The following is a 57,671-nucleotide window of genomic DNA, read 5'->3' as shown; positions in this document are numbered from 1 at the left end:
TAGTTGCTGGTGGTGGCGATTGACTGACTCCCAGGTTAGGTGGTATGAGTACCTTATTAATTACATGAATAACACCATTACTCGCTTGTACGTTGGGCTGGATAACATCCGCATCATTGACCGCAATTTGATTAGTAGCTCTATCTACCTGAATATTTACAGGTACATCCTCAAAGGTGATTAATTCTCCGGATGAGAGTTGATTAGCGGTTACTTCCCCTGGAACCACATGATATCTCAAAATCTCAATCAATAATTCTCTGTTCTCCGGTTGCTGCAACTCTTCTAGAGTCCCTGCTGGTAAAGCTGCAAATGCCTGATCCGTGGGAGCAAACACTGTATAGGGTCCGGGTTGCTGCAGAATACCTGCTAAATTTGCTGTTTGCAATAAAGAAGTCAAGCTTGTAAAAGTGTCACTGGATGCGGCAATAGAAACAATATCTTGACTTTGAGTTTGTTCCGTAGCCCCAACTATATACTTAGTGGCTACAAGGTTGCTAGCTAGGGGCTGCATTTGTCCCTGTCTGACTAAAGCTTGATATAAAATCGCCGACGCTTCAGCACGAGTTAAAGGATCTAGCGGGTTAAGTAGCTTAACATTGGGATAATTAACAACAATACTAGCCTCCGTAGCTGCTGCAACATTATCTAGTGCATAGCTGGGGATTGCTGACGCATCTGTGTAGTAAGTATTGACTACGGCTAATGGATTCTCTCTAGTTTGTAAACCTAAACCATTTGTTAAAGCAACTATGGCCTCAACTTTGCGAATTTGCTGATTTGGCAGAAATAAGTTTCCTGGATAACCTGACATAAATCCGGTTTCGTAGGCTTCCTGAATTGCAGAACCCGCCCAGAAGTTCCCAGGAACATCTGCAAAACCATCAGCACTTATTTGCCGAATTTGGTCTTGATTAAAAGCTTTTTGAATCATTGCTGCAAATTCAGCCCGACTCACTGGTTCATTTGGCCTAAAAGTACCATCTGGAAAACCAGATATAATGTTTCTTTGCGCTAAAGCTTGAATAAATGGACTGGCCCAATACTGTGCACTAACATCAGACAAGTTAGCTGCTAAAGCAGGGGAGGGAGTCACACTGGTTTGAGCGGAAACTATCATGGGATTGATTGTAGCCAGTATGACTCCCAAGGACAACAAAGTTGTACCTGCTGATGACCAACGCCAGAAACTAATCATGAAAATATCCTCCAAGAAAAAGTTGAAAATTATTTTATGTAGATTCCTAGTAGACACAGGAATGTTTGGCTGATGTCAATATCTAAAGTACCAATGCCAACCTGAATGATTGAGAGTTATAAGTTTTGAGGACATGATCATTTTCTCCTCACCCTGATTAATTTATCTATGACTTGATAGCGGAGTCTTACCATAATACTGGGCATTTAATCGCCACTTTGCCAAAATTCTCGCCAAATGTCTCAATAGTATGGAAATAAATTATTGGACATAATGAATGTTCTCAGATTTAATTGAATTACACAACTAGCTTAAGGTGAAACTATTATTTTTTTTCTCTTCCTTTAGATAGTTGAGGACAATCAAATACCTATTGATTAGGATGAATATATACAACTTAAGTATTTTTATCGACTGCAATTGCATCTAAATTATTACTCAGGAGTGATCATGCTTTTAGATGCTGATTATCATCACTAAAAATCTCATATCTACCACAGATAAACACAGATGTTTTCCTACTTTATGGGACGGGGAATGCAATAATGTAATATGCTTAATCTCTTTGTGTCATTAATTACACAAATTCATGGCTGATATAGGGGCATAATATTTTGATACAAGACATAATTGGCGATAAACTAATGACAGGCAAGACTCAATTTAGATAGGTACTAAATTCCCTCCCATTTGTATCACTTGCTTATATGGGGACAAAAAACTCAGTCTGAAGGGCGGTAATGCAAACTAAAAAAAAATTAGATCAATTATGGATAGTACGCTGCTTTGCCGCAGTTCTACTCTTTGGTCAGGTACTCCTGCATTTACTTCAAGGAAAAACTTACTACCGCAAAATTTTGCAACACATGGTGACCGCAGGGCCTGCTTCGGTGTTTCCAGTTGTCCTTGTTAGTGGTTTTGCTGGTATGATTTTTACTATTCAAACTGCTCGAGAATTAGTGAGATTTGGTGCCTTAGATGCTGTGGGGGGGGCTTTCGCTTTGGCTTTTTGCCGAGAATTAGCGCCTCTTTTGACAGCTAGTATTATTGCTGGACAAGTAGGTTCTGCTTTTGCAGCGGAAATAGGTGCTATGCGAGTTACAGAGCAAATTGATGCACTTTATATGCTCAAAACAAATCCTATTGATTACTTGGTGCTTCCTAGAGTAGTGGCTTGCATTTTGATGATGCCCATTATGATGGTTTTTGCTTTAGTTGTAGGCATCACTGGTGGGGTTTTTGCAGCATCCCAATTTTATCATGTTGACCCTGAAGCATTTTTAGAATCTGTCAGAACTTTTTTAGAACCATCAGATTTACTTATAGTTTTAGTGAAGGGGCTGATTTTTGGTGCTATAGTCGCTATCAATGGTTGCAGTTGGGGACTAACTACTAAGGGAGGAGCAAAAGAAGTTGGAGAGTCGGCAACAACCGCAGTGGTCACTACTTGGGTGTTAATTTTTATGATGGACTTTTTTCTCTCTTTGTTGATGTTTCATGAGCCGACAATTTAATTGGAGTTGAAAATTAGATGAGCACTAGCTCATTTTAAATCTGTATCAAATTTAACGTATATGTATTTGAATGCTAGTATTTCTCTCAATTAAAATAATCATAAAAATTACTATTTAACGAGCCATCAATAAATTTGATTGCTATATTGTACTAAATAAGCATTGCATCAGGAAAGTACAGAACCTCATCCCCTGTCCCCCTCTTGCTTAAAGAAGACTGGGTGAGGTGGAAAATTTTCCTTTGCTGGTTATTTAATTCACATTCCTAAGTAATCTGGTGAGGATACGGAATTGGTGCGTAATGATTTACATGGCTTAGATATTAGTCATACAGAATTGCAAAATTTGACTAATTTACCTGTTAAAGAGCAATTAATTATTATTACCCAACCTTTAAGAACAATTGCTAAAAGGATTACAGATAAACTTAGGGGTTCCGAGGGAGCTACTGTAGTTTTTATTAGTTCTTCTATATTTGTTTTTAGTTATTTGCTCTTTGATATCCTGATTAAGCTGTTTGCTACTTGGATCACAATTCCATCTTGGTTACTGTTAATAATATTGTGTTCTTGGGGTGGATGTGTCACACAGATTGTTTTCTATTTATTATGGCGGAGAAAAATTAAAATACTTAATCACAATATGACGAATTCTTTAGAAATACTTTTAAATGATGTTGATAGGTATAATGCTGTTATCAAAGCCATAGATATCAATGATCAAATAGAAGCAGCTGGTAATCCAGGAGTGGTTATTAGAGAAAGGGAAAAAGTTATCGCCGCCTTGAAGCTCACAAGAAATGATTTAATTCGGGCTTTGAAGACAGAGAGAATTTTAAGAGAAAATCAGAATTTTATTCTCAGAAATACAGAGTTATTTACTAATAATTTGGCGACTTTAACCGCAATGCAAGTTACAGAAGAAGCGACCGAGCATGGTAGGTTACTCAATGAAGCATTGCAAATTGCTTTAGATGTGCAACTGGAAATGAAAAGGCTGCAAAACCTGACCTCACACTCATGAATCTTGCTATGAAACTCCCCAGGACTGCAATCGACAGTCTAACATAAAGAGGTGTGAATTTAGCGATCGCCTATAGGTATGGACTGGAAAGAAATTAGAGGTAACTGGGTACTCATTCCCCCAAAGCCCATTGGTATCATCCATTTTCTCGGAGGTGCATTTGTGGCCACCGCACCCCATCTGACTTATCGCTGGTTACTAGAACATCTGGCTAACAAAGGATATGTGATTATTGCTACACCATTTATCAATACTTTAGATCATATTGCGATCGCCAAAACCGTACTACTGAACTTTGAACGCACCCTAGAAAGATTACACGACTCTGGCTCCCTACGCCAGCTTTATCTGCCTACTTACGGGTTAGGGCACAGTATGGGTTGTAAACTTCACTTACTCATTGGCAGTTTGCTACCTGTAGAACGTGCTGGAAATATTTTAATTTCCTTCAATAACTACGCCGCCAAAGAGGCCATCCCCTTAGTAGAGCAATTTAATTCTACTTTGCCCATTGAGTTTACGCCCTCACCAGTGGAAACCGACACAATTGTAAGACAGAGCTACAATATCCGCCGTAATTTATTAATAAAATTTAGCAACGATACCATTGATCAATCAGCAGGTTTAAGTCAAATCTTACTAGACCGCTTTTCCCACATGGTGACCAAACAAACCTTACCAGGTACTCACACCACACCTTTAGGTCAAGATATCAAATGGCAAACAGGAGGGTCATTTACTCCTTGGGATGCTTTAGGACAATGGTTTAAACAAGAAATTTACCGAGATTTAAACCAGCTAAAACGCGCCATTCTCTTATGGTTAAACCCATTATCACCCCCATAACATTTGAAAAAACCGAGTATATAAAAATTATCGGTGTTTATCTGTGTGCATCTGAGGTCAATTAATTCCTTCCTGATATCTTCCCACGAGGAGAAAAACCTGGGAGTATTGGCAAAATACCAAACCATGATCAAATTTCCAATTAGCATTATCCATGTTTCAAATCCTCGTAATTGATGATGATATTTCTATACAAATATTCCTGAAGAGGATGTTAGAAAAACAAGGCTATAAAGTAATTACTGCTAGTAATGGAGAAGAGGGAATAGCCAAGGCTATAGCTTACCATCCAGCCCTGGTTATTTGTGATTGGATTATGCCAGGACTCAATGGGTTAGAAGTCTGTAAGCGCATGAAGACAGACCCCAGCTTATGCACCACTTTCTTTATTTTTTTAACATCTTTAGATTCCATTGCTGATCGTGTCAAGGGACTAGATGCTGGCGCTGATGATTTTATCTCCAAGCCCATTGAGCAAAATGAATTAAAAGCAAGAGTCAGAGCCGGATTGCGCTTGCATCAGTTAAGTCAGGATTTACATACCCAAAAGCTACTTTTAGAAACCGAATTAGCACAAGCAGCAGAATATGTGCGATCGCTGCTACCACTACCAGTCATGGAACCTCTAAAAATCGACTCGCGATTCATTCCTTCCCGACAACTTGGCGGCGATTGTTTCGATTACTACTGGCTAGATGCTGATTATCTAGCTATATACCTTCTAGATACGGCTGGACATGGACTAAAAGCTGCTCTCCCCTCAATTTCTGTCCTCAATTTGTTACGTTCCCGCGCCTTAAAAGGTTTGAATTACTATCAACCGAGCGCTGTACTCAAGGCTTTAAATCAAACCTTCCAGATGAATTACCAAAATGACAAATATTTTACTATTTGGTATGGAGTTTATAACCGAGTTAAGCGGGAGTTAATTTATGCAAGCGCTGGTCATCCCCCTGCAATATTAGTATCTGGTACATCTGCCAAAAACACCGAATTTAAATTACTAAGAACTCCGGGGATGCCTGTTGGGATGTTTCCAGAGGCAAAATATGTTGACGCCTTTTGCAATATTGATAAATTTAGTAATCTCTATATTTTCAGTGATGGTGCTTATGAAATCACAAAATCAGATGGCACACTTTGGAGTTTAGATGCTTTTATTCAAATACTTGTTAGCTTACAACACACCATTGAAGTCAAACTCGATCAAGTATTGAATTATCTCATTGCTTTGAACTCCAAAGATGCTTTTGATGATGATTTATCAGTCCTACAAATTAATTTCGATTAATTATTTTGGGGAGAGTACAACTTGATTAAAGTCATCTTGATTTAAAAATATCTCAAACACTTTATCCATACCTGTTAATTCAAATAATATTCTGACTTGTTCATTGATAGAACACAGAACTAGTTTGGTATTTGCTGCCCGTAATGTTTTGAATGCTAATACTAAAGCGCCCAAGGCAGAACTATCCATAAACTTGACATCTTGACAATCGACTAAAACTATTTTAGCACCACTTTCTACAAGGCAGATCAGGTCTTCTCGTAGTTGTTGTGAGTTGGTGGTGTTGATAATTCCACTGAGCTTCAGGACTTTGACTTGTTCATTCATAATACTTATGACCAGATTGTTTTAAGAAGATGTCATGATTTTGTTAGTATTATATACCAAGATGGAGTTTTTGAGAAAACTAGCAACATCAAACAGGCACTCAATTACTAGTGGTATATCATAAATGGTTGCTGATTAATAAAAAAGTATCCATGATTTCATTTAACAGAAATTACATATATAGAAATCAGGTTTGGTTTCTGAATTGATTTGTGTAGGTAGGGAACAGGGAACAGGTAAGAAGAATTGCTGTGTGTACTGTGTCTTGTTCAAAAATTAAATAGGAGTCCTATAGCCAAAGTTTATAAAAGTTTATATAAGTTAGATGGGTTTCTAAGAGGATGTTTGTCAAGTCATGATTAGTGTATCGAATATTATTTGACCCATCCCTAACCCTCCCCTTGTAAGGGGAGGGGACTGGATTTGATTGTTTTTTGTCTGTTCCTTAAGATAAAAATTACCCGTGGAAAACTTATCAAACATCCTCTAAATATATTGTGAAATATTAAATTACCGGGTGACAAAAAGAAGATTAATTTTCCTTGTCTCGGTTCAATACCCTACTAAAAGCAGGATTAAATGAATGCTGTTTCACCTATGGACAGAACTCATGAGTATAGGCGTGTAGTTATCAAGGGAGATTATTGTTAATAATTCTTAGCTATCTCTTATGGTAGAAGGAATACTACATGGGAATTAATAAATTATTGGTAACCCTTTTGATAATTTTCAGTATGAACATAATTGCTTGGATAATTCTGGGTTTGATTGCCGGGGCTATTGCTAAAGCTATTTATCCTGGTCGTCAGGGTGGCGGAATCATTGCAACTATGATCTTGGGTATTGTCGGTGCTTTAATCGGGGGAACTATTGCTACTCTGTTAGAGACAGGAAGATTACAAATGACTGCTGCGACTCTGAGTATTCCTGGTCTAATTGTCGCTATTATTGGGGCAATAATTGCCGTCTTTTTATGGGATTTGCTCACGGGTAGAACCAGTCATTAGTTAGCAACATAGCAATGATAGTTATGAGATGCAAGTTAATAGGAGGAAATATTAAATACTCCACTTTTTTTTATCAAGAGTGGAGTTACAAAAAAAAATAGGAAAAAATCTGGAGATAACCTTGATTAACCTGTGATTTGCTCTAAACCTTTACCTTGGCTTTTGACCAGACACCAGTTTCATCTTCATCAAACTGTTCATGAACAGCTTCCCAAGCGGCTTGTTCAGAGATTAACTCGTCACCGGTCTGATCCAAAACGGTATTATAGCGAGTCATGAATGTTCCTTGAGCTGCTTGGGAAAGATGAGAGCGAACTTCCAAAGACAAGTCATCTGGACTGTTACATGGGCCAGAACAGGGATGAGTCAATGTTTTATCAGTTGTGTGAATTTCTTCACCACCAGAACTTTCGATCAGTAATTGAAATTCCCCCAGGCGATCGCTTGGCACTTCTGCCATTAATATAAACTGGCCAGCTTGTAAGCGTGTTTGATAAACTGTGGCTTTGTCTTCAGACATCCCCCAAGCTGTTAAGGCTGACACTAGTCCAGCGCCGGCGCTACCTGCGATCGCTCCACTAGCAGCACCTAGCAACAACGCACCTATCGGACCTGCGGCTACAATTGGGCCGACAAAGGGAACGAACAGTACGCCCACACCAGTTAGTAAGCTGAGAAAGGAGCCAAACAATGAACCAAAAATAGCTCCTGTTCTCAACCCTCCTAGAATTACATCTTTCTTAGTAATAAAACCAGAAATTCGCGTTTCTGATTGGAAATCTTTGCCCATGACCGAAATATTATCTCTAGGTACACCCCTATCTAGTAAACGTCGAATCACCTGATCAATTTGCTTTTGTTCTTTGAATACGGCTGATATGGTACGTTCTGCTTGATAAACTTGTGGCACTTAAATACTCCTGAAAACTTATTTTGGCAATACTAGGAAGGTTGACTTCTATACACCCACGGGGGTTTTAGTTTCTGCTTCTGGTTGTGCACCGCTGGGTTCTAAGGCTTGTCCTTCAATGAATGAACGCAGCATCCAAGCCATCTGTTCATGCTCTTCCATGAGTCCAGTTAAAAAGTCAGTAGTTCCCTCATCATGAAACTGTTGACTACACTGATCTACATGATCCCGCAAATTACGAATTAGCTGCTCATGATCTTCTACCAATCGGGCTACCATCTCTGTTGCTAAGGGTAAATCACCGCTATGTTCTTTGAGGGTAGCAATCTTGAGAAATTCGGCCATTGTACCCACTGGGAAACCGCCCAAAGCCCGAATCCGTTCTGCTAAAGCATCAATGTTTTCAGTCAATTTCTCATACTGTTCTTCCCAAAGTTCATGCAAACTACGGAACTGAGGCCCTACAACATCCCAATGGTACTTTTTGGTTTTTACTATCAGAACGTAGGAATCTGCTAAGTCTTGATTCAACAGATTCATCACACCCTGACGTTGTTCTTTTGTCAAACCAATATTAATTATACGCATTGCTTTCCATCCCTAAGCTAACCTATGTATAAATTTTCCGATATATAGATATAATCAACATCAACCAGGGGGAAGATCATTTCCGCATCATTAATTACCACCTATGGTGAGATTTATTTGTATCTCTTAATAGAGAATTATTTATTTTTTAACCTGTTGCTAGTTGATTCTTAATCAAAGTCCAATATTTTAATAGCAGGCTAACCTAATCATTACTGCCCAAAATTGTTAATGTAACTAGCAATACTTGGGAGGTTTTGTAGTCGGTAATGGGATTGACAGCTTCCAAAAGTCATGAGGTGTCAATCTAGTCAAATCCCTATGGTTTGTTGATTAACCAAGACCGTGAGTTAGCAAACCTCAATACCAACTGGAAATTTCCAGCCGGGAAAACATCGCTTATGCTTTCCCCTGATCCCTTAATGACAGCACTTATAATCAACCACGTAATCCTATGTCAGAGTCCAACAACCCGAAAGTTACACTTATAGGTTTTGCTTCTCTTCCTGCTGATACTTTTGCTGATGGTCCATCATCAGGTAGTGCTATTACTGGTAATACCAATGGTAGAGTCATACCCTTTGAGCGCCAGCCCATACAGGGATTTAGTTCAGTCCAGAGAGCCGATGCTGATTCCTTCTGGTTAATGTCTGATAATGGTTTTGGTAGTAAGGCTAATAGCCCTGATTATTTACTGCGAATTTATCGCGCTACCCCCAACTTCCGCACCGACGCTGGGGGTGATGCAACTGTTAATGTGTTGGGTTTTGTGCAACTATCTGACCCTGACAATCAGATTCCTTTCGCAATTGTTAACGAAAACACGAGCGATCGCCTGTTAACTGGTGCTGATTTCGACCTGGAATCCTTGGTAGTTGCAGCTGATGGGACTTTCTGGATTGGAGAAGAATTTGGTCCTTATCTCCTGCACTTTGATAGCACGGGTAAGCTATTACAGGCCCCCATTCCTACACCGAATTACGTCAGTTTAAATACTCTCGATGGTAAACCACCCATTGTGATTGGACATCGAGGAGCTAGCGGAGAACTACCAGAGCATACTCTAGGAGCCTATAAACTAGCCGTTGAACGGGGCGCTGATTTTGTTGAGCCTGATTTGGTTTCTACCAAGGACGGTGTATTAATCGCACGTCATGAGCCGAATCTGATCGCCACCACTGATGTGGCCTCCCGTCCAGAATTTAGCGATCGGCGGACTACCAAAATAGTTGATGGTGTTGCGGAAGAAGGTTTCTTTGCTTCTGACTTCACCCTAGCAGAAATCAAAACTTTACGGGCGATTATGCCCCAGGGCTACCGTACTCAAGTATTTAATGGTATCTATGAAATTCCGACTTTTGAGGAAATCATTGAGTTAGTTCAGCAGATAGAAGCTGATACAGGTAAGAAAATAGGTATTTATCCGGAAACCAAACATCCCACTTTCCACAATGACCAGGGTCTGTCTCTGGAAGAACCTTTATTAGCAACTCTAGAACAAACTGGTTTCACCGACCCCTCACGGATTTACATCCAATCCTTTGAAGTTGGTAACCTGAAAAAGCTGAGTCAACTAACGGATATTCCCCTAGTTCAGTTATTAGATGCAGGGGGTGTTAACTTAGATGGTTCATTAAGTGAAATTCAACCCTACGACTTTGTAGTGAGTGGCGACCCGCGCACCTATGGTGACCTGCGGACAGCAGCAGGACTAGAAGAAATCGCCACCTACGCCTCTGGTATTGGCCCGTGGAAACGGATGATTATCTCTGTTCAAGGGGTGGATTCCAATGGTGACGGTCTAGCGGATGATGTCAATGGTGATGGTGTAGTCAATGATGGTGATAAAACGACTACCTCACCTACAAGTCTGGTGCAAGATGCCCATGCTGCGGGCTTGGTGGTACATCCTTATACCTTCCGTAACGAAGGGAGGTTTCTAGCGGCAAATTATAACGGTAATCCAGCCCAGGAATATATAGATTTCATCCAGTTAGGCATTGATGGTTACTTTACAGACTTTCCGGGTACGGGTAACCAAGTCCGCGACCAATTAACTGGAGCGTTGGTTATTTCTCCTGATAACCCCAGTCTGTTACCTCCTGAATTTGCTACTTTAGACGGTACTGCACCTTTGGTGATTGGTCACCGGGGAGCTAGTGGTTTACGTCCGGAACACACTCTAGAAGCATATAAACTGGCGATCGCTGATGGTGCTGATTTCATTGAACCTGATTTAGTACCAACTAAAGATGGCCATTTAATAACCCGTCATGAAAACGCCTTAGCACTTCTTAATGAAGATGGTTCAGTGAATAGAACTGTCACTAGTACGGATGTTAACGACCGTCCAGAGTTTGGTGATCGCCTGACTACTAAAACCATAGATGGTCGGACATATAGGGGTTGGTTTAGTGAAGATTTTACCCTAGAAGAAATCAAAACCCTCAATTCCATCGAGCGGTTACCAGATTTACGGGGAACTAGCTTTGATAATGATGGGTTAAAGGTTCCTACCCTGAAAGAAATTATCGACTTGGTGAAGCAAGTAGAAGTAGAAACAGGTCGTAAAATTGGCATTTATCCGGAAACCAAGCATCCGACTTTTTTTGCCAGCGAAGGTACTTTGTTAGATGGTGCAACACCCATCAATACCAGTTTGGGTCAGGTACTAATTGACACTTTAGTAGAGGAAAACTTTACAGATCCTTCACGGATATTTATTCAGTCTTTTGAGGTAGGTAATCTCAAGGAATTGAAAGAGTCGATTATGCCGGCGGCTGGCGTTGATATCCCCTTGGTACAATTGCTCGGTGGTGCTAATGGTCAACCCTATGATTTCGTGGTCAGTGGTGACGCTCGCACCTACGGTGATTTGACTCGCCCTGAAGAATTAGCTGAGATTGCTACTTACGCGGCTGGTATTGGTCCTAACAAGCGCCTGATTGTACCTAGTGTAGGTGGTCAACTCCAACCACCCACTACCTTAGTACAAGATGCCCACGCTGTGGGGTTAGTTCTACACCCCTACACTTTCCGCGATGAAGATGTTTTTCTGGCTGCGGAGTACAATGGTGACCCCAAACTAGAATATCAACAGTTCCTCGATTTGGGCGTTGATGGTTTCTTTAGCGATTTCCCCGGAACTAATAGCTTAGTTGTACAACAATCCCTGGGTGAACCGGTGTTCTCCAATCTGGCTCGGTCTGGGGATTTGAAGGTATGGCTATCAGTCCAGACAAGAAAACCATCTATCCGATGCTGGAGGGTACTGTTTTAGGTGACCCTGCTAATTCTCTGCGGATTTATAGATTTGATGCCCAATCCCAGGAATTTCAGGGTCTGGTAGGCTACTACCCCATGGCACAACCTAACCATGCGATCGGTGCTATAACGGTGGTGAATGACAATGAATTTCTGGTGATTGAACGGGACAACGGTCAAGGGACAACGGCTCAGTTTAAGAAGGTATTCAAGGTGGATTTCTCCCAAATTGATGCTAATGGTTTTGTGTCTAAGCAGGAAATCGTTGATTTACTCAATATCAGTGACCCCAATGATTTGAATGGAGATGCTGACACTACATTTACCTTCCCCTTCGTGACTATTGAGGCTGTGGTGGTGATTGATGAAAATACACTACTGCTGACTAACGATAATAATTATCCGTTTTCAGTGGGTAGACCACCGGCTATAGATAACAATGAAATCATTCTCTTACGTTTGGAAGAGCCGCTAAATTTGCCCAGTCCTGGGGTGGTTATGGGTACAGCCAATAATGATGACCTCATCCTGAACACTAATCAATCTGGAGTCACAGTCTTTACCGGCAATGGTGATGATACGGTGGAAGCTAGTTTGACATCAAATGTAACTGTTAATTCTGCTGGGGGTGATGATGTGATCTCTATGGGTAGTAACAGCTATGCAAGTGGTGGTGAGGGAGATGACACCCTATATCTAGGGTCTCAGGGTGCTGTGGGTGGTACTGTGCTTGATGGTAGTCAGGGTAATGACACTCTGATGGTGATTGAAGCGGCCACTGAGCCTAATATTCTCCTGGGAGCGGCTGACCATGACACCCTACAAGTAGTGGAAGGACGGGGACAGATGCTCTTTGGCGGTTCTGGTCGGGATGTGCTGCGTTCTAGCCCGGATGGTCAGAACCGTCTCTATGGTGGTTCTGGTAATGATGAGTTATATTCCACTGTGGGCGATCGCCTGTTTGGTGGTGATGGTAATGATAGCCTCTACGCAGGTGAAGGGGGTAATAACTTACTCTGGGGCGGTGAAGGCGCAGATAACTTCTGGCTGGTGGTTGCTGGTTCTTTACCCAGTGCAACCAATGTAGTCAAGGACTTTGAGGTGGGAGTAGACCGCATCGGTATGGGGGGCATTACTTCTAACCAAGTAAATCTCCTAGGTCGGATGGGAAATACCCTGATTCAAGTTGGCGGTGTTGATGTGGCACTAATAGAAGGTATCAGCCCAACTCAGCTTGACTTGAGCAATACTCAGCAATTCCTCTTCATCTAACAAACATCGGTTGTCATCCCCTCCCTATCTGTGGTGAATACTACGGAAGGGATGGGGGTAAACTGGCCCAATGATTAAGTATGGCTATCAGCTTCTATGGGCAAACTATTGATCTTATGTGTTGGGGATTTGCCAAATCATGCGGATTCAGGTTATAACGACATGAGTATTCTTGCAAATTCTAATTAAATAAATACCGTATGAATACCATCACCAGCAGCATCCAGATCTCGTAAATATTTGGTGGATTTATCTATGCTTATTTACTTGTGTTCAAGTCAGAAAGTATGCTATATGTGCCTCATACATCATAATAGCCAAAGAATAGCTGTAATCAATCCGCTATGGTTCACCCTGAGTCCTTAGCTAAACACACCTAATATAGGCGTGACATCTGGGCTGCTGTGTCTACCTAAGTGGAACCAATGAGTACGTAGTCAAGATTTGTTCATTGTTCTTTTGAAGACTATTGTTTATAAAGTGATATGACAGCAGTTATACAATCGGAAAACCTGTGGCAACAAACTACCAGTGACCTCAGTAATTTTTCCACAGCAGAAATTTTGCAATTGCTCGAAGAATACCAATTGCTACCAGCTTTAATCAAAGAAATGGTGATTGACCAGGCCATAGCCGACATTGACTGTACGCCAGAAGAAGAGAAAAGTGCTGGGGAACAATTGGCCCTTCAATATCAACTCACTTCTGAGGAACTACGTCAGAGTTGGCTAGAACAAAATAATTTGAGTGATGAGAAATTTAGGGCCATAGCCATTCGCCAATTCAAACTGGAAAAATTTAAACAAATTACCTGGGGAGGGGATTTAGATGCTTATTTTTTCCAACGCAAATCTCAATTAGATCGGGTGATTTATTCCCTAATCCGGACTAATGATATTGGTGTGGCTCAGGAAATCTACTTCCGCATTCAAGCAGGAGAACAAACTTTTGGCGAGTTGGCACGAGAATATTCTCAAGGACCAGAAGCACAGACCAATGGCTTAGTCGGGCCTGTAGAGTTACAATCCATCCATCCTATCTTAGCGAAAATATTGGCTAGTACCCAACCACAACAGCTATTACCTCCTACTCAATTAGAGAACTGGATAGTCATTGTGCGCTTAGAAAAATTACTGCCATCTCAGTTAGACCCCACAGTACGACAAAGGCTGTTGAATGAACGTTTTCAAGCTTGGTTAAAGGCTAAAATTGCCGATCATAATCATTCAAACACTTAAAAACTACTTGCCATATTGGTAAGACATAGTTATAACTATTCAACTACCAGGAAATTATCAATCAACGTCACCAGCTATTATAAGAATGACTTATACTAAGAGTACCTTTCAAGAATTTATTGCTAGTCTGGAAGGCTTTGAGCAATTACCAACTGCAGTAATTGCTGGGCTATCGGAAAAACTACAAGTTTGGCGCCAACGTACGGGGCGGAAAATTATTAGCCAAGAGAAACTCCCCGAACAAGTGACAATTCTGTTTGAGGGACAAATACGCTTATTAGGATACGATCCGCAAACCCAAATCCCCACTACCCTGAAATTGCTGCAACCAGGGTCAATTCTGGGGGAAATCAGCTTGTTACGAGAAGTAGCCTGTGAAACAGCGATCGCATCTACTGAAGTCATCTGTTTAAGCGTGAGTGCGGCGGACTACTTACAGCTTCTTGGTGCTTACCCAGAATTTGCCAATGTCCGGTTAAACAAAAGCCATTTGGCAGAAGTTTTTGATGTTTTGAGTCCGCAGATCAAACAGCAAGCCAGGACAGTTCCCAACCTGCGAGAAATTACTGAGCAAGCCTTAGCAAATGTCCAAATAAATTACCTTAGTCCCGGTAAAAATCGCCACCACCAACTGGATAGAGAAAAAATCTGGTTTGTCAGTGGCGGTGGGACAGTCACCAACTCTCCCCCTGGATCTCGCTTAGAAGTGAGTGACTCCATTGAAGTCAAAGGAAAAATTCCTGCACGGTTAATTGGGTTTTCGCCGGCGGATTTATCGTTTTTAGATACTCATTTAGAGACTCATGAAGTGAGAGTTGATAACCATGAGCATACTAAAGGAATCGTCACCGTTGACTTAGATATTCGCAACATACCTGGAGAACAAATTAGCCAGTCTCAACCATCCCCACAACAGAAAGGTCAACAAAAACGTCAAAATTACCCATTTTTTCGAGGTAAGGGGGAATTAGATACAGTTCTTGCTTGCTTACAAATGCTCTCGAAACACCTAAAAATGCCCTTTCGCCGGGAGGTGCTTCGTCGCATCTTAAATGAGCAAATCAAACGCCAAGGTAGTATATCCTTTCCAGCTTGTGCTTATGTAGGAGAATTAGTCGGACTCAAGTCCCAGTTAGTAGACCTACCCGTTGCGGCAATTGAGCGTATTCCTACACCAGCCATAATTCAGTATGATGGCAGTTATGCTGTTTTATATGAAACAGGACCTAATAGTATTGTTGTAGGTGTTCCCTCCCAAGGAATTGTCCGCAGCAAAACCGCCGAATTTGTAGCCAAATTAAGCGTTGATGAAAACAACTTACCTCCCCAGGTGAGAGTTTTATTGGTAGCTACTACCAAAGAAACACCGCAAGAGCGCTTTGGTATCCAATGGTTTATTCCTTATCTTTCCAAGCATCGGCGAGTTCTCATAGAGGTTTTTATTGCTTCGTTTTTTGTCCAACTAGCCCAGCTAGCTAACCCCCTGGTCATTCAGTTAATTATCGATAAAGTTATAGTTCAAAATAGCATTGGTACCCTAAATGTTTTAGGGATTTTGCTCTTAGTGGTGGGTGTGTTTGAAGCCTTACTGACTACATTAAGAACTTATCTATTTGTCGATACGACCAACCGCATTGATATGAGTTTGGGGTCGCAAATTATCGATCACTTGCTGCGGTTACCCCTGCGTTATTTTGAACGCCGACCTGTAGGTGAACTAGCCACCCGCATCAATGAATTAGAAAATATTCGTCAGTTTCTCACTGGTACTGCTTTAACGGTAGTATTAGATGCGGTATTTTCGATAATTTATATTATCGTGATGCTGTTTTATAGTTGGCAGCTCACCTTAGTAGGTTTGGGGACAGTTCCTATATTTGTGATCCTCACCTTAATTGCTTCCCCCACCATTAGCAAACAGTTACGTACCAAGGCTGAACGCAACGCCCACACTCAATCCTATTTAGTTGAGGTAATGTCGGGTATTCAAACGGTAAAAGCGCAAAATATTGAATTGCAATCGCGTTTTTCCTGGCAAGAACGTTATGCTCGGTATGTGACCGCCGGGTTTAAAACCGTGATCACTTCCACCCTGGCTAATTCTACTAGTAGTTTTCTGAATAAACTTAGTAGCTTGCTAGTCTTGTGGATGGGTTCTTATTTAGTACTCCAAGGACAACTAACTTTAGGTGAGTTAATCGCCTTTAGAATTATATCAGGTTACGTAACTAGCCCCATATTACGTTTAGCGCAACTCTGGCAAAGCTTCCAAGAAACTGCTTTATCTCTAGAACGTTTAAGCGATATTGTCGATACACCAGAAGAAGCCGAAGCAGACCGCCAAAATATTCCCTTACCTGAAATATCAGGAAATGTGACCTTTGACAATGTTTCCTTCCGGTTTCAAACCAGCCGACTGCTACAACTTTCTAATGTCAGCCTTGATATTCCATCGGGTAAATTTATTGGTATTGTTGGGCAGAGTGGTTCTGGTAAAAGTACCATGATGAAGTTACTGCTGAGACTATATGAGGTGGAGTCTGGCAGAATCTTGGTTGATGGTTACGATATTTCTAAAGTGGAACTGTATTCTCTGCGGCGACAGGTGGGTGTAGTTCCCCAAGAAACACTCTTATTTGATGGTACGGTCTTGGAAAATATTTCCCTGACGAATCCTGATTCTACCACCGACGAAATCATTGAGGCTGCTCGCATTGCGGCGGCTCACGATTTTATTATGTCCTTACCCAACGGCTACAACACAAGGGTAGGGGAGCGCGGTGCTGGACTTTCGGGGGGACAACGACAAAGAATTGCGATCGCTCGTTCTATTTTACAACGACCAAAACTATTAGTTTTAGACGAAGCCACCAGCGCTCTGGACTATCCCACAGAGCGACAAGTTTGTCTAAATTTAGCTCGAGCATACAAAGATAATACGGTATTCTTTATCACCCACCGGCTGAATACTGTCAGCCATGCAGATATGATTGTCGTCATGGATAATGGCAGGGTTATAGAACAGGGAAGCCATCAAGAATTAATGGCTGCTAAAGGTAATTATTTTCATCTTTACCAACAACAAGAAATTAATTCTTAACTGCATTGAGAACTTGATACCCAATAAAATCACAAAAATAATACTATCATGATTCAACTTAATGGCAATGGTAACGGTAAGAAAAAAACCGGATTAAATCCCGACTCAGAGGTACTTACATCTCCGGTAAAAGTTCCTAGTCGGCCTGTAGCAAATCCTAACTATGTTAATTTTGATCAAGCAGTTTTGTTGCGCCAGTCGCCAATTTTGTCACGCACAATTATGCTGTCGTTGATATTGTTAGCTTGTTTTGGAATTACTTGGGCTTATTTCGCCAAGATTGAGCAAGTAGTCCCTGCTACAGGTCAACTCAAGCCGGAGGGGAGTATCAAAGAAGTGCAAGCCCCTGTGAATGGGGTGGTAAAATCGGTTCATGTCAAAGATGGGGAAAAAGTCAACCCTGGAGACTTGCTGCTAACTTTTGAAACTGTGGCTACTGTTGCTGAATTAGATTCATTAAATAACGTTCGCCAAGCCTTAATTGAGGAAAACGAAATTTATCGTCGCTTAATGGCAAATAGTTATACAACGGCATCAGAATTGGAGTTTATCCGGGCTAAGTTACCAGCAAATGCCGAATTTCTGTTAAAAAGTAGGACTGCGTTAGTTAATGAAAATGAGTTGTTACGTGCTGAATTGAGTAACTTGAATACAGTCGCAGGTTTAGGAGTTGATGAACAGCAACGTTTACAATTTGCTCAAAAGGAATTTGATTCTCGCTCGGCCGCAGCACAGTTGGAAGTAGAGAAAACGAGAAAAGAAATGGCTCAAATACGAGTGAGAAAGAGTGATACTGAATCTAGCTTGGCTATCCAGCAACAGATTTTAGATAAAATTAAAATATTAGCAGAAGAAGGTGGTATCTCTCAGCTACAGTATCTCAATCAGCAACAACAGGTACAACGTCTCACCGCTGAAATAGACCAATTAGAGCAGGAGTTACAACGTCTACAGTTTACCATTGAGCAAGGACAGGAACAACTCAAAAATACTGTAGCTGCATCCGGTAAAAGTGTTTTAGAAAAAATAGCTGATAATAAAAAACGTATTGCCGAAATCGATAGCCAATTCATGAGAATTTTGCTAAGTAATGAACAAAGATTGGCAGATGTAAATAGTAGACTTTCTCAAGTTAAGTTAAATTTTGAATATCAAGAACTTCGCGCTCCTGTGGGGGGAACAATTTTTGACTTACAAGCAAAAACCCCTGGTTTTGTAGCAAATGCTAGTCAAACCTTGCTGCAAATTGTGCCTGATGATAACTTTCTGGCTGAGGTATTTATCACCAATAGAGATATTGGTTTCGTCCGGGAAGGAATGAAGACTGATGTGAGAATTGAGTCATTTCCTTTCAGTCAGTTTGGGGACATTAAAGGACAAGTTATTAGTATAGGCTCTGATGCATTACCACCAGACGAAATATATCAATTTTATAGATTCCCCGCTACAATTAGTTTAGATAAACAATATTTAGATGCTCATGGTAGAAAGATATCCTTGCAGTCGGGTATGTCAATCTCCGCTAATATTAGGGTTCGTGAAGACCGTACAGTCATGAATCTATTTACTGAAATGTTTAATAAACAATTTGATAGTTTGAAAGAGGTACGTTAATCATGTGTGTTGGGTGTGTTGGGTGTGTTCCCTAAGAGGATGTTTGTCAAGTCATGATTAGTGTATCGAATATTATTTGACCCCTCCCTAACCCTCCCCTTGTAAGGGGAGGGGACTGGATTTGATTGTTTTGGGTGTGTTGGGTGTGTTCCCTAAGATAAAAGTTACTTGTGGAAAACTTATCAAACATCCTCTTAGGGAAAGTTGAGATTTATGGGACTTCAATGGGAATCAAACCGTTTTCTGGCAAATAGTCGCGGAAACACCCTTCATCAGCCAGTAGTAAAATCAGACGCACGGGATAATCTGGGGAAATTTGCAAATCAGCCCACGGTACGGCAATTTCTAAGCAATTCTTGAAGGCGACTTGGGCGCGGCTAAAACGGGGATACCATTGATGGTGTTCTCCAGCTTCGTGAAACTGAATTGATTCGGTGAGTAAGTTAATTTCTAGATGGTGGTGGTACAGGTAGTTAAGGGGGGGGATATCTGGTATATCTGCCATGATGATGGGGCTATTGTGCATTGTTCTATGGGGATAGAACCACAACAAATTCAACTCTTGAGGTAAATCTCGTCCGGGGATAACGCCATTTTTAAAGTCCACCCGCACATAGAAATTTAGGTGATCTACGCCATACCAGAGTCTCTGAATGACGCTGCTATTGTGCATGGTTCCCCGCGCCCCGCCGATTTCTATGCGTCCGGCTTTGTCCCAGTCCTGTTCATCACCTTTACCATCAATGACCGGATGAATAAACCCTTGTGGCTTATGGTCGGTTCGGGCTGCGTGAATCTCTAGAGGTTTCTGGAGATAAGAGGGTGCTGGTTCATTTAAGGCTGTGTAAATTCCTAATAGGTGTTCCCGAAATAATTGGTCGAAGATGGCATCTTGATTTGAAGAATGTCCTTCGCCAAACCACCAGAACCAATCGGAACCCTCGGCGGCGTATAAGGCTTCCCATGCTTCTGGGTTGTTTTCTTCGGTGGTTTCGGGATGTTGGGCGAGGGTTTCTCTGGCGTGGGTTAGGTAGTCCCAGGCACGATTTTTTACAGGGTCACCAATCCAGGTGGTAAAGCTACCATCTACCCAAGAACCACTATGTAGCTGTTCGGCGGGAATAGTGGTAGTGGCGGGAAATTGTTCGAGAAATTCTGAGACGGTGACGAGTTTAAGATGGGGTTCGTTGCTGAGGGTTTGATACAATGCTTCTAGGAAGGGTTTACCGTCTTGGGGGTAAAATTCCCAGCAGTTTTCTCCGTCTAAGGCAATGGTGACTAGCCAAGGTTCTTCGCTGTGGCTTTCTCTTTGCATTTTCGCGATCGCTTGCAGGTGTCCCACTAGGTCGGCTACGGCCTGTTTGGGGGGGATGGAACTGTAGGTAAAGCCAATTAAATCTGATAGTCTGTGGTCACGAAACACAATTGCTACATCACCGGCGGGAGTTGCCAAGCGATAGGGTCTGTATAATAGTTCTGGCTCCTGGACGTTTCCGGCTGCATCCCGGTGAAAAAAGTGTTTCAGCGACCACCCTAAAACTGCTTCATCTGAGCAAATCCACTTAAAGCCTTGTTTAATAATATATGGCAAAATTTCCGGGCTGACTGATTGTTCTGAAGGCCATAAACCCCGTGGTTCTTGCCCAAAACGGTCTGTGTATAGGTCCCAAGCCTTTTGTAAGTGGCGCTTAATGTCGTGGGGCCAGTTAAACCGCTGGTGAGGTAGTCTCATTTCGGGTACTGCTACTCGCCCTGAGTTGGTATCAGCTAGTAAGGGTAAAATGGGGTGAGTGTAGGGGGTGGTGGTGACTTCTAGCTGTCCGGATGCTTGCATTTTCCGGTGTTGGGGGATAATCCGGCTGAGAATTTCTCTCTGTTTGGTATATATGCGCTGGCGATCGCTTAAAGTAAAATCACGTCCTTGTTTTAACCAAGCGGCAATTTCCGGGTCATCCCAAAACAGGGGATCAATCCACGCCAGATTATGCCAAGCCAGTAAATCGCCGTAATCTGCTAACTGCCAATTAGCTAAACACCAATCTTGCCCTTTTTCCTGTCTTTGGTAATACAACTCGGCATAACGGGGATGGGGGTCAATCAAGGTATGATGGTTAGCATCAAAAAAGTGTTGGATAATAAATTCCCGTTGTTGGTCAGTTATCTGTGCATCTGGGGTTAAACTCGCCGTGAGATAGGGGTCAAAAGCAGTGCCAGCAATGTAATCTTCCAGTTGTAAAATTAATGACGGCACTAAATTTACTGTCTGGTGTAATTTCGGATATTTTTCCAGAATTAATATTAAATCTAAATAATCTTTAGTGCCATGCAATCGCACCCAAGGTAAGCGATAATGCTGACTGGTAGAAAGGGAAACGCCGCTGTTAGGGGACTTGTACAGCGGCTGGTGTTGATGCCAAATAAAAGCGATGTGTAATGGATGAGACATAGTGAATTATGGTATATACAGAATGGGGTCTGGGTAATGGGGACAAGGAAATACCCATCCCCATCACCCCAGACACTAAACTACTTGCTCAATTTCTGCGATTTCCGGAATCATTTCCTTAAGGCGACGTTCAATACCCATTCTCAAGGTCATGGCGGAACTGGGACAAGAACCACAAGCACCTTGTAATCTCAGTTTCACAATTGGTCCTTCCAGTTCTACCAGTTCCACGTTACCCCCATCAGACATGAGGTAAGGGCGCATTTCATCTAAAACTGTTTCGACGTTTTCAATTGTCAGTTCCATTTGATACCTCTGTTGTTAGGAAAATTGTGATCTTCAAACTTGAATCACTTAATTTTAGATATAATTTACCTTAGATTAGAGATTTGACGGAGCTACCCAATCAAGCTTCATGATCGTCTCTTGGTATCTTACCAAAGTGTGAAACTTAAAGGCAAAATCTTCTCACCTACAGCAAAACCAGCCCCGGATCTATATCTCTACCCTAGGGTAGATGACAAACTTACAGCTATTCTAACTTAAAGTTATTTACACTTGTATAAATTTTAATAAACTGTCTGCTAAATCACTAACAGCTATCCTTTATATTTAAATTTCTGCCCTTGTATATCCCCTAGTTTCCCCATGTCCAGACTTTTGATTAGCCAGTACCAAGCAGAAGTAGCCAAAATTATTCAGTTTGGCGGTTCCCGCAAAGAAACTTCTATTCGCGTGGCTTTTCAAAACCTCTTAAATGAATATTGCAAACCTAGGGACTTTCTACTAATTCCAGAGTTGGATTTTAAATTACCTAATGGTAAACTAGTTTACCCCGATGGCACCGTTAAAGATGCCTTGCGATTAGATTGGGGTTACTGGGAAAGTAAAGACCAATATGATAACTTAGACGAAGAAATAGACAAAAAGTTAAATAAAGGTTATCCTAGTAGTAACATCCTCTTTGAAGACTCCCAAACTGCGGTTTTAATTCAAAACGCCACAGAAACCCAGCGGGTATCGATGAAAGATGCTGAAGCTCTAGACACACTAATTACCAACTTTATTAATTATGTCAGACCGGAAGTTAGAGATTTTCGGTCAGCTATAGATAGTTTTAGGCAAGATTTACCCACTATCTTAGATTATCTCAGAGATTTGATTGATAGTCAAGGGGAAACTAACAGTAATTTTCAAACAGCAAGGAATAAGTTTTGGTCAATCTGTCAAGAGTCCATTAACCCAGAAATCAGTTTAATTGATATTCGCGAAATGATGATTCAGCACATCCTCACAGAGGATATTTTTCTCAATATTTTTAACGAATCTCAGTTTCACACAGAAAACAATGTCGCACGGGAGTTACAAGGGGTAATTGCTACCTTCTTTACTGGAAGTGTCAAACGTAATGCTTTAGGGAGTATTGAAAGGTATTATGCCGTAATTCGGCGCACAGCGGCTAATATTGCTAATCATCAAGAAAAACAAAGGTTTCTAAAGTCTTTGTATGAGAACTTTTATAAAGCTTATAACCCCAAAGCAGCGGATAGGTTAGGAATTGTCTATACTCCTAACGAGATTGTCCGGTTTATGATTGAAAGCACCGACTTTTTAGTACATAAACATTTTGGAAAGTTGTTAGCTGATCGGGATGTAGAGATTTTAGACCCAGCGACGGGTACGGGAACCTTTGTGACTGAGTTGATTGATTATTTACCTGTTCATTGCTTAGAGTACAAGTATAAGCATGAGATCCACTGTAATGAGGTGGCGATTTTACCTTATTATATTGCGAATTTGAATATTGAGTACACCTATAAGCAGAAGATGGGGGTATATGAGGAGTTTGAAAATATCTGTTTTGTGGATACTTTAGATAATACGCTGTTTGTGGGTAAGCAGATGGATTTGTTTGCGATGACTGTGGAGAATACAGCGAGGATTAAAAGACAGAATGATAGAACTATTTCAGTGATTATTGGCAATCCTCCTTATAATGCAAAACAGGAGAATTTTAATGATGATAATGCTAATCGGGGTTATGAGGCAATAGATAGGTTAATTAAAGCGAGTTACGTTAAATATAGTCAAGCTCAAAATAATATTGTCCTGTATGATATGTATACCCGGTTTATTAGATGGGCTTCTGATAGATTAGGTAATAATGGGATTATTGCCTTTGTTTCTAACAGTTCTTTTATTGATTCTATTGCTTATGACGGGTTTAGAAAAGTTGTAGCGAAAGAATTTAATGAGATTTATGTAATTGACACTAAAGGTAATGCGCGCACCAGTGGAGAAAGAAGACGTAAAGAGGGCGGTAATGTTTTTAGTGATGAAATTAGGGTAGGGATAGCTGTTTATTTTTTAATCAGGAATGAACACGCTCAAGGGTTTAAGGTTTATTATGATGCGATTGAAGATTATACAAATGCAGAGGATAAGAAAAAATATTTTAGTTCTCAGAAGTTTAAAGATTTAGGCTTTACTCATTTTAAACCAGATAGTAACGGTAACTGGATAAATCAAACTGATAATGATTTTGATAGTCTTTTACCTGTGGTTGATAAGGGTGTGAAAGCAGGTAAGGGACAAGAAGCTGTATTTAAGTTGTTTACAACAGGATTAAAAACTAAAAAAGATGAATGGGTTTATGATTTATCTTATCAAAATCTTAAAAATAAAATGGATTTCTTTATATCGGTTTATCAAGAAACTTTAAAAGATCAAAACTTTAATGCTAAAGAAAAAATTAAATGGGACAGAGAATTAATTAAATTTTTAAATAACAAAATTAAAAAAACATTTCATTCTAATCAAATCGTAAATAGTTTATATCGTCCATTTACCAAAAATTACCTATATTTTGATAAACATTTAAATGCCATGATGTTGCAATGGCTAAATATTTATTCTATAAATAACCTTGACAATAAATATATTGCCTATTCTGCATTAGGAAATACAAAATCCTTTCATTGTTTAGCTAGTAATACAATAATTGATTTACACCTAACAGGTGATTCCCAATGTCTCCCCCTGTACAGATACGACCAAAAAGGAAACCGCATAGATAACATCACCGACTGGGGACTAGAACAAATTCAAACCCATTACCAAGACACAACAATTACTAAAATAGATATCTTCCACTACACCTATGGAGTGCTACATAACCCAGAGTACCGCCAAAAATACGAACTCAATTTAAAACGAGACTTTCCCCGGTTACCTTTATATGATAACTTTCCCCAATGGGTGGACTGGGGAAAACAACTCATGGATTTACATATTAATTATGAAACCGTCACACCCTACAAACTCAGTCGGGTTGATATTCCCTTAAAGGGTAACCAAACCACACCCAAGCCAAAGTTAAAAGCTGATAAAACCAAAGGGATTATCATCTTAGATGATGTGACCACATTACAAGGTATACCTAGTATAGCATGGGAATATATGCTGGGCAATCGTTGCGCTTTGGAATGGATTTTAGATCAATATAAGGAGAAGAAACCCAAAGACCCGACTATTGCGGAAAAGTTTAATACTTACCGGTTTGCAGACTATAAGGAACAGGTGATAGATTTGTTGATGCGGGTGTGTAGGGTGAGTGTGGAAACTATGAATATTGTTAATCAGATGTCTGATAACTAGGGAGACAGGCGATCGCCACCCAGAGTAACCGGGGGTTAGAAACCCCCGTCTAATAGCTAAAGTCAGATAAATCTGACTAAAAAATCATGTATGTGATCATAGTCTAGACCGCCAATAAACCTTTGCGTACCTTTGCGCCAAACTTTGCGCCCTTTGCGTTTAACAACAGATATTGGATATAAACGAATAGATGATAGATCACATGGGGGGTTTTATCTCTACCCTAGGGTAGATGACAAACTTACAGTTATTCTAACTTAAAGTTATTTACACTTGTATAAATTTTAATAAACTGTCTGCTAAATCACTAACAGCTATCCTTTATATTTAAATTTCTGCCCTTGTATATCCCCTAGTTTCCCCATGTCCAGACTTTTGATTAGCCAGTACCAAGCAGAAGTAGCCAAAATTATTCAGTTTGGCGGTTCCCGCAAAGAAACTTCTATTCGCGTGGCTTTTCAAAACCTCTTAAATGAATATTGCAAACCTAGGGACTTTCTACTAATTCCAGAGTTGGATTTTAAATTACCTAATGGTAAACTAGTTTACCCCGATGGCACCGTTAAAGATGCCTTGCGATTAGATTGGGGTTACTGGGAAAGTAAAGACCAATATGATAACTTAGACGAAGAAATAGACAAAAAGTTAAATAAAGGTTATCCTAGTAGTAACATCCTCTTTGAAGACTCCCAAACTGCGGTTTTAATTCAAAACGCCACAGAAACCCAGCGGGTATCGATGAAAGATGCTGAAGCTCTAGACACACTAATTACCAACTTTATTAATTATGTCAGACCGGAAGTTAGAGATTTTCGGTCAGCTATAGATAGTTTTAGGCAAGATTTACCCACTATCTTAGATTATCTCAGAGATTTGATTGATAGTCAAGGGGAAACTAACAGTAATTTTCAAACAGCAAGGAATAAGTTTTGGTCAATCTGTCAAGAGTCCATTAACCCAGAAATCAGTTTAATTGATATTCGCGAAATGATGATTCAGCACATCCTCACAGAGGATATTTTTCTCAATATTTTTAACGAATCTCAGTTTCACACAGAAAACAATGTCGCACGGGAGTTACAAGGGGTAATTGCAACCTTCTTTACTGGAAGTGTGAAGCGTAACGCTTTAGGGAGTATTGAAAGATATTATGCCGTAATTCGGCGCACAGCGGCTAATATTGCTAATCATCAAGAAAAACAAAGGTTTCTGAAGTCTTTGTATGAGAACTTTTATAAAACCTATAACCCCAAAGCAGCGGATAGGTTGGGAATTGTCTATACTCCTAACGAGATTGTCCGGTTTATGATTGAAAGCACGGACTTTTTAGTACATAAACATTTTGGTAAGTTGTTAGCTGATCGGGATGTGGAGATTTTAGACCCTGCGACGGGTACGGGTACTTTTGTGACTGAGTTGATTGATTATTTACCTGCTCATTCCTTGGAATACAAGTATAAGCATGAGATCCACTGTAATGAGGTGGCGATTTTACCTTATTATATTGCGAATTTGAATATTGAGTACACCTATAAGCAGAAGATGGGGGTGTATGAGGAGTTTGAAAATATCTGTTTTGTGGATACTTTAGATAATACCCTGTTTGTGGGTAAGCAGATGGATTTGTTTGCGATGACTGTTGAGAATACAGCGAGGATTAAAAGACAGAATGATAGAACTATTTCAGTGATTATTGGCAATCCTCCTTATAATGCTAATCAACAAAATGAAAATGATAACAATAAAAATAGAGATTATCCAGCAATAGATAAGTTAATTCAGACGAGTTACGTTAAACACAGCACTGCTCAGAAGACAAAAGCTTATGATATGTATACCCGGTTTATTAGATGGGCTTCTGATAGGTTGGGTAATAATGGGATTATTGCTTTTATCAGTAATTCCTCTTTTCTAGATGGACGTGCATTTGATGGGTTTAGAAAGTCGGTCAGTGATGATTTTAATTACATTTACGTTATAGATTTACATGGGGATGTCAGGAAAAATCCCAAACTTTCAGGAACTACACATAATGTTTTTGGGATTCAAACTGGTGTAGCTATTATGTTGATGGTGAAAAAAACGGATACTGATTTTAATAGATGTCAAATATTTTATATTCGTCGTCCTGAGTTTGAAAGAGCAGGTGAGAAGTTAGGATTTTTATCTAATACCAAGTTTAATCAAATCCCTTTTGAACATATTACACCGGATAAAAAGTATAACTGGATAAATCAAACTGATAATGATTTTGATAGTCTTTTACCTGTGGTTGATAAGGGTGTAAAAGCAGGTAAAGGACAAGAAGCTGTATTTAAGTTGTTTTCATTAGGTGTTGCTACTAACAGAGACGAATGGGTTTATGATTTGAATCAATCAGATTTAATCAAGAAAATGAAAAACATGATTCAAGTGTACAACTCTTGTGTTGCTTCAAAAACTATAGATAATTATATTAAATGGAGTTCTTCATTAACAAGTTATTTCAATAATGGTATAAAAGTTATTTTTAATCGAGAGCTAGTGAAATTATCTTTATATAGACCATATTTTAAGCTATATCATTACACAGAAAAAATATTTAATGATAGACTGACTCAAAATCACTATGAGATGTTTTCACAAAATTTAAATGGTGAGAATAAGGTTATAGCTTTTTCAGGTATTGGTTCAAGTAAATATTTTCACTGTCTTAGTTCAAATGTACTAATTGATTTACACCTAACAGGTGATTCCCAATGTCTCCCCCTGTACAGATACGACCAAGAGGGAAAGCGCATAGATAACATCACCGACTGGGGACTAGAACAAATTCACACCCATTACCAAGACACAACAATTACTAAAATAGATATCTTCCACTACACCTATGGGGTGCTACATAACCCAGAGTACCGCCAAAAATACGAACTCAACCTAAAACGAGACTTTCCCCGCTTACCTTTATATGATAACTTTACCCAATGGGTGGACTGGGGTAAACAACTCATGGATTTACATATTAATTATGAAACTGTCACACCCTACAAACTCAGTCGGGTTGATATTCCTTTAAAGGATAACCAAACCACACCCAAGGCGAAGTTAAAGGCTGATAAAACCAAGGGAAGTATTATCTTAGATGATGTAACCACATTACAAGGTATACCCAGTATAGCATGGGAATATATGTTAGGCAATCGTTGCGCTTTGGAGTGGATTTTAGATCAATATAAGGAGAAGAAACCCAAAGACCCGACTATTGCGGAAAAGTTTAATACTTACCGGTTTGCAGACTATAAGGAACAGGTGATAGATTTGTTGATGCGGGTGTGTAGAGTCAGTGTGGAAACTATGAATATTGTTAATCAGATGTCGGGTGGTTAAGATCCCCGACTTCTTAGATCATCACAGATAGTCTAGGATAACTTAGCTAGAAGTCGGGGATCTGTGGGGGATCTGTGGGGCGATCGCTGTTGTATAATCTTGTGTTTGTTTGCTTTCCTTTCTAACTCCCAATCCCTGCGGTGGGGGGGTCAAACCCTTTAACAGAGTAGGATTGTTTGCGGAAATTCAAAGATATTTCCCTTATCTGTAATAATTTAACCAAAAAATAGACAAATAATATAAAATACACTTGAGTCAGATGCTGATGTATTTTCCGTAACTGCTGAAATTATCCCCCCACCCATAAAAGGTTAAAACCTATGCACCTACCAGCATTAACCAGCGCCGTCGCCTTAACAACAATAACATTGATCCTCAGTTCTACCCCCACTTGGAGTCAAACTAAAACCAATCCACACAGGTTGATGTGTTCCTCAATTCCCTATCCCGGTTGTGTGGAGAACATTACCACTGTGGGGTTAACACCTGAACAAACAGAAAAATACCAAAGAATCATTGCTGGTAAATCTGAGTCTTTACCCAAAACTCTATGGACATCTGCAAAAAACTCCCCGGTAGTCAGTCAAGGATTCCCAGAATTTTACAGTCAAAATCAGTCTAATCCTAATGATGCTGCTTTTTACTACAATCGAGGTAATGTTTACGTTAACCAGCAAAAATGGGATTTAGCTGTGGCTGATTACACCCAAGCTATTGCGATTAATCCTAATTATGCTGAAGCTTACATCAATCGCGGTGTTGTTTACGCTGACCAGCAAAAATGGGATTTAGCTGTGGCTGATTTTAACCAAGCTATTGCGATTAATTCTAATTATGCTGAAGCTTACAACAATCGCGGTAATGTTTACCTTAACCAGCAAAAATGGGATTTAGCTGTGGCTGATTTCAACCAAGCTATTGCGATTAATCCTAATGATGCTCTAGCTTATAACAATCGCGGTCTTGTTTACGTTAACCTGCAAAAATGGGATTTAGCTGTGGCTGACTTTACCCGATATATTGCGATTAATCCTAATGATGCTCTAGCTTATAACAATCGCGGTCTTGTTTACGTTAACCTGCAAAAATGGGATTTAGCTGTGGCTGATTTCACCCAAGCTGTTGCGATTAATCCTAATGATGCTGGTGCTTACATCAATCGCGGTAATGTTTACCTTAACCTGCAAAAATGGGATTTAGCATTGGCTGATTACACCCAAGCTGTTGGGATTAATCCTAATGATGCTGGTGCTTACATCAATCGCGGTGTTGTTTACGCTGACCAGCAAAAATGGGATTTAGCATTGGCTGATTTCAACCAAGCTGTTGGGATTAATCCTAATGATGCTGGTGCTTACATCAATCGCGGTGTTGTTTACGATAACCTGCAAAAATGGGATTTAGCTGTGGCTGATTACACCCAAGCTATTGGGATTAATCCTAATTATGCTCAAGCTTACTACAATCGCGGTGTTGTTTACGCTGACCAGCAAAAATGGGATTTAGCATTGGCTGATTTCAACCAAGCTATTGGGATTAATCCTAATGATGCTGATGCTTACGGTAATCGCGGTCTTGTTTACCGTAATCTAGGAGACATCAACAAAGCTAGGGAAAACTTCCAAAGAGCAGCGGAATTATTCCTCACTCAAGGTCGTACCGCTGATTATAAACGAGCAATTAGGCTTTTAAACTCACTGTAGCTGCAAGATCGACGACTTCTCACATGATCACAGATAATCTAGTATAATTTAGTTTCAGCAGTCCGGTATCTGTGGGGCGATAGCGAAGCGCTGCTGCAAGCAGATCGCCACCCAGGGAGCTGGGGTTAGAAACCCCCGTCTCAAAGCTAAAGTCAGATAAATCTGACTAGAATCTCATGTATTTGATTATCTTTAGGTAAAAGTCGGGGATCTGTGGGGTGGTTAAGATCGCCGACTTCTCAAATGGTCACAGATAATCTAAGAGGATGTTTGAAAAGTCCCTCATGGTGTATCTAATATTTTTAGATCCCCCTAAATCCCCCTTGAGAAGGGGGACTTTGACTCTAGTTCCCCCCTTGAGAAGGGGGACTTTGACTCTAGTTCCCCCCTTGAGAAGGGGGGTTAGGGGGGATCAAGAAGTGTCTAAAAAAAATCACCTGATAAAACTTATCAAACATCCTCTAAGATAACTTAGCTAGAAGTCCGGGTTTTCAACCCCTGGATATTCTCAACGACCTTAACAATTATGCCCAAATATAGTCGGATTTATCCGACTTCTGCTATTAGACAGGGGTTTTGAACCCCTGGATGCTGGATGCTGGATACCACATGATTTATAATCTTTTCAGAAAGGGGAGATGTTAACATCAGCAGCAACTAAAACAGGTTGTTGATAGAGAGGTACTGTAAATGTGACTGTTGAACCTAGTCCTTCCCCCAGACTGTAAAAATGTACCTCGCCACCCATGGCTTCTATGAGTTTCTGGGATATGACTAGTCCCAAACCTGTACCCCCGTACTGGCGAGTACGTGAACCATCTACCTGGGAGAATAATTGAAAGAGTTTATCTTGTTTATCCAGGGAAACACCGATACCTGTATCAGCTACTTTTACCCTGACCATTCCGGGAAATTCCTGATTTTGAAATTTCGCCTTTTTCAAGACTAAATCAGCACTGACGTTAATACTCCCTTCTTGGGTGAATTTGATGGCATTATTCACCAAGTTGAGCATGACCTGTAGTAACCTTTGGTAATTACCATGGACAATAATCTCATCAGAAGTAGGGAGCATCTGCATTTGGAAACTCAAGTTTCTTGACTCTGCTTGGGGGCGCACAAAATTTTCTACATCTTGAAATAGATCATTGAGTTTGACCGCAGAGCAAGCAAGCTCCATTTTGCCGGCTTCAATTTTGGCTATATCTAAGATATCATTGATAATATGGAGTAGATGTATTGATAAATAATGAGCCTCACAAATAAACTGATGTTGTTCTTGAGGATCATCTGCCATGCCTTCCAAAATCAGCTTTAAAAAGCCAATCATACCGTTGAGGGGGGTACGGATTTCATGGGAAACGTTAGCGAGAAATTCGCTTTTGAGGCGGGAGGCTGCTTCGGCTTTTTGACGGGCTGCTTCTAGTTCTTTATATAGGGTAGCATGGGCGATCGCGGTTCCCAACTGATCAGCAAACTCTTTGGCTAATTCTAGTTCTGCATCTGTCAAGGGGTGAAATTCATCTTTAATAGTGATGGCAATTAGTCCATTAGCTTGGTCTTGATAGCAAGTAGCCACCACTAAGATTTTGTCCGGGTAAGACAGATTATACCGGGACATCTCCATGACAACAGGTTTTAGGGTGGCCAAGGCCTTGGCAAAAGCTGGCTCAGAAGTTACATCTATTTCCCGTCCGAGCATCGAAGCTCGCTCTGGGTGGTGATACTCGGCTATGACCTGGACTCTAGAACTAGAGGGGTGGTAAGGACAGATAATGCAACGCTCTAGCCCTAGGGTTTTGCCTAAACTGTCAACTGTTTGTTGCCAAATCACATCTAAATCCAATGTCCGCCGGATATTTCTGGTAATTTTATTTACCAGCTTATGGTATGGTTGTGTGCGGACTTGATGACCCACTACATTTACAGCTAAATCTTCAGCGGGTGATTTCCTCCCAGCCACTTGTAAGAATCTTCCCATGACTAAAACTGTGGTAGCAGCAGTTCCCAAGGGTGGGATCATAGGGGAAATTACCAACTCGAACTCGAGTAATTTTTGACAGCAGCTAAACCAGCATTGGAACTTTTCCGGCACCAAAGTATTTAAAATCCGGTGTAAGCGTTCCAAATAAGCGCCATTATCTACTGGGACAAAAACCTTGTCCTCATGACTTTGATTAACTATTTGCTTAGGGTTTAAGCCCAACAGTTCGCTATGCTGACAGTAAAATGTTACGTAGCGTCCTGTCCCATCTTGAGTGTATACCAACTCTGAACTTAGAGTTGGCATACAGCCATCAGTGTGATTAGGGGAACCTTCCAGATTCTGGGGAAATAAATCCGGCAATTGGGAGTTAGCAGTAAAAGTCATTAATCGAGTTGGATAGACAAATGGCACCTCAAAGCAGTTTTGCCCAAGCCCCTGGTGAAACAATTGGGGGTAAATTATTACAGCTTTGGCATCCTTACATTGGGTATTTTGGCCTTTTTTGCACCAATAGTGACAAACTTTACGTTTTCTTCATGTTTTATTTACACCTTGTTTATTTTCAGTCATTCCACTCACCCCGGGGGGGACGGGTACGCGCCGATGGTTGCGTGTGAGTTCATCATCCCTGGAGGCCTCACCCCGCAACCATTGACGAATGGCTACCTCAATGACTTTACTGGGGTCATTGGTTAAGTGCTGAATTTGTTCTACTAACTCCGAGTCCAAGTGGACGGCGACTTCTACCTTCTTGGTGCGTTGATGCTCACCTTCGGTAGGTTTCTCTTTCATATTCATAGGTTTATATACTCAGAGATTTTTACCTCTCAAGCTTTGTCGAGGGCTGATGATCTACCATTGGAGCAATTTGCATTTATAGTGAGATAGTTACCGAAAATAACGCCAGATTAACAGCATTTGCTTTTGAATGGTAAATGTGATCAACTCCCTAAACAACAACTCCAGAATTTGTGCTGTGTAAATCAGTAGTTATAGGCAGTTAGCTAGTGTAACCCCCCACGATTTCTAGATGATTTACTGAATATATATTTATTGTAGGGTACTGGTTCGTCAATCCCATCAGGTTAAATAGACTTTAATATATATTCTTCACTCTCCGGCAACAGCGTCTTGGCTAAGAAAGGATTAAAATATATGAAGTAAATTTCTTGTTTAACCTTGATTGCTGCTTCAGCAAAGATAGTATATGACTGACGTTCCCGCAGATCGCATTCGCAATTTTTGTATTATTGCTCACATTGACCACGGGAAATCTACCCTCGCCGATCGCTTGTTACAAGCTACTGGGACTGTGGATGAGCGCCAAATGAAGGAACAGTTCCTGGACAACATGGATCTTGAACGGGAGCGCGGCATTACCATTAAGCTGCAAGCTGCCCGGATGAACTACAAGGCTAAGGATGGTCAGGAATATGTCCTGAATTTAATTGATACTCCGGGTCATGTGGATTTTTCTTATGAGGTGTCCCGGAGCCTTGTAGCCTGTGAAGGGGCGCTGTTAGTGGTGGATGCGTCTCAAGGTGTGGAGGCGCAAACTTTGGCTAATCTCTATCTGGCTCTAGAACATGACTTAGAAATTATTCCGGTTTTAAACAAAATTGATTTACCAGGAGCAGAACCGGAGCGGGTAATTGGCGAAATTGAAGAAATTATCGGTTTAGATTGTAGTGGTGCGATTCTGGCTTCGGCGAAAGAAGGAATCGGCATTAATGAAATTTTGGCAGCGGTAGTAGAGCGCATACCACCGGCAAAAGACACTACAGACGCACCCTTACGAGCATTGATTTTTGATAGTTATTACGATAGCTACCGGGGGGTAATTGTTTATTTCCGGGTGATGGATGGGAGCATTAAAAAGGGCGATCGCATTTACTTGATGGCATCAGGTAAAGAATATGTCGTTGACGAGTTAGGTGTACTGTCTCCCAATGAAAAGCAAGTTGAAGAACTCCACGCTGGGGAAGTAGGCTATTTTGCCGCCGCCATTAAAGCTGTAGCTGATGCGCGAGTGGGGGACACAGTTACCCTATCTAAAGCTAAAGCCCCAGCCGCATTACCAGGTTACACAGAAGCCAAACCCATGGTATTTTGTGGGATGTTCCCTATTGATGCCGACCAGTTTGAAGACCTGCGGGAGGCTTTAGAAAAGCTGGGACTCAATGATGCAGCTCTGCAATATGAACCGGAAACTTCTAGCGCCATGGGTTTTGGCTTCCGTTGTGGGTTTTTGGGGTTACTGCACATGGAAATTGTCCAGGAACGTTTAGAACGGGAGTATAACCTGGATTTAATTATTACAGCCCCTTCAGTTGTTTACCGTGTAGTCACTAACAAAGGTGAAGAACTGTATATAGATAATCCCAGCCATTTACCGGCTCCCAACGACCGGGAAAAAATAGAGGAGCCATACGTTCAAGTAGAAATGATTACGCCAGAAGGCTACGTCGGCACCTTGATGGAACTCTCCCAAAATCGCCGGGGTATTTTCAAGGATATGAAATATCTGGCCGAAGGACGTACTACCCTGACATACGAGTTACCTTTGGCGGAGGTGGTCACTGACTTTTTTGATCAAATGAAGTCGCGATCGCGGGGTTATGCCAGTATGGAATATCATCTCATCGGCTACCGGGAAAATCCCTTAGTCAAGCTAGATATTATGATTAACGGCGACCCCGTTGATTCCCTAGCGATGATTGTACACCGAGATAAAGCCTATGGTGTGGGGCGGTCAATGGCGGAAAAACTCAAAGAACTGATTCCCCGCCATCAATTTAAAGTGCCAATTCAAGCTGCGATCGGTAGTAAAGTCATAGCCAGTGAACACATCCCCGCTTTACGCAAAGATGTGTTAGCTAAGTGCTATGGTGGCGACATTAGCCGCAAGAAGAAACTTTTACAGAAGCAAGCAAAGGGTAAAAAACGGATGAAATCTGTGGGAACTGTGGATGTACCCCAAGAGGCTTTTATGGCTGTGTTGCGTTTAGACCAGGGCTAAAGAAAACTCTGGGATATGCTCCACAATTAAAAGCTGTGTAGAGACGTTCTGTGAGAACGTCTCTAGTTTTTTTACTTAGTTATTAATACAGTATTTTAATGTTGCTTTTGATAACGTCCAATCAATTGGGCTGTTGCCAAAATATGATTTGCCATCGCTGCTTCTAATTCTGCTTTGGTGATGCCAAAATCTAGCCCTAAAGGCGCATCTAGAGCGTAAAGTTTAAAAAAATAACGATGGGTACCACTGGGTGGACAAGGGGGAGTATAGCCCAATTGTCCAGTATCATTTTTACCCTGGATCCCACCCCCTGCTAGCAAGGGTTCTGTGGGTATCCCCTCCGGTAAGTTCCGGGTCTGGGGGGGTAAGTTAAAGAGAACCCAATGTACAAATGTGCGATTGGGAGCGTCGGGGTCATCCACAATTAAGGCAAAGCTACGGGTTTGAATGCTGACATCTTCCCACTTAAGTGAAGGAGAAATACCTTGACCTTCACAAGAAAATTTCATGGGAATCATACCATCTGCACAAAAGCTGTCACTTAGCAGTTTCATTTACACTCAAAGTCAAGAAATGTGGAAATTAAAAGTATCCTAAACATCAGAAAGTCTTTTCTCCTCTTCCTCTGGTTGTGTTATCTTGATTTATCGGCTCTATCCAAAAATTAGTAAATATACTCACTACAATTACTATGTTGGTCTTTGTAGATAAATTAGGCTATTGGAGAGTTTCATAAATGAAGATACTGGCGCTAAGTTGGGAATTTCCACCGAGGTTAGTGGGGGGAATTTCCCGCCATGTGGCGGAGTTATATCCAGAACTGGTAAAGTTAGGACATGAAATTTACCTGATTACCGCAGAGTTTGCTCAAGCATCGATGTATGAGCTGGTTGAAGGTATACAGGTGCATCGGGTACCAGTTGCACAAAGTCGCGATTTTTTCCACTGGGTAGGTAATCTTAACCAAAGTATGGGAGATCACGCTGGAAAAATAATTCTGGAGGAAGGACCGTTTGATTTAATTCACGCTCATGATTGGTTGGTAGGAGATGCGGCGATCGCTTTAAAGCATAACTTTAAAATCCCCCTGATTGCTACCATCCACGCCACTGAATACGGGCGACATAACGGTATTCACACGCCTATTCAAGGTTATATTCATCACAAAGAATACTTACTAGCCTATAACGCTTGGCGAATTATTGTCTGTACAGACTATATGCGGCGAGAGGTACAACAAGCCTTATACAGTCCTGCAGACAAAATAGATATCATTTATAACGGTATTCGACCAGAAAAGAAACAACACGACGAAAGCTTTCATCCCCAAGAGTTTCGCCGCCAATTTGCCGCCGACCATGAAAAAATTGTTTATTATGTGGGTCGCATGACATACGAGAAGGGTGTGTCTGTATTACTTAATGCTGCGCCCAAGGTGTTGTGGTCAATGGGTGGTAACGTTAAATTCGTAATTATTGGTGGGGGAAATACCGACCATCTCCAGCATCAAAACCTGGGAGTTGGGAATTTGGCATAAGTGTTATTTTACCGGCTTTCTCTCTGATAAATACTTGGATAAATTTCAAACCATTGCCGATTGTGCTGTTTTTCCTAGTCTTTATGAACCCTTTGGTATTGTGGCCTTAGAAAGTTTTGCTTCTCGCGTGCCAGTAGTAGTATCAGATACTGGCGGGTTTCCGGAAGTAGTCAAACATACGCAAACAGGGATTGTCACCCAAGTAAATAATCCCGACTCTTTGGCTTGGGGAATTTTAGAGGTTCTAGAACATCCCGGTTATCGCCAATGGTTGATTGATAATGCTTACAGGGATTTAGCCCAGCGGTTTAACTGGACAAAATTAGCCCAGCAAACACAAACAGTTTATCAGCGCGTCATCCAAGAGCGATCGCAAGTTGTCTGGCTTTAAAACCAACTATCTACACAGTGATTATGCGAGAATAACGCCGAGAAATAAAGATTACCCCTGGTTATACCGCGTAAAAAAACATTACAACCCCTATACGCTGGAAATTTCCCCCTTTTTGGTGCGAGAGTTAGCAATAATTGTGGTTTGCACCAGCAGCTTAGTATGACCAAGGTATTCCCAAGCATAGCAAAGTGGTTCAGGACTATCAGAACCATGTTGAGGAAGATGGGAACCGCCCTCATAGCATTCCTAAACCCCGACATCCCACCAGAAAAAACTTTAGATTTACGTCCCCCCTCAGTCACACCCTTAGCAGGGCCTGTGCATATTTTAGGTGGAGGCGGTCCAGATGTAGAAGAAGCCATTCAGTGGATGATTCATCAAGTCCGGGGATCAACTAGCTACTCCACCAAAGTTAATGTTGTCGTACTTCGTACTTCCGGTAGTGATGATTACAATCGCTTAATTTATAATATGCAGGGAGTCAAATATGTAGAGACTCTGGTAATTAGTAACCGACAGGATGCGAATAAATCCGAAATTATCGAAAAAGTCAAAAATGCGGACGTAATTTTCTTTGCAGGTGGCGACCAATGTGAGTATATCCGTAACTGGAAAAATACCAAATTAGAAGCTACCATTAAATCAGTTTATGCCAAAGGCGGCGGCATTGGCGGCACCAGCGCCGGGGCGATGATTCAAAGTGATTATGTCTATGATGCTTGCGCTTCCTCCCAAGAAGGTATTGAAACCAGAGAAGCTCTCGAAGACCCCTACCGAGACATCACCTTTACTTACAACTTTTTCCCGTGGAGTCATTTAACGGGGACGATCGTTGATACCCATTTTGACAGACGCAAAAGAATGGGGCGCATTATGGCTTTTATCGCCCGTCAAATCCAAGATGGCGTATCGAAGAGCGTTTTAGGGATAGCCATTAGCGAAGAAACATCTGTGACTGTCGATAAATTTGGTATGGCTAAAGTCATGGGTAGAGGCGCTGCATATTTCGTTTTAGGAGACCATCCCCCAGAAATATGCAAACCCCGCACACCTCTAACATATTACGACTATAAAATCTGGCGGGTTCCCTATGGTGATACCTTCAACTTAAGAAATCTCCCCACCAGAGGTTACTATCTCAGGAGTGTAAAACGGGGTCGGTTTGATTCTGACCCTTATTAATTGAGAACTTCACCCCAATTGCTGATGGGGTGACAAAGGAGGCTGAAAACAAGACAGTGTAAACAATGTAACAAGTCAATCAGACCAAGATAACTGCGGCTTATGAAGTCTGTATTGTAGCTTATTTTGTCGCCCCGTTAGGTATTTGGGTCAATTCCCCTTGCTTGTAACCTAGCTAAAAGAGCTTGCAATTCTTCCTCTTGGGTAGAATATCTATTACCATTTTCGTCATACCAATATAACCATTCCCTCGTTCTACCTTGATAATTTCCCTGTTCCTTCCCAATACCTAAACCTACTTCTGACATCCAAATTTTATCCCCTGGTTGAAGGATGTATTCACCATTAAATAAGCGATAAACTTCTAAACGTTGACGTTTGCGACGTAAGCGTGTAGGGGCATAAATAACATAATATAAAATACCTAATTCTGCATAGTCTAATTTCTTTTGCTCATATTCGTAATTGTAGGTTTGAGAAACAATTTCTAAGGCTAAAATTGGAGGAATACCATCTTCTTCCCAAAGTACATAACTAGAACGTCCATTTTCACCAACAAAGCGTTCCACTCCCAAACTTAAAAAGGCATCTGGGACTATGGCAGGTTTACTTCCTGTATAATAAATTCCCATATTAATCCCAAAAAACCAATCATCTCGCTTTTGCCAAATATTGACTAGGATCGCTAATAATAAATTGGGAATTAAAATTTGTAGTTCGTTATCCACTGGGGTATCGTCTGAATCTGGTAATTCTGCTGAAGAAGGTAAACAATGTAATGTATTGTAATTTAACATATAAGTCTCCTATTTGATTGTTGCGAAACTAGGTATATCTTGATTATTTGTTTCCTGTGTTCACTAATAATTATGGATTACATGATCACGAATCAAAATAAATTCCTATAAATAGTTATTTGTATTGCTATACTTCTACAATTTAAATAGAAGTTATGCTGGATTTTAGCAGCATTCAAGTTCTAATTTTAACTCCCCTCCTGGCTCGCAGCGGAGGGGGTGGGGTCCAATGACCCTAACCAATTAAGCGAACTTGAGAGAGCGTAAACTTTCCACAGTAGAAATAACCTGCTGTGCGACTATATCCATCTGTTCAGCAGTATTAAATCGTCCAATCCCAAACCGCAGGGAAGCATAAGCTAATTTTTCCGAGTGTCCCAAAGCTGTGAGTACATGGGAAGGTGCTGTACTGGTGGAGGAACAAGCAGAACCGGAGGAAACCGCCATCACCGGTTGTAACCCTAACAATAACGCCGCACCATCTACCCCCTCAATACTAATATTCAAATTTCCCGCTAGTCGCTGGGTGGGATGTCCGTTGAGGTGAATTCCCGATAACTGTGAGAGCTGTTCCCATAACCTTTGTCTGAGTTCCCCTAGGCGTTGATTTTCTGTTGCTTGGGAGGCGATCGCTATTTTCACAGCTTTACTAAAACCGACAATTTGCGGTGTATATAAAGTTCCCGAACGCATCCCCCGCTCATGTCCACCGCCATGTAGTTGCGGTGCGAGTTTAACTCTGGGGTTACGTCTGCGGACATATAAAGCCCCAATCCCCTTGGGTCCATATACTTTATGTGCGGTCAGGGACATCAAGTCAATTTTCATCCCCTGGACATCCAAGGGAATTTTACCAATGGCTTGGGCTGCATCTGTATGAAAAATGATATTTCTTTCCCTACAAATTTCCCCAATTTCTGCCAAGGGCTGTAATACACCTATTTCGTTATTAGCCGCCATGACTGATACTAAAATTGTATCAGGACGCAAGGCCTTTTCTAACTCAGTTAAATCAATTAAACCATCTGGCTGGACTGGGAGAATGGTAATATCAAATCCCAAAGATTTTAAATAATTACAAGGGTCAAGCACCGCACTATGTTCTGTCGCTACGGTGACAATATGCTGTCCCTGTTGAAAGTAAGCCTCAGCTACACCTTTAATGGCTAAATTATTGGCTTCTGTAGCACCACTGGTAAATACGATTTCTTCGGGTGTAGCATTAATAGCTGTGGCTAAAATTTCCCGTGCTTGTTTGACAGCTGCTTGCGCTTCCCAACCGTAAACATGACTAATACTAGATGGATTGCCAAAGTGTTCTGTAAAATAGGGCATCATGGCTGCTAATACCCGTTCATCTACAGGTGTAGTAGCGTGACAATCAAGATATATAGGACGGATAGACATAAACTAACTGCTTTGACTGAGTTTTTTTCAATAGTTATAATTTTGTCATCTCCTCCTTGGTTAATCCCAAGCTCCCCGACTTCTGATGTAGATGCTCGCTGAGTTGGGAGTTGATGAAAGAAGTCGGGGAGATCAAAGCGCTAATTCCCGTAACTTAGTCAATACTGCTTGTCCATGACCTTTAGTTTTAACATTGGGCCAGGTATGGGTAATTATCCCTTCGGGTGAGATGAGAAATGTTGACCGGGCTACACCCATATATTCTTTACCCATGAATTTCTTTAACCGCCAAGCGCCATAGGCTTCTATGGCCTGGTGTTCAGGGTCACTTAACAGGGTAATAGCTAAATTATGTTTGTCAATAAATTTACAATGAGCTTTTGTGGAATCTGGACTTATACCTAATATTTTGCCTCCCAGTTGGCTGAACTCGGGGGACAAGTCGGTAAAGTCCTTGGCTTCGGTGGTACAGCCAGGGGTATCATCTTTGGGGTAAAAATATAGTATAACCCACTGACCGGGAAAATCACTCAGGCTAACGGTATGATTATCTTGGTCAGGGATGGAGAAATTAGGCGCGAGTTGTCCGGTTTGGGGAATGTCACTCATTATGTATTGTAGATAGCCATCTGATCAAAATTTTACCTGTTTGAGGGGAGGTGAAAAATAGCCACAGGGAATTTTTTCATCTCCTGTGACAATATCTTAGTAAGTGGCTTTGGCGAAAAGAGCGCCTGAGCGTCAGATTTTCCACCCAACTTAAACACCACCATCATCAATAATGACATCTAAATTTAACTTTTTCCAGCAGTGGTATCCACTCTCACCAGTAGAAGATATTGATCCTCAACGACCAACACCAGTCACTCTGTTGGGAATTCGTTTAGTTATCTGGAAGCCTAAGTCATCTGAGACTTACCGGGTATTTTTAGACCAATGTCCCCACCGCCTCGCTCCTTTGAGTGAAGGACGTGTTGAGGAGAAAACTGGTAATTTAATGTGTAGTTATCATGGTTGGGAATTTGATTCTCAAGGGGTGTGTACTCACATTCCCCAAGCGGAAAACCCAGAAATTGTGACTAAAAATCAAAATAATTACTGTGCAATTTCACTACCAGTCCGCCAGGCTAATGATTTACTTTGGGTTTGGCCTGATGGGAACTCAGCAGCACAAGCGGCCAATACGCCCTTACCCCTGTCACCTCAAATAGATGCTAATAAAGGGTTTGTGTGGTCGTCTTATGTGCGGGATTTAGAATATGATTGGCAAACTTTAGTGGAAAATGTCGCAGATCCTAGTCATGTCCCTTTTACTCATCATGGGGTACAGGGTAAAAGAGAAAATGCCGTACCCATATCTATGGAGGTTGTACAATCCACTTCACAGTTAATTGAAACAGTGATTGATAGAGGTATGAAAACTACAATCACCTTTGTACCTCCTTGTCGTTTGGAGTATGCGATTACTTTAGGGGACTCTGGGGAGAAAAAACTGGGACTTGTCACCTACTGCATTCCTGTATCTCCAGGTAAGTCCAGAGTTGTCGCCCAATTTACCCGCAACTTTGCCAAAACACTCCACCAGATTATACCGCGGTGGTGGACTCATGTCAACACCCGTAATCTGGTACTGGATGGAGATATGATTATTTTACACCAGCAAGAAAAGTTTCTGCAAGACAAACAAGCATCTGCAAGCTGGAAGAGTATCTATAAACTAGCTACAGGTGCAGACCGTTTGGTAATTGAGTTTCGTAATTGGTTTGATCAGTATTGTGGCGGTCAGCTACCTTGGGAAGAAGTAGGAATTAGGATCGCACCTACCCCCATTAATGATCAGCGTGCTGTATTACTTGATCGCTATTCACAACACACTCGGCATTGTCGCAGTTGTCGTAACGCTCTTAAGGTTATACAACGCTTACAAGTGGGATTATTAGTATATAGTATAACTACTATTGCTGGAGTTGCTTTACTTCCTGATGCCCTGAGAATTAAGTTAGGTTTGCCCTTAGTAATCACAGCAGCATTAAGTATGGTTGGTTACTGCTGGTTGAAATTCCAGTTAGTGCCTCAGTTCTACTTTGTAGACTATATCCATCCCCAAAAGCAATAGTTGACCGTAATTATATATAAACTTAACATATGCGACGTGATTTTAGTAACCGCGATGAGTTAATAGCCTACCTGGGGGAACAATTCCCCCATGCAGCCCAAAGGGATGGTCATGTGAGTGAAACCGTGGGAGGGCGTAAAGCTGCACAGAAATTACTAAAACAAGTAAACCCGGTAAACTACGCGAAAACACGTAATTTTTTAAATGGGGCTGTCACCAGACTTTCACCCTATATTCGTTATGGAGTGTTAAGCTTGGGCGAGGTGCGGGATTATGTGTTAGCAAAAGTACAAGACCCCAAAGATGCGACTAAGCTAATTAATGAATTGGCTTGGCGTGACTATTGGCAGAGATTGTATATGAAACTAGGCGATCGCATATGGCAAGACCAAGAAGAATATAAAACTGGGTACACCCCAACAGACTACGCCCCCAACTTACCAGCAGACATCACCCAAAGCCAAACAGGAATGGTGTGTATAGATAGCTTTAGCCAGGAATTACGCTCAACCGGCTACTTACACAACCATATGCGGATGTGGCTAGCCGCTTATATTGTCCATTGGCGGCGCATTCGTTGGCAAGCCGGAGCCGAATGGTTTTTACAACACTTGTTAGATGGTGACCCAGCTAGTAATAACATGTCATGGCAATGGGTAGCCAGCACCTTTAGCCATAAACCCTATTTTTTCAACCGTGAAAACTTAGAACGCTATACCAAAGGTGTTTATTGTCGCCAGTGTAACCTTCATGGTCATTGTGACTTGGAAGGTAGCTATGAACAATTAGAAAAGAGACTGTTTCCCCGGGGTAAATTTACCAAAAACCCCAATAGTCAAAGTTGGCAACAAGGCAAAAGAAGTAAAAAATGAGTCAAACAATAGTTTGGGTACATGGGGACTCACTGAGTTCACAAACCGGAGCATTACAACAATACCCCCATGCTCCAGCCATCTGGGTATGGGATGATGCCTTAATTGAACAATGGCAAATCAGCCTCAAACGGATCACATTTATTTATGAATGCCTATTAGAGCTCCCAGTCACCATTCGCCGTGGTAACGTAGCCCAAGAAATTGTAGCATTTGCCCAAGAACATCATGCCGATGTAGTAGCCACAGCAGCCAGTCCCAGCCCCAGATTTAAGCATATTTGCCACCAAATAGAAACATCATTAACTTTAGAAGTCTGGGAAACCGAACCATTCTTAGAATACGATGGCTATATAGACCTGAAAAGATTCTCCCGGTATTGGAAAGTAGCAGAACAACAGCTTTTTGAGTGAACTTAGCCTTTGCGCCCCTTTGCGCCGGACTTTGCGCCCCTTTGCGTTTAAATATTTGCCCCCTCAGAAAAAATGCCAAAAACACTTGCTGAAGCTCAAAATCTACTTTCCGACCTCATCACCCGCTACTCATACCGAGTAGACTATTTACTGATTCGCCTAGAGCAAGCAGAAGGAACCGACATTTTGTTGCGCGGTGACAAAATAGAAACCCTCAGCGAAAGCATTTCTATAGGCGGACATATTCGAGCTTGTTATAAAGGTGGCTGGGGCTTCAGTAGTTTTAATGAGTTAGGGACAATTAAAGAACGCATGGAAGAAGCGATCGCAGCTGCTAAGATGATAGGTGATGAACAAACTATACTAGCCCCCATTGAAGCAGTACAAGCAGTATACCAGCTACCCCTGACCGGGAGTGACCCCCGTCAAATTCCCATTGGGCAGAAAAAAGAACTGTGCGATCGCTATACTGATGTATTAAAAAGCTTTGATCATCGCATTACCAACACTTCAGTCCGCTATGCTGACAGCGCGCAAAAAGTGATTATTGCTACCTCAGAAGGAACTCTGATCGAGCAATCTTGGGTAGATATGGAAATGCGGTTTGCCGCCACAGCCAGAAACGGCGCTATTGTGCAAACAGGCAGGGAAACTACCGGTTCTCGCCAGGCTTACGAAGATTTAACTGCTTTCGATGAACAAGTTAAAAGTGCCGCCCAAAGAGCTGTTGCTGCCTTAACTCTACCATCAGTAAAAGGCAATACCTACACAGTGGTCATCGACCCTGTGCTGACAGGTTTATTTGTTCACGAAGCCTTTGGACATCTTTCTGAAGCCGATATGGCTTACGAAAACCCAGACCTATTGGAAGTCATGAGCATGGGACGGCGGTTTGGGCCAGAAGAACTACAAATTTTTGATGGTGCCGCTCCCCTGGGGCATCGTGGTAGCTATTTGTATGATGATGAAGGTACACCTAGTACAACTACGCAACTGATTCAAGATGGTATTTTGGTAGGACGTTTACATTCTCGTGAAACCGCCGGCAAGTTAGAAGAAGCCCCCACCGGTAATGCTCGTTGTCTTAATTATCAGTTTAACCCCATTGTGCGGATGACTAACACCTGGATTGCCCGGGGAAAAACCCCAGTTGCAGATTTATTTACTGATCTCAAACAAGGTGTATATGCCCGTAACTGGCTAGGTGGTATGACCAACGGGGAAATGTTCACCTTTACTGCAGGAGAAGCGTGGATGATTAGAAACGGTAAACTAGCCGAACCCGTCAGGGATGTGACACTTTCGGGTAACGTTTTCCAAACCCTGGCGGATATTGAATCCGTGGGTGATGACTTTTATTGGGATGAGTCTGGTGGTTGCGGTAAAGGTGGACAGAATGGCTTACCTGTTGGTTGTGGTGGTCCGAGTCTGCGAATTCGTGATGTGGTAGTTGGAGGGGAAACCTGAAGCTCCACCTCCGCTAAACTCGCCACTGTTAATTTGATTCTTCTAAATTTGATTCTTCTAAATTAGAGTTCGTTCTTTCCTCTCGCACTTGGCGCAACTGTTGTATTAATTTTTCACTAGATTCTAGAGTGGAAGACAGCGAACTATTATTAGGTTCGGGTGTAGTCTTGGCAGTAACAGCCTGTGCAGGTGCTGACTGCTCATTGGGGACTCGCAGTTCCGGTAATGGTTTGACGGTAGTTGCAGCAGTGTTACCGTCTTTTTTGAAACTGAGATTGAATGGATAAATGCTGACTTGTTGATCTCCTCGAGGAGACTTAGTAGCAAAATATTCTCTGGCCTTTGATTGCAACTCAGTAGAAACTAATCCCTTGGGGAATTTAATATCTAAAACCTGCCCTTCAGTACCCACCACTAAGAAACCCCACACTCTGCCTTCAAGCCGGGGCTGATTGACGGCAATGGTGTCGTGAATAACTGGTTTTTGTTGGGAATTGGGGTAGTCTTGCTGAATTTCCTCTCTGATATCCTGATGTGAGTTCAAGTGGGCGATCGCGCCTCGCGCAGTGCCGGAGTCTATCGCTCCCCGGGCTGCATTTACTTTCTCGACAGGGGTCTCTGGTTTTGTGTTCCTAGATTCCGACTGCAAGGGAGTGCTTTGATGACTCGGTTGCTCAGGTTGTTGTCGGCTTTCCTGAAGACGAGCTATGAGGGCTTGATTTCGACGACTTTCACCGGCATTATTCACTGCTGCGGTGGTAGGGCGGGTATTTGGTAAATCCCCTGGTACTGGAGATGGAGTTAGTTTTGGCAATCCTTCTACAGGTATTGGTTTCACTGCCACTTGTATTTCGCTGTGATTAAAAGTTCGCGTAGAAGGGGTGAATTTTTGAGCGGCAGCATTAAAATTAGAGGTAAATCGATATTGCTCTCCAGGAACCTCAGATTCAACCCTAGGGGCTGGTATAGGTGTAGCAGTCCTCTGGGGCGAGGAAACATTCCGATTAGGAGGAGGAACAACCTGATAATTCAGTGTTGTCCTCATTGGCGGCAAGACAGGTTGGGTATAAGCAGATGATGGTAACGGCGGTCTACTTCTAGGCATATCCAGATTCGGAGGCGGAAGTGGCGGTCTTGGAGGTAGTGACCATTCTGCAGGTAGTGACGGTAGGGATGTTTCAGGCGGTATTTTGGGATTTTCTGGCAGACGCGCTTGATCAGCTTGGCTTAATTCCAAGATACCAACTGATTTGGCTACTTCTGATGGTTGAGATGAATTAGAATCTACAGGCATCAATGGTACAATCAACGCAATAGCACCGTGGATGCCAAGAGAGGCTATTACTGCTATCCCAGTTGGTCGGCTGAGAATTTCCGGTATATTTTTTAGCAGGGAGACGTAGGACATAGCTGTTATCGTTCACTCGGCTGGGTTGCGGTTGACTAGCAAAGCAATTTTATCTTAACTACAAGAGATGCATCCTGCTCAAAATCATGACTTCCTATGCCGGGACTCAAAATGTCGCAATAGGGTGGTTTTCAAGTTTCTAACTTTTCCATGAGACCGGGGACAATCACCATTATTGAACTGCAATTTTTATGAGGAGTTGCACAATATGGACACTGAATCTAAGGTAGTTGCCACTGGTCGCTATGGCATCAGGCTAAATATATAACTATATCTATTGCAGTTGCTGCTCTGATTAGCCAACTATCTTAGCTTGATTTACGTTCTTTTGGCAGGGGAATTTATAAATTACGCCTAGGCTTTGTCATTATACCACATTAAGCCAAGGGTACTTCCTCCACCTCCGGTAAAGTTTCCAGAGACAGGCGAGTTGAAGGGCTACCACCGGATAAACGCTTTAATAAGTTGGGTCTGGGGTCGTGTAACAAGTATATAATGCGATCGCCTACTAACCATTCTTGACTAGCTGGCACTACCTGTAGACGGTTTTCTCTTTCCAGCAACAACGGAATCAAATCTCCGCTCTTAATCTTGTCTTGGATACGCTCTTGTTGTTTGGTAAATTCGGGAGCATTGAGTGTAGTTGTCCCCAACTTCACTCTGCCATCGTTGAGATACTCATTCCAAGTCTTAATGGCTAACTCCGTGCTAAAAGCTTGGTTAACCTTGTGACTAGAACTAGAATTAGCTTGGGGTTTCCGGGGAAACACTGCCAAAACACGCGGCGGGCTAAATTCTTCAGCCGCCCGTTGAGCCAAGACAAAATTCACCTCACCATTATTGGTCATAGCCAGGAAAGTTCCCACAGAAGCCAGTCCAGCTTCCTCCAAAACAGAAACATCCAATCCACTGCTAGAAATCACCGGAATATCTTCCGCCGCTGCTTTGGCACAACGTTCTTGGTCAGTATCAATCATGACTACTTTTTCTCCCCGTTCATGAAAGAAACGCGCAACCAACAAGCTCAAGGGATTACAACCCACAATCACCGCCCCTGTGGCATCCTTAGAGGTGATACGCAGCCATTTAGCAATTGTTCCGGCTGTTAACCCTTGGCAAACCACCGTCATGATAATTGTCAAGAACACCAGAGCTTTGATAGCATCACCACCATTAATACCCCGCTGTGTCAACGCAATGGCAAACAAAGAGGCCACAGAAGCACTGACAATACCCCTAGGAGCCACCCAACTTAAAAATACTTTCTGTCGCCAATTCAGGTTACTGTTCCAAGTACAGCAAAGAATGTTAACGGGGCGAACCACGAACATAAGCACTAAAACAGTCAATACACTGCCCCAACCCAAAGCAAACACACTGGCAATGGAAAGGTCTGCCGCCAGGAGAATAAATAGCACCGACACCCCCAGAATTGTCAGCTGACCTTTAAAGCTGCGTAATAGACGCTCTTCTGGCACTGAGGAGTTAGCAAATACCGCACCAGCGATGACCGTAGTCATAATTCCTGATTCACTCCTAATCGTCTGTGCCAAGGTAAATAGACCCCACAGAATCGCCAGCACCACTAGGTTTTTTAACTCTGATGAGAGAAAATTAGCGCGTTTGAAAATCAAGCTCATCAAGTAGCCCCCGGCTCCACCAATTGCCGCACCAATTCCCAGACGCATCAGTAAGCCGATGATGGCATTTATGGGGTCAGCATCGCCGTTAGTAATGGTGTCGAGGACGACGAATGCCAGAATAGCCCCTACAGGGTCGATTAAAACTCCTTCTCCTTCTAAAATAGTTGCCACTTGACGATCTACGTTGATTTGTTTGAGCAGGGGACTGATGACAGTTGGCCCTGTGACTACAATGATGGAGCCGTAGAGAAAGGCTATATTCCAAGGAAATTCCCCCAGCCAGTGGGCTGCCATACTACCGCCAATTAATGTAATCAGTGTTCCCAGGGTGACCAGCAATTGTAGGCTAACTGACACTCTCCCCAGTTCCTCTATATCCAAATTGAGTCCGCCTTCAAATAAAATTATTGCCGTTGCTAGGGCAACAATCACTTCCAGACCAGCACCAAGGACATGAGGATGCAACAATCCCAGCCCATCGGAGCCTAGCAGAATGCCTAGTAGTAATAACAAGACAATACTCGGTAAGCGGAAGTATGCAGCCAAGACCTGGGCGGTAATGCCTGCAACAACCACGCTGACCATTTGTAGGGTGATTTCAAAAGATGCTTCCATGTTGTAGATTTTGAGCTATGTATTTCAAAATCTTTTGTAAAGAATGGTAAATATTACTTCTACAGCGTACAACATCCCATCCTTTGTCCCCAGCGAAATCCAGAGTTTTTTCATACTTAGTCGTCTATCTGACTTGAATGGCTGACTGCTAGGGCAAAAATTCCACAGTCCTCTAGTTAGTATCAAACACTGGTGAAAAATCAACAGCTACATTCATCGCTGCTCATCCTATGGCTTTGTGTTCTGGATGCACAAACTCCAATATCAGCTATGTATTGTCGTCCATCTTAGCCGGGAAAATTTTTTTTGCAAAACCTATTGACATCCACTAGAAAAGTAATTAGTATATATAAAGTCTGAGTCTTAAGCCCCCATCGTCTAGAGGCCTAGGACACCTCCCTTTCACGGAGGCGACGGGGATTCGAATTCCCCTGGGGGTATTCCACAAATATAAACCAAAATAATCTTGTTGATATTTAATCAGCCTTTTCTGCGAAAAGGCTGATTATTTTTGAGGCAGAAAAATACTGAATGAATGCTCAGGGTCTATTCAGCAGTTTGCCATAACTCCTCTACACGCTGGTGAATAGCTAAAAGATTTAACCGCAAATCATCGCTGAGGCGACGTTCCAGGATTGTGATTGGCATCGTTAGTTTGGGGCAAACTTGAATGGTATAACACAAGGTAGTTCCAAATTCCTCACCCCGGGAATCAGGCTCTAAACACCAGATACCAGAAAAGTCCTTAAAATCTCCCTCTACCATCGAGAAATTAATCTGTTTAGGGAACTGTTCTTCCAAATCCAAAACCACACGGGCGCAAAAATTGAACTTGAGTAAGCGCACAGAGCCGATTTGTTCTAGTCGAATACCACCGTGAGGATGCTCTAACAAGCAACTTTGAGCCAGATTGGGAATGAATTCAGACAAGGCTTCATAGTCTGTTAGCACTTTCCAAATCCGTTCAACAGGGTGAGGAATTTGGATCTTAGCCGCAATTTTTCGCTTTCTTTCGGCTATTTTCTCAATTTTAACTGCCACCTCTGGTAAAGTAACTGGCTCAACAGCCAAATTGTTTTCTAGACCTGTTTCATCTCCAGCAGGGCACAGAGCAAGGTTTTCTCGGATTTTTGATTTTTCAGTCACTTTCGGAATTTGGTTGGCTTTGATCGGGAAATTTGGCCACATTCAGGATGAAACAAATTTCCCTCTTGTGGGAAATTTGATCTGGGAAGACACTCTCAACGGCGATCGCCCCATTCCACACAAAGTCATGGGACTCACCAGCTTTAAGGATAAGACAATTTTAACAAAATATGTGCCCATGAAATTTATGCTCTTATTCTGAATGCAGCCTCCCGGAAATGGGCTGCATCCACGGAAATTTCCCACTAAGGGGCTAAACTTTCTACACTCAAGGGAACCATATCACCATTTCTAGTTAGTCCTAAAAACATCGATTCTTGGGGATGAATTAATTGACCCGTCAGTACACAATGTTCTTCTTTCTCAGCTGTAGCAGGTACACTAGCTCGAATATCGGAGCGGGAAAATCCTGGTTTCCACTCACCTGATTTTTGTTGTACATAGTTCCAGAGGATCTCTCTAATCAAGGCTTGATATCCCTGGTTATGGGCTATTTCTTTAAGTTTATCTTTGAGTTCCCTTTCTAGGCGGATACTGGTAACTTCCATTTCAGTAGTGGGAGTGCGAGCGATCGCATGCATAACTTTTGCTCCTTCCATTTGTGGACAGTCTAGTAATACAAGTGTAGTATCTTTAGAGAAATGTTAAAATAGATAAAAGCTGTTAAAGTAGTGTACTTATCTTTCACACCACTCCCTTGTCACAACCAATCAACATTAATGAGTCAGTAATAATACATCACAAGCTGGATTTAGGGACACTGACAGGGGGATCTTGAGCGTCTACTTTAGGAAGATACAGGTGAGATAATATATTGAATTTTCCAGATCATACCTGCAACCAAAACACAGCTAAATTGGTTTGAAGTTCGTCTACCTCAAGATTGATTAACGGACAAATATAGACCAATATAAATCAAATAAATTCAAATAAATTCAAATAAATTCAAATAAATTTCATTCTCCGGGTTGATACAAGTGTGAGTGATTTACTCATAAAATAGTACTGAGACATAAAAAAGGAGAATTTACTAAGTAAGTCAAGCTATTTCATAACGTAACCAATCAAAGAGCACATATTAATAAATAAAGCCTTTTTCAGGCTCATGAAGTACACACCAATTCCCTATTCCCTATTCCCTGTTCCCTCAAACTAAAAAAATTGTACCTCACGAGCATGGGAAATGCTATAAATAATTTCACACCCATTCTTTACTACTAAAGGTATTCATTGCTCATTAGTATGTGCAACCATCACGGTGTTAAAGCTGTTATTGAGGATTGAAGATGAAGAATTATCATGTGATTTTATCCATTTTACACCCAGTGCGTTTTATAATTGTGGCTTCTGCCTGTGTCCTGCTATTTTTCTCCAGCGCCTCAGCTGCTTTTGCCATCAGTAGTTATCAAAGTGATCCTCAAGAAGGCCCGACACAGCTTCTGGAAACGCAACGCCAAACTGACGAGGTAGCTAAATCCAAACCATTGGGACTCAAAGAAACTCAAGAAAAGTCAATCAAAGGACTCAATGAAGTTCAGGGAGACGCTGACATAGACAAGATGAAGACCCCTGAAAATTCACAGAGTTCAACTTCAGTAGAACAGAATGTTAAGAACCTTCTGGAAAAAGTGACAGGTAATTAGAAATACATTAGCGTTTGTACCCCGGTTGTTTGAATTAATCGGGGGTTTTAAATATGAATTTTTTATCTGTTTGTCTACTTACCATGTAGAGAAGATACAAGTGAGCAAAATAGCAAAATAGAGTTTTGTGGGACTTGTACACAGTGAGATTATATTATAATATAATCAATATAAAATCAGGAATTTTCTGGCTCTTGTAGTTTTCGGTGCAAACGGAAAAATGGGTGAGCATTTACCAAGACTTACTATATAAGTAAATCCCCAATCCCAATTCAGTGTTTTCTACCATGATTGAGCGAGAGCCAATGTTAATTAAGGGAAGTTTCGGGGCTAACTTAACATTATTTATTGTGCAGTCGCGCCTGTCAGATGATGATCTGCTGCTTAAATCCCGATTGCCCAAATCCCCTCAATCCTGACACACAGAAGTTATGCCAAAGTTGTAGTACCCCCTTGGTGCCACTTTTGCGAAATCGCTTCCGTGTGATTCGGTTGCTTTCCGATCAGGGGGGATTTGGCAGAACCTATTTATCCGAGGATACAGATAAACTAAATGAACGTTGTGTGGTCAAGCAATTAGCGCCGAAGTTTCAAGGAACTTGGTCGCAAAACAAAGCAGTAGAATTATTTGCTCAGGAAGCAAAGCGTCTGCAAGAGCTAGGAGAACACCCACAAATACCAACTCTTTTAGCTTATTTTGAGCAAGACGACTGTTTGTATTTAGTACAGCAGTTTGTCAATGGGCAAAATTTGTTAACCGAGTTGCAACGGCGAAAACTATATAGACCGGCGGAAATTAAAGCAATTTTGCTGCATTTATTGCCTGTCCTCAAGTTTATCCATGACCGTGGTGTGATTCACCGGGACATCAAACCAGAAAATATTATTCGACGACATGGTGACGGAAGATTAAGCCTCATAGATTTTGGTTCCTCGAAGCAGTTAACCACCAGAGCACCGAAGAACATGGGGACATCAATTGGTTCCCATGGTTATTCGCCATTGGAGCAAATTAGAGATGGTAAGGCTTACCCTGCTAGTGATTTGTTTGGTTTGGGGGCTACCTGCTTTCATTTACTAACTGGAATTGCTCCCTTTCAGTTGTGGTCTGGAATATGGCTATGGTTGGGTGACTAATTGGCGACAATATTTGCGAAGTCCATTGAGTACTGAATTGGATTATGTTCTCGATAAGCTGTTGAGAAAAGATATCGAGCAGCGTTACCAATCAGCCGATGAAGTCATGAAAGACTTGAACCCAAAACAACCACTAGCACTAGCAAAAGTAAGTAAATCTTCGGAAAAAATACCGGTAACTCAGATTTCATCTTTACCAATCCAATATAGCTTACTGAAAAATATAGTTTTAGTCAGTGCCTTGATGATGTTATTTGGGATTGAAGATTCTTGGTATCAGCAATATCAGCGCTTTCAGACTGTGTTATTGTCTACATTGACTCAAGATCATAGTAGTGGTGGCGGGTCAGTTACCGAAGGGTCTCCCAATTCAAGTTTCAAGAATATTACCTTAGCTAAAGCTCTGGAAGGTCATGAAGATGTGGTTTTATCTGTGGCTATTAGTCCCGATAGCCAGATTTTTGCCAGCAGTGGGGAAGGGAGTATTAAAGTTTGGAATTTAGTTACAGGCGAGGTAATTACGACGGTCAATAGCCGACAAAGGGTGAATGTCGTAGCTATCAGCCCGGATGGAAGTACTTTAGTTAGTGGTGGCGATGATCAAACTATCAAAATTTGGAATCTTCCTACTGGTGAGTTACTTCGCACCCTCAGGGGACATTCCGATTCAATTCACGCCTTAGCCTTTAGCCCAGATGCCAGCACTTTAGTTAGTGGTAGTGATGATGGTACTATTAAACTGTGGAATATGGCCACGGGAAGGTTAAGAGGTACGCTCAGAGGTCATACATCTTGGGTGCGTTCACTAGCTATGAGTGCAGATGGTGTAACTCTAGTCAGTGGTAGTTTTGACAAAACTATTAAAATTTGGGATCTGCACAGAGCAGTTTTGCTCCGCACAGTTGAGCAAGATGGGGAAATAGTTACAGGTGTGGCTTTGAGTCCAGATGGTCAGACCCTAGCTATTGCTAGTCGCGATGACTCCGGCGGTAAGCTACGCACGATGACACTTGGGGATTTAGGGACAGAAGGGAAAACCCAGACACTAGCAGAGAATATCGAAACTGTAACATCCATTGCTTTTAGTCCCGATAATACCACTCTTGTTAGTGGTGGGCGCGATCGCGAAGCGCAGCTGGAAGCAGGTCGCACAATTAGACTTTGGGATTTAGCCACAGGTCAACAAATGCGTACACTTGTGGGACACGCGGATACTGTCACCGCCTTGGCTATCAGTCCTGATGGTCAGACTCTGGTCACTGGTGGTGAAGACAATACTATCATCCTTTGGCGAGTCCCTCAGTAAGAGATGTTGCATATAGCTTGCAATTGAGTATCTCGTTTGCTTAATATGAGTTCCAAGAAACACCCAACACCGACGAGATAGTAAACTGTGGAAAACAACTGGCTAGATTGACTTTGTACATTGTTGCCCAGTCATAAGTTCCCATATATCAAAACCATCTGCCTTTAGCAGTTGTAGCAGACTTTCTTAGTTTTAGAAAAGACCCTTTCTATATACCTTGAGTTGCAAGTATATGGCTCGCTTGATATGGGTATCCATCAAAATTAGACCTGATGGGCTGAGGATGTCTATTTTGCAGTTAATTGTATAATTAGACACTAACACTATTACTTTGGTTCGATGTCGCTATCATGGAAAGAATGATCTATAACCTATTGAGATTGGGAGATACCAGCCATACCTGATAACAAAGTATTTTACTGTTAATTGCGACGGTTATGGTATAAAAGCCAGCAATCAAATATTAGGTTACGGAAGATGAATGGTAAATTATTGACACCATTTCAACGCCAATTATTACTCAAAAAGTTGGCAGAAGATATACCAGAATTATACCGCCAACGGATTTCAATTATGCTGTTGGCAGATGAAGGAAAATCACAAAGGGAAATATGCCGTACTTTAGGATGCTGTTCAGCTACCGCCAGACACTGGATACATATAGCCCGTAGTGGGAAAGCCCACGAATGGGAAACATCACCAGTTGGTCGTCCGAAGGCTATCAATGAGGAATATATAGCACGTCTTGAAGAACTTGTCAACCATCATCCCCACGATTATGGTTATGGTTTTCGGCGTTGGACAGCTAACTGGTTAAGTAAACACTTAGCTAAAGAGTTTGGACTGCAATTGAGTGAATGTCATATCAAACGCTTACTCAAACAAATGGGACTATCCACTAAAGGTAAATCTGAAACTGCATCAGAAAATACCCATGAAGGTGTGACTTGCCAAATATCTATTACTGATATCACAGGAAAATCTAGGGGAAATACTAATGTATTTGTACCGATTCAATTGCTGAAATTTCATAAAAATTAAATAGCTATCATCCTCTAATTGAGAAACCCTTGGGGGGGTGAGTTAAGACAATGCTCCTCATCAACCCAGGGGTAACAGATGATTGTGTCCGTTTTTAGAAGGGGAAACCTATCAAGTACTTACGCAATTGCAGAAAATCAGATCATCATCTTCTAAATTCTCTAAATTTATGGTTCGAAGAATCAGTTAAAACACAAATTTCCCAGGAATTATTCAATCAAACCCTAGGATATTCCTTTTCTGTCGCAGAATTTCAAATCTATGGACAGCAACTAAAATACAGAGAACCGAAAATAGGGAAATTTTGGTCAGGTACAGGAGTTGAACCCGGTATTTATGTTGTACTTAGCAGCAAAGTGAGGTTAATTGATGACAGTGGAGAAGTAATTACCACGGTCAGAAAAGGTGAGTCCTTCGGACATCATACATTGTTTCCTAATCTTAACTGTCAGGTTTATGGTGCGCGAGCCAGTGAAAGTCTGCGTTTGTGTTTTTTCCCTGGTGAACTGCTCAAAAACTTAATGGATAAATATCCACAAATTCAAGAGCACCTGAAAACAAAAACCCATATTCTCCATTCTCCATCTCAGCAGCCATTACCAAGAGTCACTACCGGGGAAAATCACCACCAAACCAGAGAAAAAATTAGTCAAGCTTACCTTCCCACTCCTACCCAAAAAGTTCGTCATCTATTACAAAGAATTACTCGGCGTTATCCCTTTTTTGCTCAACACAGCGCTTCTGATTGCGGTGCTGCTTGTTTAGTGATGGTTTCTCTCTATTGGGGGAAACAATTTAACCTCAACCGGTTAAGGGAGATGGCTAATGTTGATCGTAATGGTGTATCGTTGCGTGGGTTAACCACCAGCGCGGAAAGCCTGGGTTTTAATACCCGTCCGGTGAAAGCTAATATCCAGCAGTTAGGACAACAGAAACTACCGGCGATTGTCCATTGGGAAGGAAAACACTATATTGTTGTCTATGAAATTACCCCTCAAAAGGTGATAGTTGCTGACCCTGGGGTTGGTCAACTGACTCTTTCTTACTCAGAATTTCAGACTGGTTGGACTGGGTATACACTCCTGCTAGAACCAACGGCTTTATTTAAGAATGCACAAGAAAGTACAACTCCTTTTTGGCAATTTTTTGAACTGGTCAAACCTCATGGTGTGGTCATAGGGGAAGTATTTATTGCTTCCATCTTTATTCAAATATTTGGACTGATTACACCCTTATTTACACAACTGATTTTAGACCGTGTGATAGTACAACGGTCTCATTTAACCTTAATGGCTGTGGGGTTGGGTTTGATGATGTTTAGCCTGTTCCGTGTGGCCATGACAGGTTTAAGGCAATATCTGATTGACCACACGGGTAATAAGATTAATGTGGCTTTGGTGGTGGCGTTTATTCGTCACACTTTCCGATTACCTTTAAGCTATTTTGAAAATCGTTATGTGGGTGATATTGTCTCTCGGTTACAGGAAAATAGCAAAATTAAAAGCTTTATTTCTGGGGAAGCATTATCAATCGTTCTAGATTTTCTGACTGTATTTATTTATCTGGGGTTGATGTTTTGGTACAGTTGGCAAATGGCTTTGATATCTTTAGTAATTGTGCCGCCATTTTTGGGTCTGGCTTTGATTGCTACACCTTTTTTACAGCGAATTTCCCGACAAATATTTAAGGCTTCAGTTCAGGAAAATAGTTATATTATTGAGGCTTTAACTGGTATCAGAACTATCAAATCAACGGCGGTAGAACAAACAGTACGTTGGCATTGGGAAGAGTTATTAAACAAGGAGATAAAGACTAACTTTTCTGGGCAAGTAATTGGCAATCGGTTACAGATTTTTAGTAATACAATTGAGGCTGGTGTATCTACGGCTTTATTGTGGTATGGGGCATATTTGGTAATTGAAAATCAATTATCTATTGGGCAGTTGGTGGCATTTAATATGCTTTTAGGCAATATTATTAACCCTTTTAAAAGATTAGCTGTGCTGTGGAACCAGTTACAAGAGGTAATCATTGCTGTGGAAAGGATTAATGATGTGTTAGATGCTAAACCGGAAGAGGATATACAAGAGCAACAACGGCAAAATTTACCAGAAATTCAGGGTAATATTGATTTTCAACAGGTGACCTTTCGTTATCATGAGGATGCTAATGTTAAT

General features: G+C 41.5%; 37 protein-coding genes, 1 tRNA gene and 3 pseudogenes (2 of these 41 running past the window's edge). 25 read left to right on the top strand and 16 right to left on the bottom strand.

The features are described 5' to 3' along the window. A protein-coding gene (locus AC6IZ0_RS19945) for a fasciclin domain-containing protein (protein WP_497724562.1) crosses the window boundary here: on the bottom strand, nucleotides 1-1,198 show its 5' portion. Its footprint begins 437 nt before the window's first position; 1,198 of the gene's 1,635 nt are visible here — the first part of the coding sequence; the start codon lies at nucleotides 1,196-1,198; its stop codon lies off the left edge, out of view. A gap of 740 nt (nucleotides 1,199-1,938) precedes the next feature. Here AC6IZ0_RS19945 and AC6IZ0_RS19940 point away from each other — a divergent pair. The 4 genes from AC6IZ0_RS19940 (at nucleotide 1,939) to AC6IZ0_RS19925 (ending at nucleotide 5,872) form a co-directional block, all read left to right on the top strand. Continuing rightward, nucleotides 1,939-2,712: an MlaE family ABC transporter permease gene (locus AC6IZ0_RS19940; protein WP_271731667.1), complete on the top strand. Its 774-nt coding sequence runs from the start codon at nucleotides 1,939-1,941 to the stop codon at nucleotides 2,710-2,712. A gap of 294 nt (nucleotides 2,713-3,006) precedes the next feature. After that, complete coding sequence (locus AC6IZ0_RS19935) at nucleotides 3,007-3,735, top strand: hypothetical protein (RefSeq protein ID WP_271731668.1); 729 nt, start codon at nucleotides 3,007-3,009, stop codon at nucleotides 3,733-3,735. Nucleotides 3,736-3,813: 78 nt separating this feature from the next. Beyond that, on the top strand, nucleotides 3,814-4,581 hold the full coding sequence (locus tag AC6IZ0_RS19930) for a DUF1350 family protein (protein ID WP_497724560.1): 768 nt from the start codon (nucleotides 3,814-3,816) through the stop codon (nucleotides 4,579-4,581). 154 nt (nucleotides 4,582-4,735) lie between these two features. Next, nucleotides 4,736-5,872 carry a PP2C family protein-serine/threonine phosphatase gene (locus tag AC6IZ0_RS19925; RefSeq protein ID WP_271731670.1) on the top strand — a complete coding sequence of 379 codons (1,137 nt, stop codon included), beginning with the start codon at nucleotides 4,736-4,738 and terminating at the stop codon, nucleotides 5,870-5,872. On the opposite strand, the gene AC6IZ0_RS19920 is transcribed toward AC6IZ0_RS19925, so the two are convergent. Next, nucleotides 5,873-6,199: an STAS domain-containing protein gene (locus tag AC6IZ0_RS19920; protein WP_497724559.1), complete on the bottom strand. Its 327-nt coding sequence runs from the start codon at nucleotides 6,197-6,199 to the stop codon at nucleotides 5,873-5,875. It lies immediately after the preceding gene. 734 nt (nucleotides 6,200-6,933) lie between these two features. Between AC6IZ0_RS19920 and AC6IZ0_RS19915 the strand changes: the two genes are divergently transcribed. Next, on the top strand, nucleotides 6,934-7,206 hold the full coding sequence (locus AC6IZ0_RS19915) for a GlsB/YeaQ/YmgE family stress response membrane protein (protein WP_497724558.1): 273 nt from the start codon (nucleotides 6,934-6,936) through the stop codon (nucleotides 7,204-7,206). A gap of 142 nt (nucleotides 7,207-7,348) precedes the next feature. Here the strand turns inward: AC6IZ0_RS19915 and AC6IZ0_RS19910 are convergent, their stop codons facing one another. Continuing rightward, nucleotides 7,349-8,116: a ChaB family protein gene (locus AC6IZ0_RS19910; RefSeq protein ID WP_497724557.1), complete on the bottom strand. Its 768-nt coding sequence runs from the start codon at nucleotides 8,114-8,116 to the stop codon at nucleotides 7,349-7,351. Between the two features lie 48 nt (nucleotides 8,117-8,164). Continuing rightward, complete coding sequence (locus AC6IZ0_RS19905; RefSeq protein WP_497724555.1) at nucleotides 8,165-8,704, bottom strand: Dps family protein; 540 nt, start codon at nucleotides 8,702-8,704, stop codon at nucleotides 8,165-8,167. A gap of 487 nt (nucleotides 8,705-9,191) precedes the next feature. Here AC6IZ0_RS19905 and AC6IZ0_RS19900 point away from each other — a divergent pair, with 487 nt between their 5' ends. From AC6IZ0_RS19900 to AC6IZ0_RS19880, 5 genes are all read left to right on the top strand, one after another. Further along, entirely contained in the window at nucleotides 9,192-11,984 is a 2,793-nt protein-coding gene (locus tag AC6IZ0_RS19900; RefSeq protein WP_497726112.1) for a glycerophosphodiester phosphodiesterase family protein, read from the top strand. After that, nucleotides 11,927-13,240, top strand: a complete 1,314-nt coding sequence (locus AC6IZ0_RS19895) for an esterase-like activity of phytase family protein (RefSeq protein WP_497724554.1) — start codon at nucleotides 11,927-11,929, stop codon at nucleotides 13,238-13,240. Before AC6IZ0_RS19900 ends, AC6IZ0_RS19895 begins: the two co-directional genes overlap by 58 nt. A gap of 485 nt (nucleotides 13,241-13,725) precedes the next feature. After that, nucleotides 13,726-14,478, top strand: a complete 753-nt coding sequence (locus AC6IZ0_RS19890; protein ID WP_271734373.1) for a peptidylprolyl isomerase — start codon at nucleotides 13,726-13,728, stop codon at nucleotides 14,476-14,478. A gap of 85 nt (nucleotides 14,479-14,563) precedes the next feature. Then, nucleotides 14,564-17,578: a peptidase domain-containing ABC transporter gene (locus AC6IZ0_RS19885; RefSeq protein ID WP_497724552.1), complete on the top strand. Its 3,015-nt coding sequence runs from the start codon at nucleotides 14,564-14,566 to the stop codon at nucleotides 17,576-17,578. Nucleotides 17,579-17,626: 48 nt separating this feature from the next. Beyond that, the gene (locus tag AC6IZ0_RS19880; RefSeq protein ID WP_271734370.1) at nucleotides 17,627-19,192 is read left to right on the top strand and encodes a beta-barrel domain-containing protein; all 1,566 of its coding nucleotides are present in this window, start codon (nucleotides 17,627-17,629) and stop codon (nucleotides 19,190-19,192) included. 211 nt (nucleotides 19,193-19,403) lie between these two features. Here the strand turns inward: AC6IZ0_RS19880 and AC6IZ0_RS19875 are convergent, their stop codons facing one another. Next, nucleotides 19,404-21,638 (bottom strand): glycoside hydrolase family 57 protein, encoded by a 2,235-nt coding sequence (locus tag AC6IZ0_RS19875; protein WP_497724550.1) that lies wholly within the window; start codon nucleotides 21,636-21,638, stop codon nucleotides 19,404-19,406. Between the two features lie 75 nt (nucleotides 21,639-21,713). Further along, complete coding sequence (locus AC6IZ0_RS19870) at nucleotides 21,714-21,944, bottom strand: NifU family protein (RefSeq protein ID WP_271734137.1); 231 nt, start codon at nucleotides 21,942-21,944, stop codon at nucleotides 21,714-21,716. A gap of 342 nt (nucleotides 21,945-22,286) precedes the next feature. Here AC6IZ0_RS19870 and AC6IZ0_RS19865 point away from each other — a divergent pair, with 342 nt between their 5' ends. The 3 genes from AC6IZ0_RS19865 to AC6IZ0_RS19855 all read left to right on the top strand — a co-directional run bounded on the left by AC6IZ0_RS19865 (nucleotide 22,287) and on the right by AC6IZ0_RS19855 (nucleotide 30,364). Then, on the top strand, nucleotides 22,287-25,295 hold the full coding sequence (locus AC6IZ0_RS19865) for a type ISP restriction/modification enzyme (RefSeq protein ID WP_497724549.1): 3,009 nt from the start codon (nucleotides 22,287-22,289) through the stop codon (nucleotides 25,293-25,295). Nucleotides 25,296-25,658: 363 nt separating this feature from the next. Continuing rightward, nucleotides 25,659-28,661, top strand: a complete 3,003-nt coding sequence (locus AC6IZ0_RS19860) for a type ISP restriction/modification enzyme (protein ID WP_497724547.1) — start codon at nucleotides 25,659-25,661, stop codon at nucleotides 28,659-28,661. A 320-nt stretch (nucleotides 28,662-28,981) separates the two neighbouring features. Continuing rightward, on the top strand, nucleotides 28,982-30,364 hold the full coding sequence (locus tag AC6IZ0_RS19855) for a tetratricopeptide repeat protein (RefSeq protein WP_497724545.1): 1,383 nt from the start codon (nucleotides 28,982-28,984) through the stop codon (nucleotides 30,362-30,364). Between the two features lie 625 nt (nucleotides 30,365-30,989). Here AC6IZ0_RS19855 and AC6IZ0_RS19850 read toward each other — a convergent pair. Both AC6IZ0_RS19850 and AC6IZ0_RS19845 read right to left on the bottom strand, forming a co-directional pair. Further along, entirely contained in the window at nucleotides 30,990-32,735 is a 1,746-nt protein-coding gene (locus AC6IZ0_RS19850; protein ID WP_497724544.1) for a sensor histidine kinase, read from the bottom strand. A gap of 178 nt (nucleotides 32,736-32,913) precedes the next feature. Next, nucleotides 32,914-33,149: pseudogene (locus AC6IZ0_RS19845) on the bottom strand (hypothetical protein). A 409-nt stretch (nucleotides 33,150-33,558) separates the two neighbouring features. On the opposite strand from AC6IZ0_RS19845, the gene lepA reads away from it, so the two are divergent. Beyond that, nucleotides 33,559-35,370, top strand: coding sequence for a translation elongation factor 4 (gene lepA / locus AC6IZ0_RS19840; RefSeq protein WP_497724542.1), 1,812 nt, complete (start codon nucleotides 33,559-33,561; stop codon nucleotides 35,368-35,370). Nucleotides 35,371-35,465: 95 nt separating this feature from the next. Here the strand turns inward: lepA and AC6IZ0_RS19835 are convergent, their stop codons facing one another. Continuing rightward, nucleotides 35,466-35,924: a YbhB/YbcL family Raf kinase inhibitor-like protein gene (locus AC6IZ0_RS19835; protein ID WP_280801879.1), complete on the bottom strand. Its 459-nt coding sequence runs from the start codon at nucleotides 35,922-35,924 to the stop codon at nucleotides 35,466-35,468. A 182-nt stretch (nucleotides 35,925-36,106) separates the two neighbouring features. Here AC6IZ0_RS19835 and AC6IZ0_RS19830 point away from each other — a divergent pair. Together AC6IZ0_RS19830 and AC6IZ0_RS19825 are read left to right on the top strand one after the other, a co-directional pair. Beyond that, nucleotides 36,107-37,298: pseudogene (locus AC6IZ0_RS19830) on the top strand (glycosyltransferase family 4 protein). 213 nt (nucleotides 37,299-37,511) lie between these two features. Then, nucleotides 37,512-38,483 (top strand): cyanophycinase, encoded by a 972-nt coding sequence (locus AC6IZ0_RS19825; RefSeq protein WP_417006620.1) that lies wholly within the window; start codon nucleotides 37,512-37,514, stop codon nucleotides 38,481-38,483. Between the two features lie 137 nt (nucleotides 38,484-38,620). Here AC6IZ0_RS19825 and AC6IZ0_RS19820 read toward each other — a convergent pair whose 3' ends face one another. The 3 genes from AC6IZ0_RS19820 to bcp all read right to left on the bottom strand — a co-directional run bounded on the left by AC6IZ0_RS19820 (nucleotide 38,621) and on the right by bcp (nucleotide 41,296). Further along, complete coding sequence (locus AC6IZ0_RS19820; protein ID WP_271734969.1) at nucleotides 38,621-39,280, bottom strand: Uma2 family endonuclease; 660 nt, start codon at nucleotides 39,278-39,280, stop codon at nucleotides 38,621-38,623. A 243-nt stretch (nucleotides 39,281-39,523) separates the two neighbouring features. Further along, nucleotides 39,524-40,687 (bottom strand): cysteine desulfurase family protein, encoded by a 1,164-nt coding sequence (locus AC6IZ0_RS19815; RefSeq protein WP_497724540.1) that lies wholly within the window; start codon nucleotides 40,685-40,687, stop codon nucleotides 39,524-39,526. Nucleotides 40,688-40,819: 132 nt separating this feature from the next. Continuing rightward, nucleotides 40,820-41,296: a thioredoxin-dependent thiol peroxidase gene (gene bcp, locus AC6IZ0_RS19810; protein WP_497724538.1), complete on the bottom strand. Its 477-nt coding sequence runs from the start codon at nucleotides 41,294-41,296 to the stop codon at nucleotides 40,820-40,822. A gap of 172 nt (nucleotides 41,297-41,468) precedes the next feature. Between bcp and AC6IZ0_RS19805 the strand changes: the two genes are divergently transcribed. The 4 genes from AC6IZ0_RS19805 (at nucleotide 41,469) to AC6IZ0_RS19790 (ending at nucleotide 45,555) form a co-directional block, all read left to right on the top strand. Beyond that, nucleotides 41,469-42,803, top strand: coding sequence for an aromatic ring-hydroxylating dioxygenase subunit alpha (locus tag AC6IZ0_RS19805; RefSeq protein ID WP_497724536.1), 1,335 nt, complete (start codon nucleotides 41,469-41,471; stop codon nucleotides 42,801-42,803). Nucleotides 42,804-42,832: 29 nt separating this feature from the next. Continuing rightward, a complete protein-coding gene (locus AC6IZ0_RS19800; RefSeq protein ID WP_497724534.1) occupies nucleotides 42,833-43,675 on the top strand; it encodes an FAD-binding domain-containing protein in 843 nt (280 codons plus the stop codon). Further along, complete coding sequence (locus AC6IZ0_RS19795; protein WP_497724532.1) at nucleotides 43,672-44,088, top strand: hypothetical protein; 417 nt, start codon at nucleotides 43,672-43,674, stop codon at nucleotides 44,086-44,088. The genes AC6IZ0_RS19800 and AC6IZ0_RS19795 overlap by 4 nt, the downstream gene beginning before the upstream one ends. A gap of 72 nt (nucleotides 44,089-44,160) precedes the next feature. After that, nucleotides 44,161-45,555 carry a TldD/PmbA family protein gene (locus AC6IZ0_RS19790; protein ID WP_497724531.1) on the top strand — a complete coding sequence of 465 codons (1,395 nt, stop codon included), beginning with the start codon at nucleotides 44,161-44,163 and terminating at the stop codon, nucleotides 45,553-45,555. A gap of 28 nt (nucleotides 45,556-45,583) precedes the next feature. Here AC6IZ0_RS19790 and AC6IZ0_RS19785 read toward each other — a convergent pair whose 3' ends face one another. Both AC6IZ0_RS19785 and AC6IZ0_RS19780 read right to left on the bottom strand, forming a co-directional pair. Next, a complete protein-coding gene (locus AC6IZ0_RS19785) occupies nucleotides 45,584-46,963 on the bottom strand; it encodes a hypothetical protein (RefSeq protein WP_497724530.1) in 1,380 nt (459 codons plus the stop codon). Between the two features lie 377 nt (nucleotides 46,964-47,340). Continuing rightward, complete coding sequence (locus tag AC6IZ0_RS19780) at nucleotides 47,341-49,221, bottom strand: cation:proton antiporter (protein ID WP_271730729.1); 1,881 nt, start codon at nucleotides 49,219-49,221, stop codon at nucleotides 47,341-47,343. Between the two features lie 367 nt (nucleotides 49,222-49,588). Here AC6IZ0_RS19780 and AC6IZ0_RS19775 point away from each other — a divergent pair. Then, a tRNA-Glu gene (locus tag AC6IZ0_RS19775) sits at nucleotides 49,589-49,661 on the top strand. A gap of 106 nt (nucleotides 49,662-49,767) precedes the next feature. Here AC6IZ0_RS19775 and AC6IZ0_RS19770 read toward each other — a convergent pair. Both AC6IZ0_RS19770 and AC6IZ0_RS19765 read right to left on the bottom strand, forming a co-directional pair. Next, nucleotides 49,768-50,367 carry an SRPBCC family protein gene (locus tag AC6IZ0_RS19770; RefSeq protein ID WP_271730728.1) on the bottom strand — a complete coding sequence of 200 codons (600 nt, stop codon included), beginning with the start codon at nucleotides 50,365-50,367 and terminating at the stop codon, nucleotides 49,768-49,770. A 245-nt stretch (nucleotides 50,368-50,612) separates the two neighbouring features. Next, nucleotides 50,613-50,948, bottom strand: coding sequence for a ribbon-helix-helix domain-containing protein (locus AC6IZ0_RS19765; protein ID WP_497726111.1), 336 nt, complete (start codon nucleotides 50,946-50,948; stop codon nucleotides 50,613-50,615). Nucleotides 50,949-51,653: 705 nt separating this feature from the next. On the opposite strand from AC6IZ0_RS19765, the gene AC6IZ0_RS19760 reads away from it, so the two are divergent. From AC6IZ0_RS19760 to AC6IZ0_RS19745, 4 genes and pseudogenes are all read left to right on the top strand, one after another. Continuing rightward, the gene (locus AC6IZ0_RS19760) at nucleotides 51,654-52,010 is read left to right on the top strand and encodes a hypothetical protein (RefSeq protein WP_271730726.1); all 357 of its coding nucleotides are present in this window, start codon (nucleotides 51,654-51,656) and stop codon (nucleotides 52,008-52,010) included. 372 nt (nucleotides 52,011-52,382) lie between these two features. Continuing rightward, nucleotides 52,383-54,453: pseudogene (locus tag AC6IZ0_RS19755) on the top strand (protein kinase domain-containing protein). Nucleotides 54,454-54,930: 477 nt separating this feature from the next. Then, a complete protein-coding gene (locus AC6IZ0_RS19750; RefSeq protein WP_280792301.1) occupies nucleotides 54,931-55,494 on the top strand; it encodes a helix-turn-helix domain-containing protein in 564 nt (187 codons plus the stop codon). Between the two features lie 356 nt (nucleotides 55,495-55,850). Further along, a protein-coding gene (locus AC6IZ0_RS19745) for an ABC transporter transmembrane domain-containing protein (protein WP_497724528.1) crosses the window boundary here: on the top strand, nucleotides 55,851-57,671 show its 5' portion. 687 nt of this gene lie beyond the right edge of the window; the window shows 1,821 of its 2,508 coding nt (coding positions 1-1,821); the start codon lies at nucleotides 55,851-55,853; the stop codon falls past the right edge of the window.

The organism is Anabaenopsis sp. NIES-4685 (assembly GCF_059725405.1).
This window is presented reverse-complemented; position numbering and strand designations above follow the sequence as displayed.

Bases quoted from the DNA above. Each gene is read 5' to 3' on its own strand.
- AC6IZ0_RS19780 (WP_271730729.1), bottom strand. From the start codon at position 49,221: ATGGAAGCATCTTTTGAAATCACCCTACAAATGGTCAGCGTGGTTGTT.
- AC6IZ0_RS19765 (WP_497726111.1), bottom strand. From the start codon at position 50,948: ATGCATGCGATCGCTCGCACTCCCACTACTGAAATGGAAGTTACCAGT.
- AC6IZ0_RS19895 (WP_497724554.1), top strand. From the start codon at position 11,927: ATGGCTATCAGTCCAGACAAGAAAACCATCTATCCGATGCTGGAGGGT.
- AC6IZ0_RS19815 (WP_497724540.1), bottom strand. From the start codon at position 40,687: ATGTCTATCCGTCCTATATATCTTGATTGTCACGCTACTACACCTGTA.
- AC6IZ0_RS19915 (WP_497724558.1), top strand. From the start codon at position 6,934: ATGAACATAATTGCTTGGATAATTCTGGGTTTGATTGCCGGGGCTATT.
- AC6IZ0_RS19930 (WP_497724560.1), top strand. From the start codon at position 3,814: ATGGACTGGAAAGAAATTAGAGGTAACTGGGTACTCATTCCCCCAAAG.
- AC6IZ0_RS19820 (WP_271734969.1), bottom strand. From the start codon at position 39,280: ATGTTAAATTACAATACATTACATTGTTTACCTTCTTCAGCAGAATTA.
- AC6IZ0_RS19890 (WP_271734373.1), top strand. From the start codon at position 13,726: ATGACAGCAGTTATACAATCGGAAAACCTGTGGCAACAAACTACCAGT.
- AC6IZ0_RS19835 (WP_280801879.1), bottom strand. From the start codon at position 35,924: ATGAAACTGCTAAGTGACAGCTTTTGTGCAGATGGTATGATTCCCATG.
- AC6IZ0_RS19800 (WP_497724534.1), top strand. From the start codon at position 42,833: ATGCGACGTGATTTTAGTAACCGCGATGAGTTAATAGCCTACCTGGGG.
- AC6IZ0_RS19875 (WP_497724550.1), bottom strand. From the start codon at position 21,638: ATGTCTCATCCATTACACATCGCTTTTATTTGGCATCAACACCAGCCG.
- AC6IZ0_RS19785 (WP_497724530.1), bottom strand. From the start codon at position 46,963: ATGTCCTACGTCTCCCTGCTAAAAAATATACCGGAAATTCTCAGCCGA.
- AC6IZ0_RS19855 (WP_497724545.1), top strand. From the start codon at position 28,982: ATGCACCTACCAGCATTAACCAGCGCCGTCGCCTTAACAACAATAACA.
- AC6IZ0_RS19940 (WP_271731667.1), top strand. From the start codon at position 1,939: ATGCAAACTAAAAAAAAATTAGATCAATTATGGATAGTACGCTGCTTT.
- AC6IZ0_RS19885 (WP_497724552.1), top strand. From the start codon at position 14,564: ATGACTTATACTAAGAGTACCTTTCAAGAATTTATTGCTAGTCTGGAA.
- AC6IZ0_RS19865 (WP_497724549.1), top strand. From the start codon at position 22,287: ATGTCCAGACTTTTGATTAGCCAGTACCAAGCAGAAGTAGCCAAAATT.
- lepA (WP_497724542.1), top strand. From the start codon at position 33,559: ATGACTGACGTTCCCGCAGATCGCATTCGCAATTTTTGTATTATTGCT.
- AC6IZ0_RS19905 (WP_497724555.1), bottom strand. From the start codon at position 8,704: ATGCGTATAATTAATATTGGTTTGACAAAAGAACAACGTCAGGGTGTG.
- AC6IZ0_RS19880 (WP_271734370.1), top strand. From the start codon at position 17,627: ATGATTCAACTTAATGGCAATGGTAACGGTAAGAAAAAAACCGGATTA.
- AC6IZ0_RS19805 (WP_497724536.1), top strand. From the start codon at position 41,469: ATGACATCTAAATTTAACTTTTTCCAGCAGTGGTATCCACTCTCACCA.
- AC6IZ0_RS19825 (WP_417006620.1), top strand. From the start codon at position 37,512: ATGTTGAGGAAGATGGGAACCGCCCTCATAGCATTCCTAAACCCCGAC.
- AC6IZ0_RS19760 (WP_271730726.1), top strand. From the start codon at position 51,654: ATGAAGAATTATCATGTGATTTTATCCATTTTACACCCAGTGCGTTTT.
- AC6IZ0_RS19850 (WP_497724544.1), bottom strand. From the start codon at position 32,735: ATGACTTTTACTGCTAACTCCCAATTGCCGGATTTATTTCCCCAGAAT.
- AC6IZ0_RS19860 (WP_497724547.1), top strand. From the start codon at position 25,659: ATGTCCAGACTTTTGATTAGCCAGTACCAAGCAGAAGTAGCCAAAATT.
- AC6IZ0_RS19925 (WP_271731670.1), top strand. From the start codon at position 4,736: ATGTTTCAAATCCTCGTAATTGATGATGATATTTCTATACAAATATTC.
- AC6IZ0_RS19795 (WP_497724532.1), top strand. From the start codon at position 43,672: ATGAGTCAAACAATAGTTTGGGTACATGGGGACTCACTGAGTTCACAA.
- AC6IZ0_RS19920 (WP_497724559.1), bottom strand. From the start codon at position 6,199: ATGAATGAACAAGTCAAAGTCCTGAAGCTCAGTGGAATTATCAACACC.
- AC6IZ0_RS19870 (WP_271734137.1), bottom strand. From the start codon at position 21,944: ATGGAACTGACAATTGAAAACGTCGAAACAGTTTTAGATGAAATGCGC.
- bcp (WP_497724538.1), bottom strand. From the start codon at position 41,296: ATGAGTGACATTCCCCAAACCGGACAACTCGCGCCTAATTTCTCCATC.
- AC6IZ0_RS19750 (WP_280792301.1), top strand. From the start codon at position 54,931: ATGAATGGTAAATTATTGACACCATTTCAACGCCAATTATTACTCAAA.
- AC6IZ0_RS19790 (WP_497724531.1), top strand. From the start codon at position 44,161: ATGCCAAAAACACTTGCTGAAGCTCAAAATCTACTTTCCGACCTCATC.